63 protein-coding genes, 2 tRNA genes and 1 pseudogene (1 of these 66 running past the window's edge) are annotated in these 52,961 nt (G+C 70.2%); 47 read left to right on the forward strand and 19 right to left on the reverse strand.

What is annotated here, in order from left to right; genetic code table 11:
• Together V6M57_RS16750 and V6M57_RS16755 are read right to left on the reverse strand one after the other, a co-directional pair.
• Positions 1–213, reverse strand: a pseudogene (locus V6M57_RS16750) (hypothetical protein); the annotation flags it as partial.
• Positions 210–986, reverse strand: coding sequence for an IclR family transcriptional regulator (locus V6M57_RS16755; RefSeq protein ID WP_332816147.1), 777 nt, complete (start codon positions 984–986; stop codon positions 210–212). The gene V6M57_RS16755 and the pseudogene V6M57_RS16750, both read right to left, overlap by 4 nt.
• Before the next feature lie 117 nt (positions 987–1,103).
• Between V6M57_RS16755 and V6M57_RS16760 the strand changes: the two genes are divergently transcribed.
• Positions 1,104–2,111, forward strand: a complete 1,008-nt coding sequence (locus tag V6M57_RS16760) for a fumarylacetoacetate hydrolase family protein (RefSeq protein WP_332816148.1) — start codon at positions 1,104–1,106, stop codon at positions 2,109–2,111.
• 148 nt (positions 2,112–2,259) lie between these two features.
• Here the strand turns inward: V6M57_RS16760 and V6M57_RS16765 are convergent, their stop codons facing one another.
• From V6M57_RS16765 to V6M57_RS16780, 4 genes are all read right to left on the reverse strand, one after another.
• The gene (locus V6M57_RS16765) at positions 2,260–3,681 is read right to left on the reverse strand and encodes an alpha,alpha-trehalose-phosphate synthase (UDP-forming) (protein WP_332816149.1); all 1,422 of its coding nucleotides are present in this window, start codon (positions 3,679–3,681) and stop codon (positions 2,260–2,262) included.
• A gap of 13 nt (positions 3,682–3,694) precedes the next feature.
• Positions 3,695–5,491, reverse strand: a complete 1,797-nt coding sequence (locus V6M57_RS16770; protein WP_332816150.1) for a glycoside hydrolase family 15 protein — start codon at positions 5,489–5,491, stop codon at positions 3,695–3,697.
• A gap of 61 nt (positions 5,492–5,552) precedes the next feature.
• Positions 5,553–6,299, reverse strand: a complete 747-nt coding sequence (gene otsB, locus V6M57_RS16775; RefSeq protein WP_332816151.1) for a trehalose-phosphatase — start codon at positions 6,297–6,299, stop codon at positions 5,553–5,555.
• A gap of 103 nt (positions 6,300–6,402) precedes the next feature.
• The gene (locus V6M57_RS16780; RefSeq protein ID WP_332816152.1) at positions 6,403–6,819 is read right to left on the reverse strand and encodes a VOC family protein; all 417 of its coding nucleotides are present in this window, start codon (positions 6,817–6,819) and stop codon (positions 6,403–6,405) included.
• 27 nt (positions 6,820–6,846) lie between these two features.
• Here V6M57_RS16780 and V6M57_RS16785 point away from each other — a divergent pair, with 27 nt between their 5' ends.
• The 6 genes from V6M57_RS16785 (at position 6,847) to V6M57_RS16810 (ending at position 11,952) form a co-directional block, all read left to right on the forward strand.
• Entirely contained in the window at positions 6,847–7,650 is an 804-nt protein-coding gene (locus V6M57_RS16785; protein ID WP_332816153.1) for an enoyl-CoA hydratase/isomerase family protein, read from the forward strand.
• 78 nt (positions 7,651–7,728) lie between these two features.
• Complete coding sequence (locus tag V6M57_RS16790; RefSeq protein WP_332816154.1) at positions 7,729–8,082, forward strand: DUF2946 family protein; 354 nt, start codon at positions 7,729–7,731, stop codon at positions 8,080–8,082.
• 162 nt (positions 8,083–8,244) lie between these two features.
• Positions 8,245–8,745, forward strand: coding sequence for a copper chaperone PCu(A)C (locus tag V6M57_RS16795; protein ID WP_332816155.1), 501 nt, complete (start codon positions 8,245–8,247; stop codon positions 8,743–8,745).
• Positions 8,746–8,821: 76 nt separating this feature from the next.
• A complete protein-coding gene (locus V6M57_RS16800) occupies positions 8,822–9,526 on the forward strand; it encodes a PhaM family polyhydroxyalkanoate granule multifunctional regulatory protein (protein WP_332816156.1) in 705 nt (234 codons plus the stop codon).
• Between the two features lie 13 nt (positions 9,527–9,539).
• On the forward strand, positions 9,540–10,799 hold the full coding sequence (locus V6M57_RS16805; protein ID WP_332816157.1) for an FIST signal transduction protein: 1,260 nt from the start codon (positions 9,540–9,542) through the stop codon (positions 10,797–10,799).
• Positions 10,800–10,881: 82 nt separating this feature from the next.
• On the forward strand, positions 10,882–11,952 hold the full coding sequence (locus V6M57_RS16810; RefSeq protein ID WP_332816158.1) for a serine endopeptidase: 1,071 nt from the start codon (positions 10,882–10,884) through the stop codon (positions 11,950–11,952).
• Between the two features lie 22 nt (positions 11,953–11,974).
• Here the strand turns inward: V6M57_RS16810 and tgt are convergent, their stop codons facing one another.
• Together tgt and queA are read right to left on the reverse strand one after the other, a co-directional pair.
• Positions 11,975–13,135: a tRNA guanosine(34) transglycosylase Tgt gene (gene tgt, locus V6M57_RS16815; protein ID WP_332816159.1), complete on the reverse strand. Its 1,161-nt coding sequence runs from the start codon at positions 13,133–13,135 to the stop codon at positions 11,975–11,977.
• A 150-nt stretch (positions 13,136–13,285) separates the two neighbouring features.
• Entirely contained in the window at positions 13,286–14,311 is a 1,026-nt protein-coding gene (queA, locus tag V6M57_RS16820) for a tRNA preQ1(34) S-adenosylmethionine ribosyltransferase-isomerase QueA (protein ID WP_332816160.1), read from the reverse strand.
• Positions 14,312–14,361: 50 nt separating this feature from the next.
• Between queA and recG the strand changes: the two genes are divergently transcribed.
• The 4 genes from recG to ubiA all read left to right on the forward strand — a co-directional run bounded on the left by recG (position 14,362) and on the right by ubiA (position 18,890).
• Positions 14,362–16,425 carry an ATP-dependent DNA helicase RecG gene (recG, locus tag V6M57_RS16825; RefSeq protein WP_332816161.1) on the forward strand — a complete coding sequence of 688 codons (2,064 nt, stop codon included), beginning with the start codon at positions 14,362–14,364 and terminating at the stop codon, positions 16,423–16,425.
• A gap of 24 nt (positions 16,426–16,449) precedes the next feature.
• Positions 16,450–17,403, forward strand: a complete 954-nt coding sequence (locus V6M57_RS16830; protein ID WP_332816162.1) for a hydrogen peroxide-inducible genes activator — start codon at positions 16,450–16,452, stop codon at positions 17,401–17,403.
• 80 nt (positions 17,404–17,483) lie between these two features.
• Positions 17,484–17,972, forward strand: coding sequence for a Dps family protein (locus V6M57_RS16835; protein WP_332816163.1), 489 nt, complete (start codon positions 17,484–17,486; stop codon positions 17,970–17,972).
• A gap of 42 nt (positions 17,973–18,014) precedes the next feature.
• Positions 18,015–18,890 (forward strand): 4-hydroxybenzoate octaprenyltransferase, encoded by an 876-nt coding sequence (gene ubiA, locus V6M57_RS16840; RefSeq protein ID WP_332816164.1) that lies wholly within the window; start codon positions 18,015–18,017, stop codon positions 18,888–18,890.
• A 7-nt stretch (positions 18,891–18,897) separates the two neighbouring features.
• On the opposite strand, the gene proC is transcribed toward ubiA, so the two are convergent.
• On the reverse strand, positions 18,898–19,722 hold the full coding sequence (proC, locus tag V6M57_RS16845; protein WP_332816165.1) for a pyrroline-5-carboxylate reductase: 825 nt from the start codon (positions 19,720–19,722) through the stop codon (positions 18,898–18,900).
• A gap of 50 nt (positions 19,723–19,772) precedes the next feature.
• Between proC and V6M57_RS16850 the strand changes: the two genes are divergently transcribed.
• The 20 genes from V6M57_RS16850 (at position 19,773) to V6M57_RS16945 (ending at position 30,728) form a co-directional block, all read left to right on the forward strand.
• Positions 19,773–21,347 (forward strand): glycerol-3-phosphate dehydrogenase/oxidase, encoded by a 1,575-nt coding sequence (locus V6M57_RS16850; RefSeq protein ID WP_332816166.1) that lies wholly within the window; start codon positions 19,773–19,775, stop codon positions 21,345–21,347.
• Between the two features lie 213 nt (positions 21,348–21,560).
• Positions 21,561–21,929: a 50S ribosomal protein L14 gene (gene rplN / locus V6M57_RS16855; protein ID WP_271232770.1), complete on the forward strand. Its 369-nt coding sequence runs from the start codon at positions 21,561–21,563 to the stop codon at positions 21,927–21,929.
• Positions 21,930–21,939: 10 nt separating this feature from the next.
• Positions 21,940–22,257, forward strand: coding sequence for a 50S ribosomal protein L24 (gene rplX, locus V6M57_RS16860; RefSeq protein WP_332816167.1), 318 nt, complete (start codon positions 21,940–21,942; stop codon positions 22,255–22,257).
• 2 nt (positions 22,258–22,259) lie between these two features.
• A complete protein-coding gene (rplE, locus tag V6M57_RS16865; RefSeq protein ID WP_332816168.1) occupies positions 22,260–22,799 on the forward strand; it encodes a 50S ribosomal protein L5 in 540 nt (179 codons plus the stop codon).
• A gap of 9 nt (positions 22,800–22,808) precedes the next feature.
• Positions 22,809–23,114 (forward strand): 30S ribosomal protein S14, encoded by a 306-nt coding sequence (rpsN, locus tag V6M57_RS16870; protein ID WP_332816169.1) that lies wholly within the window; start codon positions 22,809–22,811, stop codon positions 23,112–23,114.
• A 20-nt stretch (positions 23,115–23,134) separates the two neighbouring features.
• Positions 23,135–23,530 carry a 30S ribosomal protein S8 gene (gene rpsH, locus V6M57_RS16875; RefSeq protein ID WP_324916791.1) on the forward strand — a complete coding sequence of 132 codons (396 nt, stop codon included), beginning with the start codon at positions 23,135–23,137 and terminating at the stop codon, positions 23,528–23,530.
• Positions 23,531–23,546: 16 nt separating this feature from the next.
• Positions 23,547–24,080: a 50S ribosomal protein L6 gene (gene rplF, locus V6M57_RS16880; protein ID WP_332816170.1), complete on the forward strand. Its 534-nt coding sequence runs from the start codon at positions 23,547–23,549 to the stop codon at positions 24,078–24,080.
• A 10-nt stretch (positions 24,081–24,090) separates the two neighbouring features.
• A complete protein-coding gene (gene rplR / locus V6M57_RS16885; protein ID WP_332816171.1) occupies positions 24,091–24,456 on the forward strand; it encodes a 50S ribosomal protein L18 in 366 nt (121 codons plus the stop codon).
• A gap of 19 nt (positions 24,457–24,475) precedes the next feature.
• Positions 24,476–24,997, forward strand: coding sequence for a 30S ribosomal protein S5 (gene rpsE, locus V6M57_RS16890; RefSeq protein WP_332816172.1), 522 nt, complete (start codon positions 24,476–24,478; stop codon positions 24,995–24,997).
• 14 nt (positions 24,998–25,011) lie between these two features.
• Positions 25,012–25,197: a 50S ribosomal protein L30 gene (gene rpmD / locus V6M57_RS16895; protein WP_332816173.1), complete on the forward strand. Its 186-nt coding sequence runs from the start codon at positions 25,012–25,014 to the stop codon at positions 25,195–25,197.
• Position 25,198: 1 nt separating this feature from the next.
• On the forward strand, positions 25,199–25,639 hold the full coding sequence (gene rplO / locus V6M57_RS16900; protein WP_332816174.1) for a 50S ribosomal protein L15: 441 nt from the start codon (positions 25,199–25,201) through the stop codon (positions 25,637–25,639).
• Positions 25,640–25,657: 18 nt separating this feature from the next.
• Complete coding sequence (gene secY, locus V6M57_RS16905) at positions 25,658–26,977, forward strand: preprotein translocase subunit SecY (protein ID WP_332750220.1); 1,320 nt, start codon at positions 25,658–25,660, stop codon at positions 26,975–26,977.
• 4 nt (positions 26,978–26,981) lie between these two features.
• A complete protein-coding gene (gene infA / locus V6M57_RS16910) occupies positions 26,982–27,200 on the forward strand; it encodes a translation initiation factor IF-1 (protein ID WP_007869286.1) in 219 nt (72 codons plus the stop codon).
• A 28-nt stretch (positions 27,201–27,228) separates the two neighbouring features.
• Positions 27,229–27,342, forward strand: a complete 114-nt coding sequence (rpmJ, locus tag V6M57_RS16915; RefSeq protein WP_271232782.1) for a 50S ribosomal protein L36 — start codon at positions 27,229–27,231, stop codon at positions 27,340–27,342.
• Between the two features lie 22 nt (positions 27,343–27,364).
• Positions 27,365–27,730: a 30S ribosomal protein S13 gene (gene rpsM / locus V6M57_RS16920; protein WP_332816175.1), complete on the forward strand. Its 366-nt coding sequence runs from the start codon at positions 27,365–27,367 to the stop codon at positions 27,728–27,730.
• A 70-nt stretch (positions 27,731–27,800) separates the two neighbouring features.
• Positions 27,801–28,205, forward strand: coding sequence for a 30S ribosomal protein S11 (gene rpsK / locus V6M57_RS16925; RefSeq protein WP_332816176.1), 405 nt, complete (start codon positions 27,801–27,803; stop codon positions 28,203–28,205).
• Positions 28,206–28,330: 125 nt separating this feature from the next.
• On the forward strand, positions 28,331–28,954 hold the full coding sequence (gene rpsD, locus V6M57_RS16930) for a 30S ribosomal protein S4 (protein ID WP_332816177.1): 624 nt from the start codon (positions 28,331–28,333) through the stop codon (positions 28,952–28,954).
• Between the two features lie 140 nt (positions 28,955–29,094).
• Positions 29,095–30,084, forward strand: coding sequence for a DNA-directed RNA polymerase subunit alpha (locus V6M57_RS16935; protein WP_271232786.1), 990 nt, complete (start codon positions 29,095–29,097; stop codon positions 30,082–30,084).
• 129 nt (positions 30,085–30,213) lie between these two features.
• On the forward strand, positions 30,214–30,606 hold the full coding sequence (gene rplQ / locus V6M57_RS16940; RefSeq protein ID WP_332816178.1) for a 50S ribosomal protein L17: 393 nt from the start codon (positions 30,214–30,216) through the stop codon (positions 30,604–30,606).
• 45 nt (positions 30,607–30,651) lie between these two features.
• A tRNA-Met gene (locus V6M57_RS16945) sits at positions 30,652–30,728 on the forward strand.
• 78 nt (positions 30,729–30,806) lie between these two features.
• Here V6M57_RS16945 and V6M57_RS16950 read toward each other — a convergent pair.
• Positions 30,807–31,217 (reverse strand): hypothetical protein, encoded by a 411-nt coding sequence (locus V6M57_RS16950; protein ID WP_332816179.1) that lies wholly within the window; start codon positions 31,215–31,217, stop codon positions 30,807–30,809.
• A 344-nt stretch (positions 31,218–31,561) separates the two neighbouring features.
• Here V6M57_RS16950 and V6M57_RS16955 point away from each other — a divergent pair, with 344 nt between their 5' ends.
• The 6 genes from V6M57_RS16955 to V6M57_RS16980 are packed head-to-tail and all read left to right on the forward strand — an operon-like array spanning position 31,562 to position 37,131.
• Positions 31,562–32,917, forward strand: coding sequence for a c-type cytochrome (locus V6M57_RS16955; RefSeq protein ID WP_332816180.1), 1,356 nt, complete (start codon positions 31,562–31,564; stop codon positions 32,915–32,917).
• 17 nt (positions 32,918–32,934) lie between these two features.
• Positions 32,935–34,734, forward strand: coding sequence for a cytochrome c oxidase subunit I (locus V6M57_RS16960; protein ID WP_332816181.1), 1,800 nt, complete (start codon positions 32,935–32,937; stop codon positions 34,732–34,734).
• Positions 34,735–34,738: 4 nt separating this feature from the next.
• Entirely contained in the window at positions 34,739–35,428 is a 690-nt protein-coding gene (locus V6M57_RS16965; RefSeq protein WP_332816182.1) for a cytochrome c oxidase subunit 3, read from the forward strand.
• A 37-nt stretch (positions 35,429–35,465) separates the two neighbouring features.
• Positions 35,466–36,185 (forward strand): heme-copper oxidase subunit III family protein, encoded by a 720-nt coding sequence (locus V6M57_RS16970; RefSeq protein ID WP_332816183.1) that lies wholly within the window; start codon positions 35,466–35,468, stop codon positions 36,183–36,185.
• Between the two features lie 13 nt (positions 36,186–36,198).
• On the forward strand, positions 36,199–36,609 hold the full coding sequence (locus V6M57_RS16975; RefSeq protein WP_332816184.1) for a cytochrome C oxidase subunit IV family protein: 411 nt from the start codon (positions 36,199–36,201) through the stop codon (positions 36,607–36,609).
• 9 nt (positions 36,610–36,618) lie between these two features.
• A complete protein-coding gene (locus tag V6M57_RS16980) occupies positions 36,619–37,131 on the forward strand; it encodes a DUF1269 domain-containing protein (protein WP_332816185.1) in 513 nt (170 codons plus the stop codon).
• Between the two features lie 63 nt (positions 37,132–37,194).
• Here V6M57_RS16980 and V6M57_RS16985 read toward each other — a convergent pair.
• A tRNA-Arg gene (locus V6M57_RS16985) sits at positions 37,195–37,270 on the reverse strand.
• A gap of 150 nt (positions 37,271–37,420) precedes the next feature.
• Between V6M57_RS16985 and V6M57_RS16990 the strand changes: the two genes are divergently transcribed.
• Together V6M57_RS16990 and V6M57_RS16995 are read left to right on the forward strand one after the other, a co-directional pair.
• A complete protein-coding gene (locus tag V6M57_RS16990; protein WP_332816186.1) occupies positions 37,421–38,338 on the forward strand; it encodes a c-type cytochrome in 918 nt (305 codons plus the stop codon).
• Between the two features lie 122 nt (positions 38,339–38,460).
• A complete protein-coding gene (locus V6M57_RS16995; RefSeq protein ID WP_332816211.1) occupies positions 38,461–38,790 on the forward strand; it encodes a hypothetical protein in 330 nt (109 codons plus the stop codon).
• 25 nt (positions 38,791–38,815) lie between these two features.
• Here the strand turns inward: V6M57_RS16995 and V6M57_RS17000 are convergent, their stop codons facing one another.
• Both V6M57_RS17000 and V6M57_RS17005 read right to left on the reverse strand, forming a co-directional pair.
• Positions 38,816–39,349, reverse strand: a complete 534-nt coding sequence (locus V6M57_RS17000) for a DUF2946 family protein (protein ID WP_332816187.1) — start codon at positions 39,347–39,349, stop codon at positions 38,816–38,818.
• Positions 39,350–39,374: 25 nt separating this feature from the next.
• Entirely contained in the window at positions 39,375–40,133 is a 759-nt protein-coding gene (locus V6M57_RS17005) for a sulfite exporter TauE/SafE family protein (RefSeq protein ID WP_332816188.1), read from the reverse strand.
• 555 nt (positions 40,134–40,688) lie between these two features.
• On the opposite strand from V6M57_RS17005, the gene V6M57_RS17010 reads away from it, so the two are divergent.
• Positions 40,689–41,390 (forward strand): hypothetical protein, encoded by a 702-nt coding sequence (locus V6M57_RS17010; protein ID WP_332816189.1) that lies wholly within the window; start codon positions 40,689–40,691, stop codon positions 41,388–41,390.
• A gap of 52 nt (positions 41,391–41,442) precedes the next feature.
• Here the strand turns inward: V6M57_RS17010 and V6M57_RS17015 are convergent, their stop codons facing one another.
• Together V6M57_RS17015 and V6M57_RS17020 are read right to left on the reverse strand one after the other, a co-directional pair.
• Positions 41,443–43,068 (reverse strand): GMC family oxidoreductase, encoded by a 1,626-nt coding sequence (locus tag V6M57_RS17015; RefSeq protein WP_332816190.1) that lies wholly within the window; start codon positions 43,066–43,068, stop codon positions 41,443–41,445.
• A gap of 128 nt (positions 43,069–43,196) precedes the next feature.
• The gene (locus V6M57_RS17020) at positions 43,197–44,738 is read right to left on the reverse strand and encodes a CoA-acylating methylmalonate-semialdehyde dehydrogenase (RefSeq protein WP_332816191.1); all 1,542 of its coding nucleotides are present in this window, start codon (positions 44,736–44,738) and stop codon (positions 43,197–43,199) included.
• Between the two features lie 109 nt (positions 44,739–44,847).
• Between V6M57_RS17020 and V6M57_RS17025 the strand changes: the two genes are divergently transcribed.
• From V6M57_RS17025 to V6M57_RS17045, 5 genes are read left to right on the forward strand one after another with little or no spacing between them, the layout of a single operon-like run.
• A complete protein-coding gene (locus V6M57_RS17025) occupies positions 44,848–45,777 on the forward strand; it encodes a LysR family transcriptional regulator (RefSeq protein ID WP_332816192.1) in 930 nt (309 codons plus the stop codon).
• A gap of 36 nt (positions 45,778–45,813) precedes the next feature.
• Positions 45,814–46,935: an MlaE family ABC transporter permease gene (locus V6M57_RS17030; protein WP_332816193.1), complete on the forward strand. Its 1,122-nt coding sequence runs from the start codon at positions 45,814–45,816 to the stop codon at positions 46,933–46,935.
• On the forward strand, positions 46,935–47,759 hold the full coding sequence (locus V6M57_RS17035; protein WP_332816194.1) for an ABC transporter ATP-binding protein: 825 nt from the start codon (positions 46,935–46,937) through the stop codon (positions 47,757–47,759). The genes V6M57_RS17030 and V6M57_RS17035 overlap by 1 nt, the downstream gene beginning before the upstream one ends.
• A gap of 11 nt (positions 47,760–47,770) precedes the next feature.
• Positions 47,771–48,748 (forward strand): MlaD family protein, encoded by a 978-nt coding sequence (locus V6M57_RS17040; protein WP_332816195.1) that lies wholly within the window; start codon positions 47,771–47,773, stop codon positions 48,746–48,748.
• A complete protein-coding gene (locus V6M57_RS17045) occupies positions 48,745–49,398 on the forward strand; it encodes an ABC-type transport auxiliary lipoprotein family protein (protein ID WP_332816196.1) in 654 nt (217 codons plus the stop codon). The genes V6M57_RS17040 and V6M57_RS17045 overlap by 4 nt, the downstream gene beginning before the upstream one ends.
• Positions 49,399–49,497: 99 nt before the next feature.
• Here V6M57_RS17045 and V6M57_RS17050 read toward each other — a convergent pair whose 3' ends face one another.
• From V6M57_RS17050 to V6M57_RS17060, 3 genes are read right to left on the reverse strand one after another with little or no spacing between them, the layout of a single operon-like run.
• Positions 49,498–50,133 (reverse strand): MarC family protein, encoded by a 636-nt coding sequence (locus V6M57_RS17050; RefSeq protein WP_332816197.1) that lies wholly within the window; start codon positions 50,131–50,133, stop codon positions 49,498–49,500.
• Complete coding sequence (locus tag V6M57_RS17055; RefSeq protein WP_332816198.1) at positions 50,133–50,606, reverse strand: MaoC family dehydratase; 474 nt, start codon at positions 50,604–50,606, stop codon at positions 50,133–50,135. The genes V6M57_RS17050 and V6M57_RS17055 overlap by 1 nt, the downstream gene beginning before the upstream one ends.
• The gene (locus tag V6M57_RS17060) at positions 50,606–51,352 is read right to left on the reverse strand and encodes an SDR family oxidoreductase (protein WP_332816199.1); all 747 of its coding nucleotides are present in this window, start codon (positions 51,350–51,352) and stop codon (positions 50,606–50,608) included. Before V6M57_RS17060 ends, V6M57_RS17055 begins: the two co-directional genes overlap by 1 nt.
• A gap of 106 nt (positions 51,353–51,458) precedes the next feature.
• Here V6M57_RS17060 and V6M57_RS17065 point away from each other — a divergent pair, with 106 nt between their 5' ends.
• A complete protein-coding gene (locus tag V6M57_RS17065; protein WP_332816200.1) occupies positions 51,459–52,145 on the forward strand; it encodes a dienelactone hydrolase family protein in 687 nt (228 codons plus the stop codon).
• A gap of 13 nt (positions 52,146–52,158) precedes the next feature.
• Entirely contained in the window at positions 52,159–52,809 is a 651-nt protein-coding gene (locus V6M57_RS17070) for a glutathione S-transferase family protein (RefSeq protein WP_332816201.1), read from the forward strand.
• A gap of 16 nt (positions 52,810–52,825) precedes the next feature.
• Here V6M57_RS17070 and V6M57_RS17075 read toward each other — a convergent pair whose 3' ends face one another.
• A protein-coding gene (locus V6M57_RS17075; RefSeq protein WP_332816202.1) for a magnesium transporter CorA family protein crosses the window boundary here: on the reverse strand, positions 52,826–52,961 show its 3' end. It continues 974 nt past the right edge of the window; the window shows 136 of its 1,110 coding nt (coding positions 975–1,110); its start codon lies beyond the right edge, outside the window; its stop codon occupies positions 52,826–52,828.

Here is a 52,961-nt window from a genome sequence, read left to right on the forward strand (position 1 = left end):
CGCTGCGACGGCCGGGGCGACGGCGCCGGGCCCGGCCGGCGCGGGGGGCCGGTCCGGAGCCGGGGGCTCGATGGCGCGAACGGCCAGCGGCGCCGGACGCAGGGCCGGCTGCAGGCGGCCCGGCGCCAGCCACAAGGCGAACACGTGCAGCGTGGACACGGCCAGCGCCAGCACCCCGAGCGGCCGCAACGGCACGCCCGGGGCCGCGTTCATCCGCGCCAGCCCAGGTCGCTGGACAGTTGCGCCGCGGCCTGCCGCAAGGGGCCATGCACGGCGCCGTTCCAGGCGGGGTCGAAGGTGCCGGTGGGGCCGAGCGCGACCAGGCCCAGCGCCATGTGGCCGTCGGCGTCGAACACCGGCAGGCAGAACCCGATGATGCCGGGCAGCACCACGTCGACCACCCGGGCGGCGCCGCGCTGGCGCACTTCCTCGAGCAGCGTGCGCACCTGCGCCATGGACGCCGGCAGGTCGCTGCGGCCCTGCTTCTGGGCGCGCGCCAGTTCCTCGCGCAGCAGCGGGGTGATCGCTTCCTTGGGCGCCCAGGCCGCGAAGCAGCGGCCGGTGGCCGAGGTCAGCAGCGGCATCACGTCGCCCAGGCGCAGGTTCACGGTGACCGCCGAGGGCGACTCTTCCCAGTGCACGATGGTCGGCCCGTGGTTGCCCCAGACGGCCAGCGCCAGCGTGTGGCCGATGCGCTCCATCAGGCCGGCGATGCGCTCGCGCGCCAGCTTGACCGCGTCCAGCCGCGACAGCGCGGCGAGCCCCAGTTTGAGCGCCGCAGGTCCCAGGTCATAGCGGGTGGTCGCGGCGTCCTGCACCACCAGCTGCAAGCGCTGGAAGCTCACCAGGTAGCGGTGCGCCTTGGCGGCGCTCATGCCGGCAGCGGCGGCGAGGTCGCGCAGCATCAGCGGCCCGCGCGCCTGGCCCAGCGCATCGAGCAGCGCGAAGCCCACCTCCACCGACTGGATCCCGGCGCGTTCCTTCATGCCTTCACGCGCGGGGGCTTCTTGTAGAATTTCGATTAGGTAAATTCATTTCACCATGCGTAACGCGACGGTCGGCGCCGACTCTAGCGCAACACGCGAAACGAAGGCAATTCCCGGATGAAGCTTGCGACCTACAAGGACGGTTCGCGCGACGGCCAGCTGGTGGTGGTCTCGCGCGACCTGGCGACGGCCCATTATGCGACCGGCATTGCCGCGCGCCTGCAGCAGGCGCTGGACGACTGGGGCTTCATCGCCCCGCAACTGCAGGACCTGTACGAGGCCCTGAACCAGGGCAAGGCGCGCCACGCCTTCCCGTTCGAGCCGCAGCGCTGCATGGCGCCGCTGCCGCGCGCCTACCAGTGGGCCGACGGCTCGGCCTACATCAACCACGTGGAACTGGTGCGCGCCGCGCGCAAGGCGGAAGTGCCGGCTACCTTCTACACCGACCCGCTGATGTACCAGGGCGGCAGCGACGACTTCATCGGCCCCTGCGACGACGTGGTGGTCCCCAGCGAGGACTACGGCATCGACTTCGAGGCCGAGGTGGCGGTGATCACCGGCGACGTGCCCATGCAGGCCACGCCCGAGCAGGCGCTGGACGGCATCCGCCTGCTGATGCTGGCCAACGACGTCAGCCTGCGCAACCTGATCCCGGCCGAACTGGCCAAGGGTTTCGGCTTCTTCCAGAGCAAGCCGGCCACCGCCTTCAGCCCGGTGGCGGTCACGCCCGACGAACTGGGCGACGCCTGGCAGGGCGGGCGCGTGCACCTGACGCTGCAGGCCACCTGGAACGGCCGCAAGGTCGGGATGTGCGAGGCCGGCCCGGAGATGACCTTCCACTTCGGCCAGCTGATCGCCCACATCTGCAAGACCCGCAACGTGCGCGCCGGCAGCATCGTCGGCTCCGGCACCGTCAGCAACAAGGGCGTCGAGCAGGGCGGCCGGATGGAGTGGCCCAAGGGGTACAGCTGCATCGCCGAGAAGCGCGCCATCGAGACCATCCAGGACGGCCGGCCGGGCACCGACTTCATGAAGTTCGGCGACACCATCCGCATCGAGATGAAGGGCCGCGACGGCCAGAGCCTCTTCGGGGCGATCGACCAGAAGATCGCGGCGCCGGCGTAAGGCACCACCCTTGTCATTGCGGCCTTGCGCCGCAATCCATCCCCGGTGCCGGAACGCGCACGCGCGGCGGGCAGAACCCGGGAGATGGATCCTGGCTTTCGCCAGGATGACAGCGGGAGGGGAGGACCCGGCTGACCCGGCCTGTCCCCTACAACCGCAGCCAGGGCGTCCCCGACTCCTGCGCCTCGGCCTGCCCCAGGGCCTCCAGGAAGGTGTCGCACCACCAGTGCACGTCCTGCCGGCGCAGCGTCGCCAGCAGCGCGCCATGCCGCTCGCGCCGTTCCTCCAGCCCCATCTGCAGCGCCAGGTGGATGGTCGCCGCCGTGCCTTCGATGTCGTAGGGATTGACCATCAACGCTTCCTTGAGCTGCTCGGCGGCGCCGGCGAAGCGCGACAGCACCAGCACGCCGGGGTCCTCCGGGTCCTGCGCCGCGATGAACTCCTTGGCCACCAGGTTCATGCCGTCACGCAGCGGCGTCACCAGCGCCACTCGGCTGGCCCGGTACAGCCCCGGCAGGCGGGCCCGCGCGACCGTGCGGTGCATGTAGCGCACCGGCATCCAGTCCAGCTCGCCGTAGTTGCCGTTGATCGCCCCGCACAGGCTCTCCAGCTCGTGCAGGATGTCGGTGTAGGCGCTGACGTCCTCGCGGCTGGGCGAGGCGATCTGGATCAGCGTGGCGCTCTGGCGCGTCTCCGGATAGCGCGCCAGCAGCTCGCCGAAGGCGCGGATGCGCTGCGGCAGCCCCTTGGAGTAGTCCAGCCGGTCCACCCCCACCAGCACCTTGCGGCGCGAGTACTCGCGCCGCATGCGCTCGTACATCTCGCGCGCCTCGGGTGCTTCGGCCAGCGCCTGGAACTCGTCGACGTCCAGGCCGATCGGCAGCGCCAGCGGGTGGATGGTGCGGTTGAATACGCGCCAGCGCCCGCCGCCGGCCTCCTGGGCATGGGCCTCGTCCTGGATGTAGCGGCAGAAGTGGTCGTGGTCGGCGTGGCTCTGGAAGCCCAGGGCGTCGTACGAGCACAGGCCCTTCATCAGCCAGTCGTGGCCCGGGATCGCCGCCAGGATCAGCGGCGGCGGCAGCGGGATGTGCAGGAAAAAGCCGATCGGCTGGGTGCAGCCCAGCGCCCGCAGCTCCGCCGCCAGCGGGATCAGGTGGTAGTCGTGCACCCAGATCACGTCGTCCGGGCGCAGCAGGGGCAGCAGGGCGCGGGCGAACAGCTGGTTCACGCGCCGGTAGCCTTCGATGTAGCCGGCGTCGAAGTCGGCCAGGTCGAGGCGGTAGTGGAACACCGGCCACAGCACGCCGTTGGAGTAGCCGACGTAGTAGGACTCGTAGTCGGCCGGGCTGAGATCGACGGTGGCGAGCTTGACCGGCCCGGCCTGCTGCTGGTGCACGCGCGGTTCGCCCCCGCCGGACGGCGAGCCGCCGTCGTCGGACAGCTTGCCGCTCCAGCCGAACCACAGCCCGCCGCTGCGCTTGAGCACCTCGCCCAGGGCCACGGCCAGTCCGCCCGCCGCCGTCCTGCGCGGGTCGGCCACGCGGTTGGAAACGGCGACGATCCGGCCCATGGGTAGGCGCCGCTCAGATCACCGTGTCCCACGGCGCCGACAGGCGCACCGCGGCGTTGATCAGGCCGACCATGGAGTAGGTCTGCGGGAAGTTGCCCCACATCTCGCCGGTCTGCGCATGGGTGTCTTCGGACAGCAGCCCGAGCGGGTTGCGGCTGCCCAGCATCAGCTCGAAGATCTCGCGCGCCTCGCGCTTGCGGCCGATGCGCGCCAGCGCGTCGATGCGCCAGAAGGTGCAGATGTTGAAGGCGGTCTCGGGCTTGCCGAAGTCGTCGGCGGCCTCGTAGCGGCGCATGTAGGGCCCGTCGCACAGGCACGCCCCCAGCGCGTCGACGGTGGCGACGAAGCGCGGGTCCTTCGGATCGATGAAGCCGACCTCGGCCATCAGCAGCGCGCTGGCGTCCAGGTCGCGTCCGCCGAAGCTCTCGGCGAAGGCCTGCCGCTCCTCGCTCCAGGCCTCGCGCAGGATGCGCTCGCGGATGGTGTCGGCGCGCCCGCGCCAGTAGTCGGCCCGGTCGCCCAGCGCCAGCGTGACCGCCACCTTCGCCAGCCGGTCGCACGCCGCCCAGCCCATCAGCGCCGAGGACGTGTGGATGCGCGCGCGGGTGCGCAACTCCCACATGCCGGCGTCGGGCGTGTCGTAGATGCGGAAGGCCTGCTCGCCGACGGCTTCCAGCGAGGCGAATTCGGCGCGGCCGGAACGGCGCAGCAGCCGGTGGTCGTGGAAGGCCTGGGCCGCGCCCAGCACGATGTTGCCGTACACGTCGTGCTGGAAGTGTTCGGCGGCCTGGTTGCCCACCCGCACCGGCCCCATGCCGCGATAGCCCCCCAGGTGCCCGAGGATGGACTCGGGCAGCTGTTCCTCCTGGCCGACCCCGTACAGGGGCTGGATGTGGCCGCCGCGCGAGCGCACGATGACGTTGTTGAGCCAGCGCAGGTACTCCTCCATGGTCGCCACTTCGGAGATGCTGTTGAGCGCGCGCACGACGAAGAAGGCGTCGCGCAGCCAGCAGTAGCGGTAGTCCCAGTTGCGCCCGCTGTCCGGCGCCTCGGGGATGCTGGTGGTCATGGCCGCGACGATCGCGCCGGTGTCCTCGAACAGCGACAGCTTGAGCGTGATGGCGGCGCGGATCACCGCATCCTGCCACTCGAGCGGCAGCGTCAGCGACCGGGTCCAGTGGCGCCAGTAGGTGGCGGTGTCCTGCTCGAACGAGCGCGCGGTGTCCTCGATGCCCCCGGTCAGCGTCTCGTCCGGCCCCAGGATGAAGTTCAGCGGCCGGTCGACCACGAAGAAGGTCTCGGACAGGATGTATTCGATCGGCGCGTCGGTGTTCACGCGCAGCGTCTGCTGCGGCCCGACGAAGCGGATGTGGGTGCTGCCGCGGGTGACCTGGGGCTGGTGCCGGCCCCAGTCGAAGCGCGGTCGCAGCACCACGCGCATGCGCGGCGTGCCACCCAGCACGCGCACGCGGCGGATCAGCGTCAGCGGCCGGAAGGTGCGGTTGCGGCTCCAGAAGCGCGGCGCGAAATCGGAGATCTCGATGCCCTGGCCCTGGCGGTCGTACAGCCGGGTGCGCAGGATCGCGGTGTTGGGCTCGTAGTGGTGCTCGCTGCGCGCGAAGTCCTCCAGCTCGAAGGCCCACAGGGCCGCGTTCTCGCTCGGGTCCAGCAGCGCGTTGAAGACCGGATCGCCGTCGAAGCGCGGCAGGCAGCACCAGACGACGCTGCCCCGCTCGTCGACCAGCGCGCTGTACGCGCAATTGCCGACCACGCCGAGGTTCAGGTTGGGGATCGAGGTGTTGGCTCGCATCGCGGAAGGCCTTTCGCCGCGGCGGGAGCGCGTTGCGCGGCAGCGAATGCGGCCGGGCGGCTCATGCCGTGTCCTTGCGGGTGACCTTCATGGCCACCGCGTTCTCGAATTCCAGGCGCAGCGCGCCCGGGTGCGACAGGCGCTGCCAGGCCACGGTCGGGCCCTCGCCCACCTTGACGCCCAGCCCGCCCAGCCGCTGCACCGCGGCAAAGCCCGCTTCGTCGGTGACGTCGTCGCCGACGAACACCGGCGTGCGGCCGGCAAACGGCGGCTCGCGCAGGAAGGCTTCGATGGCGCTGCCCTTGCTGGCACCACCCGGCTTGGCCTCCACCACCATCTTGCCGCGCAGCAGCGCCAACCCGGGCGACTGGTCCACCGCCTGCTCCATCGCCTCGATGCACAGGGCCTCGAGCTGCGGCGCCTGCCGGTAGTGCAGGGCGAGCGAACGGTCCTTGTGTTCCAGCAGCAGCTCGGGATGGCGCGCCACCAGCGCCCGCGCCGCCTGCTCCACCGTCTCGAGCGGATGCGCCGGCAGCCGCGCGATCGCGCCGTCGGCGGCGCGGCGCTCGGCCCCGTGCACCCCCGCCACCGGCAGTCGCAAGGGGTCGAGGAAACGATCGATCTCGCGGATCGGCCGGCCGCTGACCACCGCCATGGCCCCCCCGAGGTATTGCTGCAGGGCATCCAGCAGGGGCACCAGGCCGGAGGGGACGACGACGGCGCCGGGCTCCGGCGCGATGTCCACCAGCGTGCCGTCGAAGTCCAGGAACAGCGCACAGGCCGGACACAGGATGTCGACGAAATTCATGGACCCTGACCGTAACACGGGGGTGGCGCGGACCGCCCGCCGCAGCCACCGTGGCCCTGCGTAGGACGCGGCTTACAGGCGGAGCGGGCCGCGCGGCCCCGCATCACTGCGGCGCGTACAGGCCCTGCAGCGAACGGAAACCCTTGACCTCGATCGGGTTGCCGCAGGGGTCGCTGAAGAACATGGTCCATTGCTCGCCCGGCTGGCCGGGGTAGCGCAGGTGCGGCTCGATGATGAAGGCGGTGCCGGCCGCGCGCAGCCGTTCGGCCATCGCCTGCCATTGCGGCAACTCCAGCACGAGGCCGAAGTGCGGCATCGGCACCAGCTGGTCGCCCACGCGGCCGGTGCGGCTGGTGGCGAACGGCGTGCCCAGGTGCAGCGACAGCTGGTGGCCGAAGAAATCGAAGTCGACCCAGGTGTCGGTGCTGCGGCCCTCCGTGCAGCCCAGGACGCCGCCGTAGAAACGGCGCGCCGCGTCGAGGTCGGTCACGTGGAAGGCGAGGTGGAATAAGCTTGCCATCCCGCAAGACTACTGCACCGAGCTGCCATGGACTACTCGCGCTACCGCACCCTTGCCATCAGCCGCCGCGGCCCGGGCGACTCGGTGCTCGACATCGTCATGCGCGCCCCCAACGGCAAGCTGCCCACCGCCGGCCACGACGGCCACCGCGAACTGGCCGAGGTCTGGCGCGACGTGTCGGCCGACGACGGCGTGCGCTGCGCCGTGCTGCGCGGGGAGGGCCAGGGCTTCTCCGGCGGCGGCGACCTGTCGCTGGTGCAGGACATGAGCACCGACTTCGAGGTGCGCAGCCGCGTCTGGAAGGAGGCGCGCGACCTGGTCTACAACGTGATCAACTGCGACAAGCCGATCGTCAGCGCCATGCACGGGCCGGCCGTGGGCGCCGGGCTGGTGGCGGGACTGCTGGCCGACATCCCGATCGCGGCCCGGAACGCGAAGATCGTCGACGGCCACACCCGGCTGGGCGTGGCGGCCGGCGACCACGCCGCCATCGTCTGGCCGCTGCTGTGCGGCATGGCCAAGGCCAAGTACTACCTGATGCTGTGCGAGCCGGTCAGCGGCGAGGAAGCCGAGCGCATCGGCCTGGTGGCGCTGGCGGTGGACGATGCGCAGCTGGTGCCCAAGGCCTACGAGCTGGCGGACCGGCTGGCGCAGGGCAGCCAGAGCGCGATCCGCTGGACCAAGTACTCGCTCAACAACTGGCTGCGCCAGGCGGGGCCGGCCTTCGACACCTCGCTGGCGCTGGAATTCATGGGGTTCGGCGGGCCCGACGTGCGCGAGGGCGTGGCGTCCCTGCGCGAGCGCCGGGCGCCGAAGTTCCCGGGCGCCTGAGTCCCCGGACCGTTGCGCCAGGTCAAGCGCGGCCGGGTACGGCGCGCGGCCCTGGACGACCGGCCGATAATCACGGGCATGCAGCGCCTGCGCCAAGCCCGCGTCCTCGCCCGCCTCGTGCTGGCCTGGTTCGCGCTGTCGATCGGTGTCGCGGTCGCCTCGCCGATCGTCCAGCCCAAGGCGCTGGACCTGGTCTGCAGCGGCGGCGCGATGAAGCTGCTGGTCAAGGCCGACGACGGCGGTGCCCCGACCGCCACCCACACCTTCGACTGCCCGCTGTGCGCCAGTGTCGTGCCGCCGCCGCCCGCCGTGCTGGCCGCGACGGCGTTGCTGCCGCTGGGCGAGGTGCTGCGGCCGATCCCGGCCCGCTCTCCCGCCGCGCGTTCCGCGGCGCCGCTGCCGGCCCGCGGGCCACCCGTCCTCCTGGCCTGAACCGATCCCGGCCGCGGTGCGCCCGCGTGCCGGTCCTGGACTGCTCGCCCCGCGCGTTGCGGTCCGGCCGGAGACGGCCGAGCAGGAGGTGTCGGCCTCTGCCCTCCAGGCGCGCCGGGCCACCTGGCCGCAGCCACCCCCATTGAAACAAGGAATTCAACCATGAACACGATCTCCAAGACCTTGCTGGGCGCCGTGCTGGCGCTCGCTTCCATCGCCGGTGCCTGGGCGCAGGCGGCCGCCCCTGTCACGGTGCTTGCTCCCTGGGCGCGCGCCAGCGTGCAGGGCCAGCGCGCCTCGGGCGCCTTCATGACGCTGGTGGCGCAGGAGCCGCTGACCCTGGTGGGTGCGGCCAGCCCGGTGGCCGGCCTTGCCGAGGTGCACGAGATGAAGATGGAAGGCGACGTGATGCGCATGCGTCCGGTCGCCGAGCTGAAGCTCGAGCCCAACCGGCCGGTCCAGCTCAAGCCGGGCGGCCACCACCTGATGCTGCAGGAGCTCAAGGCGCCCCTGGCGGCCAACACCCGCATCCCGCTCACCCTGAGCTTCAAGACGTCGTCCGGCGAGCTGCGCGAACTGGCGCTGCAGGTGCCGGTGTCCGCCGTGCCGCCGCGCGAGGCGGGGGCCGCCGATGCGCACGGGCACGGACACGGGAAGCACTGATCCGCCAGCCGCAGGCGCGGCTTTTCCGGCCGCAATGCTCTAAGCTGGCGCCATTCGTCCGATGAAAGGCGCGGCCATGAGCGAGCAAGATCCCCTGGGCTTCGGCAAGTTCGTGCCCGGGTTCGACTTCCTGCAGAACCTGGCCAAGGGCGCCGGCCAGGCCATCCCGCAGATGCCCAACCTGGCCAACTGGGTCGCGCCCACGCTCAATGTCGAGGAGCTGGAAAAGCGCGTCGAAGAACTCAAGGCCGTGCACTTCTGGCTGGACCAGAACTCCCGGGCGCTGGCCGCCACCATCCAGGCGCTGGAGGTGCAGAAGATGACGTTGGCCACGCTCCAGGGCATGAACTTCAACATGGCCGACGTGGCCAATGCGTTCAAGCTCAAGGCCGCCGACACCGTGCTCGGCGGGGTGCAGAAGGCCACCGAGACGGCCGCCGGCGCCGCCGGCACCGTCTCGGGCGTCGCGCGGCCCGCGCGCGGGCGCAAGTCCGCCAGCCCGGCGGCGGGCAAGGGCGGCAATGGCGTGGTCGACCCGATGCAGTGGTGGGGCGCGCTGACGCAGCAATTCCAGCAGATCGCGGCCGACGCGTTCCAGGATGCGGCGCGCAACACTGCCGTCGATACGGCGCGCCACATGGCCCGCGACGCGGTCCGGTCGGCCGGCGACGTGATGCGCGCCGCCGCCCCGGGCGCGGGTGCGAAAGCCGCCCGCAAGTCTTCGGGTGGCACCGCCAAGGCGCGCAAGGGCGCGTCCCGCAAGCGTTCCCCCAGCCGCTGACGGTCTCGGCACGATGAAGCTGTTCCCGTTCGCGCATGCCACCCATCCGCATTGGCCGATGGCGGCCGGGCTGGTGCTGGCGCAGTTGCGCGCCCAGATGGCGCTGCCCGACTACGCCGCGGCGCCGACGCTGGGGCTGCTGTACATCACCGACCACTACGCGGCGCAGGCGCAGGACATCCTGGACCAGCTCTCGGCCGGGCTGCCGGAAGTCACCGACTGGGCCGGCACGGTCGGCGTGGGCATCGCGTCCAGCAACGTCGAGTACTTCGACGAGCCGGCGCTGGCCGTCATGCTGTGCGCCGTGCCGCCGCACCAGTACCGGGTGTTCTCCGGCGTGGCGCCGCTGGGCGGCGGCGAGGGCATGGGTTTCGAGCCGTACACCGCGCTGGTGCACGCCGATGCGTCCACGCCCGAACTCGGCGAGCTGGTGGCCGAGATGGCCGATCGCACCGCCACCGGCTACCTGTTCGGCGGGCTGGCGGCCAGCCGCAGCGACACCGTGCAGTTCGCGGTCGGCGGCAACGGCAACATCCGGGGCCAGGGCAAGGCCGGCGGCGTGTTCCGCGGCGGCCTGTCGGGGGTGGCGTTCGGCGAGGGCGTGCGACTGGTTTCGCGCGTGACCCAGGGTTGCCAGCCGCTCGGCCGCGAGCGCGTGGTCACCGCCGCCGAGGGCAACGTGCTGCTGGCGCTGGACGGCGAGCCGGCGCTCGACCTGCTGCTGGACGAAGCGCAGATCTCGCTGGACCGGCCCGAGGCGGCCATCGCCCGGCTGCGCGCCACCCTGGTCGGCCTGACCGCGCCGGGCGAGGACCTGATGGCGCGCGGCGGCACCTTCGGCGCCGACGTCGAAGTGCGGCACATCATCGGGCTGGACCCGGGCCGGCGCGGCGTCGCGGTGGCCAGCCGGGTCGAGCCCGGCATGCGCATGGCCTTCTGCAGCCGCAACGCGCAGGCGGCGCGCGCGGACCTGGTGCGCATCTGCTCCGAGATCCGCGAGGAGCTGGAGCCCGAGGAAATGCCGCGGCCGGTCGCCGCTGCCCTGGCGGCGCCGGAGGCGCAGGCCGCGCCCAGCCCCGAGCGGCGCATCGCCGGCGCCGTCTACGTCAGCTGCGCCGGCCGCGGCGGCCCGCACTTCGGCGGCCCCAGCGCGGAACTGCAGATCGTGCGGCGCGCACTGGGCGACGTGCCGCTGGTGGGCTTCTTCGCCGGCGGCGAGATCGCGCGCCACCACCTGTACGGCTACACGGGCGTGCTGACCGTGTTCCGCTGAGCGGCCTTTCTCCTTCGTGCGCCCGCCCGTGCAGAATGCGGCGCAGCTGCCGCCAATGGCAGCCTGACGAGGGGAGGAGACCATGGGAAAGGCGCTGCGCCTGTCGGAGAAGTGGTTCCGCCGCGGCCTGTGGCTGGTGGCGTTCGTGTTCGCGGGTTTCCTGATCGGACTGGGCGGCACCCTGGTGGGCGACCTGCCCAAGGTGGAGCAGCGGCTCACGCTGGACGACTTCCTGGACCGCGCCACCGCCGAGCGGCTGCGCGCCGACATCAAGGCCGGCGAGCGGGCCCAGCGCGACGCGCAGTCGGCGCTGGAGCAGGTCCGGCTCAAGCTGCAGGTGGCGCGCGCCGACTCGAACAGCGCGCGCGAGACCTTCAACAACTGGCTGGCGACGCGGCGCGCCACCCAGCTGGCGGAGCAGGACACCGAGCTGCTGGCGCGCACCCGCCAGCTCGATGCGCTCAAGCAGGCCGAGCGCAGCGCGCAGGCCGCCGTCGAGCAGCAGGAGCAGGCGGCGCTGGACGCGCGCCAGCGGCAGGAACGCTCGCGACGGAGCCTGACGGACATGCAGCAGGAGGCCGGCAAGCGCCTCTCCGCCGAGCAGCGCAAGGTGGAACTGCGCGTGTTCCTGTACCGGCTGGCGCTCACCCTGCCGCTGCTGGCGGTGGCCGGCTGGCTGTTCCGCCACAAGCGCAGGAGCACCTACTGGCCCTTCGTCTGGGGCTTCATCCTGTTCGCGCTGTTCACCTTCTTCGTCGAACTGGTGCCTTACCTGCCCAGCTACGGCGGCTACGTGCGCTACGCGGTGGGCATCCTCATCACGGTGCTGGCCGGCCGCCAGGCCATCCTGGCGCTGGAGCGCTACCTGCAGCGGCAGAAGGCGGCCGAGCAGAAGCCGGACGCCGAGCGGCGCGAGGAACTGCCCTACGACACCGCCCTGGCGCGACTGGCCAAGGGCGTGTGCCCGGGCTGCGAGCGGCCGGTGGACCTGAAGAACGAGAAGATCGACTTCTGCCCGCACTGCGGCATCGGCCTGTTCGACCGCTGCGGCCACTGCGCCACGCGCAAGAACGCGTTCGCCCGCTTCTGCCACGCCTGCGGCACCGGCGCGGCGGCGCCCGGCTCCGCGCAGCCGGCGGCCGCAGGCGCCTGAGCGCCACGGTCGCCCGCGCGCATCACACGCCTCGCGCCCGGTCTTCGCGGAACTGCCGCGCGAACGCCGCGAAGCGCTGCTCGTCCAGCGCCTGCCGGATCTCGCGCATCAAATTCAGGTAGTAGTGCAGGTTGTGGATGCTGGCCAGCATCGGCGCCAGCATCTCGCCGCAGCGCTCCAGGTGGTGCAGGTAGGCGCGCGAGAAGCCGCCGCTCACGCTGCCATCGGCGCGCACGTGGCCGCGGCAGGTGTAGCAGCCGCAGGTCTCGTCCAGCGGGCGCTCGTCGCTGCGATGCCGGGCATTGCGGATCTTCAGGTCGCCGAAGCGGGTGAACAGGTGGCCGTTGCGGGCATTGCGGGTGGGCATCACGCAGTCGAACAGGTCCACGCCGTTGGCCACGCCGTCCACCAGGTCCTGCGGCGTGCCCACGCCCATCAGGTAGCGCGGCTTGTGCGCCGGCAGGCGGTGCGGCGTGTGGGCGACGATGCGCTGCATGTCCTCCTTGGGTTCGCCGACGCTGACGCCGCCGATGGCGTAGCCGGGGAAGTCCATCTCGACCAGCGCGGCCAGCGATTCCTCGCGCAGGCGCTCGAACATGCCGCCCTGCACGATGCCGAACAGCGCGTTCGGGTTTTCCAGCCGCGCGAACTCGGCCCGGCAGCGCAGCGCCCAGCGGCGCGACAGCTCCATCGAGAAGCGCGCTTCGGCCTCGGTGGTGACATGGCCCTTGGTCTCGTAGGGCGTGCACTCGTCGAACTGCATCACGATGTCGCTGTTCAGCGCGGTCTGCACCTGCATCGAGACCTCGGGCGTGAGGAACAGCCGGTCGCCGTGGACCGGCGAGGCGAACTTCACGCCCTCCTCGCTGATCTTGCGCATCTCGCCCAGGCTCCAGACCTGGAAGCCGCCGGAGTCGGTCAGGATCGGCCGCTGCCAGCCTTCGAAGCGGTGCAGCCCGCCGAACTGCGCCAGCACGTCCAGCCCGGGACGCATCCACAGGTGGAAGGTGTTGCCCAGGATGATCTGGGCGCCCATCTCCTCCAGCGAGCGCGGTGTCACGCCCTTGACCGTGCCGTAGGTGCCCACCGGCATGAAGACCGGCGTCTGCACGACGCCGTGGTTGAGGGTCAGCCGGGCGCGGCGCGCGCGGCCCTCGGTGGCGAGGATCTCGAATTGCAGCATTTCAGGTCAGGAGTGCTGTTCAGGGCGTTGCGCCCGCCGATCAGCAGTGGCCATTTCGCAGGGTCGCGTGGCCGCCGCGGAACCGGCTTTGCCGGGCCGCAGGTGGCGCCCCTTGAGGGGAGGCGGCCGCAGGCCGCTTCGGGGTGGTCGTCATTTTCGCTCGAGGAGCATGGCGTCGCCGTAGCTGAAGAACCGGTAGCGCTGTTCGACGGCATGCCGGTACAGCCCCATCACGTGCTCGTGGCCGGCGAAGGCCGACACCAGCATCATCAGCGTGGACCGGGGCAGGTGGAAGTTGGTGACCATCAAGTCCACCAGCCGGAAGCGGAAGCCCGGCGTGATGAAGATGTCGGTGTCGCCCTCGGTCTGGCCGGTCAGCGCCCAGCTCTCCAGCGTGCGCACGGTGGTGGTGCCGACGGCGACGATGCGGCCGCCGTGCAGGCGGGTATGCGCGATCGCCTCCTGTGTTGCCGCCGGGATCTCGTACCACTCGCTGTGCATGCGGTGCTGCGCAATATCGTCGGTGCGCACCGGCTGGAAGGTGCCGGCGCCCACGTGCAGGGTGAGGCTGGCGCGGCGCACGCCGCAGGCCTCCAGGCTGGCGAGCACGGCGTCGTCGAAGTGCAGGGCCGCGGTGGGCGCGGCGATGGCGCCGGGCGAGCGGGCGAACACCGTCTGGTAGCGCTCGGCATCCTGCGCCGTGTCGGCGTGCTCGATGTAGGGCGGCAGCGGCACGTGGCCGTGGCGCTCCATCAGCGCGAACGGTTCGTCGCTGAAACCGAAGCGGAACAGCGGGCCGTCCGCGTCGGGCCAGCGTCCGAGCAGGGTGGCGGTGAAGCCGCCTTCCATCGCCAGCGTGGTGCCCACGGGCGGCTTCTTGCTCGCGCGCAGGTGGACCACGGCCTCGCAGCCGCGCAGCACGCGCTCGACCAGCATTTCGACGCGCCCGCCGGTGGGCTTCTCGCCGAACAGGCGGGCCTTGATCACCTGGGTGTCGTTGAACACCAGCAGGTCGCCGGGGGTGAGCAGGGCCGGCAATTCGCGGAACACGCGGTCGGCCGGCGCCGCGTGGCGGCCATCGAGCAGGCGCGAGGCGCTGCGCTCGGCGGCCGGCTGCTGGGCGATCAGTTCGGGGGGCAGGGCGAAGTCGAAGTCGCCCAGGGTGAATGCGCGCATGCTTGAGGGCTGGACGGAGCCCGTTCCAAGTCGGAAGGCAGAATTGTCCCATGCCCGCTGCCCAGGCCCTGTCCGCGCCGCAGAAAGCCCTGCTCAAGCTGGGATTGGCGCGCGACATCGACCTCGCCCTGCACCTGCCTTACCGCTACGAGGACGAGACGCGCATCGTGAAGCTGCGCGATGCGCGCGACGGCGACACGGTGCAGGTCGAGGGCACGGTCACCGACAGCCACATCGCCTACAAGCCGCGCCGGCAGCTGGTGGCGACCCTCGACGACGGCACCGGCACCTGCGTGCTGCGCTTCTTTTCCTTCTACCCCTCGCAGCAGAAGGCGCTGGCGGCGGGCAACCGGATCCTCGCCCGCGGCGAACTCAAGGCCAGCCTGTACGGCCGCCAGATGGTGCACCCGGTGTGCAAGCCCGCCGGCGGCACGCTGCCGCAGGCGCTCACGCCGGTCTATCCGTCGGTCGCGGCGCTGCCGCAGGCCTACCTGCGCAAGGCGGTGCTGGCGGGGCTGGCGCGCGCCGACCTTTGCGAGACGATCCCGGCGGAGCTGGCATCGCAACTCGGGCTGGCGCCCGCGTGGACGCTGCGCGAGGCGCTGGAATTCCTGCACCATCCGGGGCCGGATACCGCCCTCGCCACGCTGGAGGACCACAGCCATCCGGCCTGGCAGCGCCTGAAGGCGGAGGAGCTGCTGGCCCAGCAGTTGTCGCAGCTGGAAAGCAAGCGCGAACGCGGCCGGTTGCGCGCGCCGGTGCTTCGCACCGGCAGGAACGGGCTGCACGAGCAGCTGCTGGCGGCGCTGCCGTTCGCGTTGACGACGGCGCAGCGCCGGGTCGGCGAGGAGATTGCGAGCGACATCGGGCGGCCGGTGCCCATGCACCGCCTGCTGCAGGGCGACGTGGGCTCGGGCAAGACGGTGGTGGCGGCACTGGCGGCGGCGATTGCCATCGACGCGGGCTGGCAGTGCGCGCTGATGGCGCCCACCGAGATCCTGGCGGAGCAGCACTTCCGCAAGCTGGTCGGCTGGCTGGAGCCGCTGCTCGCGCCGCTGGGGCGCAGCGTGGCCTGGCTGACCGGCGGGCAACGCAGGAAGGAGCGTGGCGCGATGCTGGAGGCGTTGGCGAGCGGCGATGCGGCGCTGGTCGTCGGCACGCACGCGGTGATCCAGGAGCAGGTGCAGTTCCGCCGCCTGGGACTGGCGATCATCGACGAGCAGCACCGGTTCGGCGTGGAGCAGCGGCTGGCGCTGCGGGGGAAAGTGTCCGGCGCCCTCGAACCCCACCTGCTGATGATGTCCGCCACGCCCATCCCGCGCACGCTGGCGATGAGCTACTACGCGGACCTGGACGTCTCCACCATCGACGAGCTGCCGCCGGGGCGCACGCCGGTCGTCACCAAGGTGGTGGCCGACAGCCGGCGCGACGAGGTCATCGAGCGCATCCGCGCGCAGCTCGCGCAGGGCCGGCAGGCCTACTGGGTCTGCCCGCTGATCGAGGAGAGCGAGGCGCTCGACCTGCGCAACGCCACCGAGACCCACCAGGAACTGGCCGCCGCGCTGCCCGGCGTGCAGGTCGGCCTGCTGCATTCGCGCATGCCGGCCGGCGAGAAGAAGGCGGTGATGGCGCTGTTCGCCGGCGGGCAGATGGGCGTGCTGGTGTCCACCACGGTGATCGAGGTCGGGGTCGACGTGCCCAATGCCTCCCTGATGGTGATCGAGCATGCCGAGCGCTTCGGGCTGTCGCAGTTGCACCAGTTGCGCGGGCGGGTCGGCCGCGGCGCGGCGGCGTCGGCCTGCGTGCTGCTGTATGCCCCCGGCGAGAACGGTCGGCTGGGCGAGACCGCGCGGGACCGGCTCAAGGCCATGGCGGAAACCGGCGACGGCTTCGAGATCGCGCGGCGCGACCTGGAGATCCGCGGCCCGGGCGAGTTCCTGGGTGCGCGCCAGTCCGGCGCGCCGCTGCTGCGGTTCGCCGATCTCGCCACCGACACCGGCTTGCTGCAGGCGGCGCGCCGGCTGGCGCCGCAGATGCTGGATCGCTTTCCCGAGCACGCGCAGCGGCACGCCGAGCGCTGGTTGGGGGGAAAATCCGAGTACCTCAAGGCCTGACCCCGGCACCCCAAGACCGACCGAATGACCCTCACCGAGCTCAAGTACATTGTCGCCGTGGCCCGGGAGAAGCACTTCGGCAAGGCCGCCGAAGCCTGCTTCGTCTCGCAGCCGACCCTGTCGGTGGCCGTGAAGAAGCTGGAGGACGAACTGGAGGTCAAGATCTTCGAGCGCAGCGCCAACGAGGTCAGCGTCACCCCGCTGGGCGAGGACATCGTGCGCCAGGCGCAGAGCGTGCTGGAGCAGGCCGCCGCGATCAAGGAGATCGCCAAGCGCGGCAAGGATCCGCTGGCGGGCCCGCTCAAGCTGGGTGTGATCTACACCATCGCGCCCTACCTGCTGCCCTCGCTGGTGCGCCAGGCCATCGACCGCACGCCGCAGATGCCGCTGATGCTGCAGGAGAACTTCACGGTCAAGCTGCTGGAGATGCTGCGCACCGGCGAGATCGACTGCGCCATCATGGCCGAGCCCTTCCCGGACACCGGGCTGGCGCTGGCGCCCCTGTACGACGAGCCGTTCCTGGCCGCCGTGCCGGCCAGCCACCCGCTGGTGCAGCGCAAGGCGGTCAATGCCCAGGAGCTCAAGAGCGAGACCATGCTGCTGCTGGGCACCGGCCACTGCTTCCGCGACCACGTGCTGGAGGTCTGCCCGGAGTTCGCGCGCTTTTCCAGCGACGCCGAAGGCATCCGCAAGAGCTTCGAGGGCTCCTCGCTGGAGACCATCAAGCACATGGTGGCGGCCGGCATGGGCGTGACGCTGGTGCCGCGCCTGTCGGTGCCGGCCGAGGCGCTGGACCCCAGGCCGCGGCGGCGCAAGGACGACCAGGCCTTCGTGCGCTACATCCCGTTCGAGGGCGAGCCGCCCAGCCGGCGCGTGGTGCTGGCCTGGCGGCGCAGCTTCACCCGCTACGAGGCGATCGCCGCGCTGCGCAACGCGATCTACGCCTGCGAACTGCCGGGCGTCAAACGCCTGTCGTGAGCTGCGCAGTGGGCGCCCGCGGCGTCCACGGGACGCCGCGATCCCGTAAAGTGGGATCACCACACGCAAGGAGTCAACGGATGAGCAGTCCTGCACCCATCAACATCGGGATCAACGAAGCCGACCGCGCCTCGATCGCCGATGGACTGAGCCGCCTGCTGGCCGACAGCTACACGCTGTACCTCACCACGCACAACTTCCACTGGAACGTGACCGGCCCGATGTTCAACACGCTGCACGACATGTTCATGCAGCAGTACACCGACCTGTGGGGTGCACTCGACATCGTCGCCGAGCGCATCCGTGCCCTGGGGCATTTCGCGCCGGGTTCCTATGCCGCGTTCGGCAAGCTGGCATCGGTGCCCGACGCCCCAGCCGAGCCGCCCAAGGCCCTGGAGATGGTGCGCATCCTCGTGAAGGGCCACGAGGCGGTGGCGCGCACCGCCCGCGGGCTGGTGCCCACGGCCGACAAGGCGGGCGACGAACCGACGCTGGACCTGCTGACCCAGCGGCTGGACTTCCACGAGAAGACCGCCTGGATGCTGCGCAGCCTGCTCGAGGGCGAATAGCCCGCCGGCGGGGGCGCGGGCGGCACGCCGTAACATCGCGCGGTGAGCCTGCCTGTCCAGCCACCGCGCAAGCTGCGCCTCTACCTCGACCTGATCCGCTGGGACCGGCCGGCCGGCTGGCTGCTGCTGCTGTGGCCCACGCTGAGCGCGCTGTGGGTGGCGGCGCACGGCTTCCCCGGCTGGCACCTGCTGGCGGTGTTCACGCTCGGCACCGTCCTGATGCGCAGCGCCGGCTGCTGCGTCAACGACGTGGCCGACCGCGAGTTCGACCGCCACGTCAAGCGCACCGCGCAGCGGCCGGTCACGGCCGGGCGCATCGGCGTGAAGGAGGCGCTGGCGCTGGGCGCCGCACTGGCGCTGGCGGCGTTCGCGCTGGTGCTGACCACCAATGCCGCCGCCATCGCGTGGTCGTTCGCGGCGCTGGCGATCGCGCTGCTCTACCCCTACGCCAAGCGGCTCGTGTCGATGCCGCAGGCGGTGCTGGGGGTGGCCTTCAGCTTCGGCATCCCGATGGCGTTCGCGGCGGTGCAGTCGCGCGTGCCGCTGCTGGCCTGGGTGCTGCTGCTGGGCAACCTGTTCTGGGTGCTGGCCTACGACACCGAGTACGCCATGGTGGACCGCGACGACGACCTGCGCATCGGCATCAAGACGTCGGCCATCACGCTCGGCCGCGCCGACGTGGCGGTGGTGATGGCCTGCTATGGCGCCTTCCTGGCGATCTGGCTGCTGGCGCTGGCCCCGCGCGCGCTCGGCTGGCCGTTCCTGCTGGGGATTGCCGCCGCGGCGGCGCAGGCCCTCTGGCACTGGCGACTGATCCGGGAGCGCACGCGCGAGGGCTGCTTCAAGGCCTTCCGCCTGAACCACTGGGTGGGCTTCGCGGTGTTTGCCGGCATTGCCGCCGGCTACGCGCTGAAGTAGCGCGGCTTCAGTCGCGGCCGAATTCGTCGCCGAGCTCGGCGGCGCGCCGGCAGGCCGCGTGCATCGCTGCGACGAAGTGCCGGGCGACCCCCGCCTGCTCCATGGACGTGAGCGCCGCGTAGGTGGTGCCGCCCTTGGACGTGACCCGCTCGCGCAGCACCTGCGGCGGGTCGCCGGCCGTGCGCGCCAGCTCCGCCGCACCGGTGAAGGTGCCGATCGCCAGCTGCAGCGCCTTGGCCGGCGGCAGCCCCATCTCTTCCCCGGCCTTCGCCATCGCTTCGATGAAATAGAAGACGTAGGCGGGCCCGGAGCCGGAGAGCGCCGTGACGGCATCCAGCTGCGCCTCCTGGTCGACCCACAGCGTGGCGCCGGTGGGCGCCAGCACCTGCTCGGCCAGCGCGCGGTCGGGGTCGGCGACGCCCGGGCGCGCGAACAGGGCCGTCATGCCGCGGCCGACCAGCGCCGGCGTGTTGGGCATGCAGCGCACCACACGCTCGCTGGCCAGCCAGCGGGCGATGCTGTCGGAGCGGATGCCGGCGGCCACGCTCAGGTGCAAGGCCGCGGCAGCGTGCGCGGCCACCGGCTGCGCGGCCTCCCGGAAGGCCTGCGGCTTGACGGCCCAGACCACCAGTTGGGCGCGGCCCAGGGCAGGGCCGGCGGCCGCGTCGGACTTCACCCCCAGGTCGCGCGCCAGCCGCGCGCGCGCTTCGCTCCAGGGCTCGACGACCTGCACGTGGGCTGCGGGCAGCCCCTGCCGGAGCAGGCCGCCGATGATGGCGGTGGCCATGTTGCCGCCCCCGATGAAGGCGATGCGGGTGTCCTGGAGTGCCATGCCGGCAAGTCTAAGCGGGGCATGGCCGCGCTGCGAGACAATCGCGCCCGATGGATCGAGAGCAACTGCTGGCCCGCCTGGCCAGTCCGACGACCTGGGACCTGGCCGTCGTCGGAGGAGGAGCCACCGGGCTGGGGGTCGCGCTGGATGCGGCGGCGCGCGGCTTCTCGGTGGTGCTGCTGGAGTCGCACGACTTCGGCGGCGGCACCTCCTCGCGGGCCACCAAGCTGGTGCACGGCGGCGTGCGCTACCTGGCCCAGGGCAATGTGCCGCTGGTTCGCGAGGCGCTGCACGAGCGCAGCGTGCTGCTGCGCAACGCGCCGCACCTGGCCCAGCCGCTGCCCTTCGTCATGCCGTCGTACCGGTTGTGGGAGACGCCCTTCTATGGCGCCGGCCTCAAGCTGTACGACGCCCTGGCCGGCAAGGCCGGCCTGGCGCCGACCCGCTTGCTCAGCCGCGCCGGCACGCTGCAGGCGCTGCCCAACGCCCGTGCCTGGGGGCTCAAGGGCGGGGTCGAATACTGGGACGGCCAGTTCGACGATGCGCGGCTGGCGCTGGCGCTGGCGCGCACGGCGGCCGCGCGCGGCGCGCTGCTGGTGAACTACTGCGCGGCCACGCAGGTCCGGCACGAGGGCGGGCGCGCCAGCGGCCTGCACGCCCAGGACCGCGAAAGCGGCCGCAGTTTCGAGGTGCACGCCCGCTGCGTGATCAACGCCACCGGCGTCTGGGTGGACCGCCTGCGCGAGCAGGAGGGCCAGGCGCTGGGGCGGCCGGTGCGGCCCATCGTGGCGCCCAGCCAGGGCGTGCACGTGGTGGTGGACCGCTCCTTCCTGCCCGGCACCCACGCGCTGATGGTGCCCAAGACGGCCGACGGCCGGGTGCTGTTCGGCGTGCCCTGGCTGGGCAAGGTGATCCTGGGCACCACCGATACCCCGCGCAACGACCTGGCGCGCGAGCCGCGGCCGTTCCCGCAGGAGCTGGAGTTCATCCTGGGCGAGGCGGGCCGCTACCTGGCCCGGGCGCCCCGGCTGGGCGACGTGCGCAGCATCTGGGTCGGCCTGCGCCCGCTGGTCAAGCCGCAGGAGGGCGACGGCGGCCCGACCAAGGCCTTGAGCCGGGAGCACACCGTGCTGGTCGGCGCCTCCGGGCTGGTCAGCGTCACCGGCGGCAAGTGGACGACCTACCGCGCCATGGCTGAAGACGTGCTCGAGCGCTGCTTCAAGGCGAACCTGCTGTCGCGGCGTCCGGGCGGAGTGACCACCAACTTGATCTTGATCGGGGGTGAGCTGGGCGGGCGCGCGCCGGTGGCCCTGTGCGAGCCGCCGGGGCTGCACCTGTATGGATCCGAGGCCGCCGCGGTGCAGGCGCTGCCGGGCGCCGCCACCGAGCTGGGCGGCGGCCTGACCGAGGCCATGGTGCGCTTTGCCGCCCGCCACGAGTACGCCCGGACCGTGGAAGACGTGCTGGCGCGCCGCTCGCGCCTGCTGTTCCTGGACGCGGCGCTGGCCGCCCGGCTGGCGCCGGCGGTGGCCCGGCTGCTGCGCGAGGAGACCGGCATCGACCCGCAGCAGGCCGCCTTCGATGGCCTGGCGGCCAGCTACCTGCCCGAGCGCCAACCGGCCTGAGGGTGGCCGGCGGGTAGGCATTTGACAGCGCCAGCGGATAAGGCATAATCGCGGGCTCGCCTATTTTTGGGCGAGCTTTCAGCCTACAGCGGATCCGGGCGGCGCAAGCCGCCTCGGGGACGACAGGCCCAAGACTGACCTGATCGCGGCGGCAGCGCACGCAGGGACCACCGGTTCCGTCGCCGCATCGGGGACAAGTTGGGAAACATACAAATGATCCAGACTGAATCCCGGCTCGAAGTCGCCGACAACACGGGCGCGAAGTCCGTCCTGTGCATCAAGGTGCTCGGTGGCTCCAAGCGTCGCTACGCCAGCGTGGGCGACATCATCAAAGTCAGCGTCAAGGAAGCTGCGCCGCGCGGCCGCGTCAAGAAGGGCGAGGTCTACAGCGCCGTCGTGGTGCGCACGGCCAAGGGCATCCGCCGCGGCGACGGCTCGCTGATCAAGTTCGACGGCAACGCCGCCGTGCTGCTCAACAACAAGCTGGAGCCGATCGGCACCCGCATCTTCGGCCCGGTGACGCGCGAGCTGCGCACCGAGAAGTTCATGAAGATCGTGTCGCTGGCCCCCGAGGTCCTGTAAGGGGAACGCAATGAACAAGATCCGCAAAGGCGACGAGGTCATCGTCCTGGCCGGACGCGACAAGGGCAAGCGCGGCAAGGTCGTCCTGCGCAAGGACGACGAGCGCGTGGTGGTCGAGGGCATCAACCTGGTGAAGAAGCACACCAAGCCCAACCCGATGGCCGGCACCACCGGCGGCATCGTCGAGAAGGCCATGCCGATCCACCAGTCCAACGTGGCGATCTGGAACCCCGCCACCGGCAAGGCCGACCGGGTCGGCATCAAGGTCGAGGGCGACAGGCGCGTGCGCGTGTTCAAGTCCAGCGGCGAAGAAATCAAGGTGGCATGACCATGGCACGACTGCAACAGCATTACCGCGAGAAGGTGGTCCCCGAGCTGACCGAGAAGTTCGGCTACAAGTCGCCGATGGAGGTGCCGCGCCTGACCAAGATCACGCTGAACATGGGCGTGAGCGAGGCGGTGGCCGACAAGAAGGTGATGGACAACGCCGTCGGCGACCTGACCAAGATCGCCGGCCAGAAGCCGGTCGTGACCAAGGCCAAGAAGGCCATCGCCGGCTTCAAGATCCGCGAGGGCCAGGCCATCGGCTGCATGGTGACCCTGCGCGGCGTGAAGATGTACGAGTTCCTGGACCGCTTCGTCACCGTGGCGCTGCCGCGCGTGCGCGACTTCCGCGGCATCTCCGGCCGCGCCTTCGACGGCCGCGGCAACTACAACATCGGGGTCAAGGAACAGATCATCTTCCCCGAGATCGAGTACGACAAGGTCGATGCCCTGCGCGGCCTGAACATCAGCATCACGACCACGGCCAAGACCGACGACGAGTGCAAGGCGCTGCTCGCGGGCTTCCGTTTCCCGTTCAAGAACTGAAGGCGCAGCATGGCCAAGACAGCATTGATCCAACGCGAACTCAAGCGCGACAAGATGGTCGCCCAGTACGCCAAGAAGCATGCCGAACTGAAGGCGATCGCCGGCGACGCCAAGCGCAGCGACGAGGAGCGCGCCGCCGCCCGGCTGGCGCTGCAGAAGCTGCCGCGCAACGCGAACCCCACGCGCCAGCGCAACCGCTGCGAGATCACCGGCCGCCCGCGCGGCACCTTCCGCCAGTTCGGCCTGGCCCGCAACAAGATCCGCGAGATGGCCTTCACCGGCGACATCCCGGGCGTGATCAAGGCCAGCTGGTAAGCGGCGAGGAGTGACAAGACATGAGCATGAGTGATCCCATCGCCGACCTGCTGACCCGCATCCGCAATGCGCAGATGGTGGCCAAGCCGTCGGTGAGCGTGCCTGCCTCCAACCTCAAGGTCGCGATCGCCCAGGTCCTCAAGGACGAGGGCTACATCGACGGCTTCGAGGTGACCAAGGACGGCAACAAGAGCCAGCTCGAGATCGCGCTGAAGTACTACGCCGGCCGTCCGGTGATCGAGCGCATCGAGCGCGTCAGCCGCCCCGGCCTGCGCGTCTACAAGGGCCGCGACGCCATCCCGCAGGTCATGAACGGCCTGGGCGTGGCGATCGTCACCACGCCCAAGGGCGTGATGACCGACCGCAAGGCGCGCGCCACCGGCGTCGGTGGCGAAGTGCTGTGCTACGTGGCGTAACGGGAGGGAAAGACAGATGTCCCGAGTAGGCAAGATGCCGGTCGCCGTCCCGCAGGGCGTGGACGTGCAGATCAAGGAAGACCAGATCAGCGTCAAGGGCGCCGGCGGCCAGCTGTCGCTCGCCACCAACGCGCTGGTCAAGGTGAGCAACGAAGGCGGCAAGCTGACCTTCGTCCCGGTCGACGAGACGCGCGAGGCCAACGCCATGAGCGGCACCATGCGCCAGCTGGTCAACAACATGGTGGTGGGCGTGACCAAGGGCTTCGAGAAGAAGCTGTCGCTGGTCGGCGTGGGCTTCAAGGCCACCGCCCAGGGCCCCCGCCTGAACCTGTCGGTGGGCTTCTCGCACGCCGTCAACAAGGACATGCCGGCGGGCATCACGGTGCAGACGCCCGGCCCGACCGAGATCGTGGTCAAGGGCGCCGACCGCCAGCGTGTCGGCCAGGTGGCCGCCGAGATCCGTGCCATCCGTCCGCCCGAGCCCTACAAGGGCAAGGGCATCCGCTACGCGGACGAGAAGGTCGTGATCAAGGAAACCAAGAAGAAGTAAGGAGCGGATGATGTTGACCAAGAAAGAACAGCGTCTTCGCCGGGCCCGCCAGACCCGCATCCGCATCGCCACCCAGGGCGTTGCGCGGCTGACGGTGAACCGCACCAACCTGCACATCTACGCCGCCGTGATCTCCGGCGACGGCAGCAAGGTGCTGGCGTCCGCCTCCACCGCCCAGGCCGACCTGCGCAAGGAGCTGGGGGCTGCCGGCAAGGGCGGCAACACCGCCGCCGCCGAGCGCGTCGGCAAGCTGATCGCCGAGCGGGCCAAGGCCGCCGGGGTGGAGCAGGTGGCGTTCGATCGCGCGGGCTTCGCCTACCACGGCCGGGTCAAGGCGCTGGCCGATGCCGCCCGCGAAGCGGGCCTGCAGTTCTAACGGACACGGATCACAGAACATGGCAAGAATTCAAGCGAAGACGCAAGGTGACGGTCCGGAAGACGGCCTGCGCGAGAAGATGATCGCGGTCAACCGCGTCACCAAGGTGGTCAAGGGCGGCCGGATCCTGGGTTTCGCCGCGCTCACCGTGGTGGGCGACGGCGACGGCCGCGTCGGCATGGGCAAGGGCAAGTCCAAGGAAGTGCCCGCGGCCGTGCAGAAGGCGATGGAAGAGGCCCGCCGCAACATGACCAAGGTGTCGCTCAAGAGCGGCACGCTGCACCACAACGTGGTCGGCCACCATGGCGCGGCGCACGTGATGATGGCGCCGGCCCCCAAGGGTACCGGCATCATCGCCGGCGGCCCGATGCGCGCCGTGTTCGAGGTGATGGGCATCACCGACATCGTGGCCAAGAGCCACGGTTCGACCAACCCCTACAACATGGTCCGTGCCACGCTCGACGCGCTGAAGAACTCCACCACGCCTTCGGAAGTGGCGGCCAAGCGCGGCAAGTCGGTCGAGGACCTGTTCGCCGCCTGAGCGAGGTAAACGAGATGGCCACCCAACAAAACACGATCAAGGTGCAGCTGGTGCGCAGCCCCATCGGCACCAAGGAATCGCACCGCGCCACGGTGCGCGGGCTGGGCCTGCGCAAGCTCAACTCGGTTTCCGAGCTGCAGGACACGCCCGCCGTGCGCGGCATGATCGACAAGATCAGCTACCTGGTAAAGGTGATCTGACATGGAACTGAACAGTCTCAAGTCGGCCCCGGGCGCGCGCAAGCCGCGCCGCCGCGTCGGCCGTGGCATCGGCTCCGGCCTGGGCAAGACCGCGGGCCGCGGCCACAAGGGACAGAAGTCCCGCGCCGGCGGCTACCACAAGGTCGGCTTCGAGGGCGGCCAGATGCCGCTGCAGCGCCGCCTGCCCAAGCGCGGCTTCCGGTCGCAGACCGGCAAGTTCAACGCCGAGGTGTCGCTGGCGGCGCTGGAGCGCCTGGGCGCGGCCGAGGTCGACCTGCTGGCACTCAAGCAGGCCGGCCTGGTCGGCGAGCTGATCAGGAACGTCAAGGTCATCAAGTCCGGCGAGATCAAGCGCGCGGTCAAGCTGACCGGGGTCGCCGCCACCGCGGGCGCCAAGGCTGCCATCGAGGCGGCCGGCGGCAGCGTGGCCGCGGCCGAATGACGACGAAGGAATCGGTGCGTGGCCACTAACGCAGCCCAACTGGCGAAGACCGGCAAGTTCGGCGACCTGCGTCGCCGGCTGGTCTTCCTGCTGCTCGCGCTGGTGGTCTACCGGGTGGGGTCGTACATCCCCGTGCCCGGCATCGACCCCGGCCAGCTGCAGGCCCTGTTCAAGGGCCAGCAGGGCGGCATCCTGAGCCTGTTCAACATGTTCTCGGGCGGCGCGCTGTCCCGGTTCACGGTGTTCGCGCTGGGCATCATGCCGTACATCTCGGCCTCGATCATCATGCAGCTGTTCACCTACGTGATGCCGCAGTTCGAGCAGCTGAAGAAGGAAGGCGAAGCGGGCCGCCGCAAGATCACGCAATACACGCGCTACGGCACCCTGGGCCTGTGCCTGTTCCAGTCGCTGGGCATCGCCGTCGCGCTGGAGGGCTCCCCGGGCCTGGTGATCGATCCGGGCTTCGGCTTCCGCATGACCGCGGTGGTCAGCCTGACGGCCGGCTCGATGTTCCTGATGTGGCTGGGCGAGCAGATCACCGAGCGCGGGCTGGGCAACGGCATCTCGATCCTGATCTTCGCCAGCATCGCGGCCGGCCTGCCCAGCGCCATCGGTGGCCTGCTCGAACTGGTGCGCACCGGCGCCATGAGCATCCTGATCGCGATCCTGATCGTCGCGCTGGTGGTGGTGGTCACCTACATCGTGGTGTTCATCGAGCGCGGGCAGCGCAAGATCCTGGTGAACTACGCGCGCCGGCAGGTGGGCAACAAGGTCTACGGCGGCCAGTCGTCGCACCTGCCGCTGAAGCTGAACATGTCGGGCGTGATCCCGCCGATCTTCGCCTCCTCGATCATCCTGCTGCCGGCCACGGTGGTGGGCTGGTTCTCCACCGGCGACTCGATGCGCTGGCTGAGGGACGTGGCCGCGACCCTGTCGCCCGGCCAGCCGATCTACGTGATGCTGTATGCCGGCGCGATCATCTTCTTCTGCTTCTTCTACACGGCCCTGGTGTTCAACAGCCGCGAGACCGCCGACAACCTGAAGAAGAGCGGAGCCTTCGTCCCGGGCATCCGGCCGGGCGACCAGACCGCCCGCTACATCGACAAGATCCTGCTGCGGCTGACGCTGGCCGGCGCGGTGTACATCACCATCGTCTGCCTGCTGCCCGAGTTCCTGATCCTGAAATACAACGTGCCGTTCTATTTCGGCGGGACCTCGCTGCTGATCATCGTGGTCGTCACCATGGACTTCATGGCCCAGGTGCAGAACTACCTGATGAGCCAGCAGTACGAGTCGCTGTTGAAGAAGGCCAACTTCAAGACATCACTCGGCGGCTGAAAGGATGTCCAAGGACGATGTGATCCAGATGCAGGGGGAGGTGGTGGAAAACCTCCCGAATGCCACCTTCCGGGTGAAGCTGGAAAACGGGCACGTGGTGCTCGGTCACATCTCGGGAAAGATGAGGATGCACTACATCCGCATCCTGCCGGGTGACAAGGTCACCGTTGAATTGACGCCCTACGACTTGTCGCGGGCCAGGATTGTTTTTCGCGCCAAGTAGGGCGGACCGAGAGATTTAGGAGAGAGCAATGAGAGTTTCGGCTTCCATCAAGAAGATCTGCCGCAACTGCAAGATCATCCGCCGCAAGGGCGTGGTCCGCGTGATCTGCACCGATCCGCGCCACAAGCAGCGCCAGGGCTAACCAGGCATCCAGAGGACAGAACATGGCACGTATCGCCGGCATCAACATCCCGCCGCACCAGCACGCCGAGATCGGGCTGACGGCCATCTACGGCATCGGCCGCACGCGCGCCCGCCAGATCTGCGAGGCCTGCGGCATCGCCTACTCGAAGAAGGTCAAGGACCTGTCCGACGCCGAGCTCGAGAAGGTCCGCGAGGCCATCGGCCAGTTCACGATCGAGGGCGACCTGCGCCGCGAGACCACGATGAACATCAAGCGCCTGATGGACATCGGCTGCTACCGGGGCTTCCGCCACCGCCGCGGTCTGCCGTTGCGCGGCCAGCGCACCCGCACCAACGCGCGCACCCGCAAGGGCCCGCGCAAGGCCGCCCAGGCCCTGAAGAAATAAGTGCCAGGGGTCTGACCCAAGCGCGTAGCGCGTTGCCCGGACCCCTCACATCAAGGAAGAGAGTTAAGACATGGCCAAGGCTCCCGCCAGCAACGCCGCACAGCGCGTGCGCAAGAAGGTCCGCAAGAACGTGTCGGACGGCATCGCGCACGTGCACGCGTCCTTCAACAACACGATCATCACGATCACCGACCGCCAGGGCAACGCACTCTCCTGGGCCTCCTCCGGCGGCCAGGGATTCAAGGGTTCGCGCAAGTCCACGCCGTTCGCCGCCCAGGTCGCCTCCGAGGTGGCCGGCCGCGCCGCGATCGAACAGGGCATCAAGAACCTGGAAGTCGAGATCAAGGGCCCTGGCCCGGGCCGCGAGTCGTCCGTGCGCGCGCTGGGCGCATTGGGCATCCGCATCACGTCCATCTCCGATGTGACGCCGGTGCCGCACAACGGCTGCCGGCCGCAAAAGCGCCGCAGGATTTGATCAACTGGAGACATGGCGTGCCGAAGCACGCCGTGTCCTTCTGATTATTTGAAGCCCACCGCCGTCGGTTCCCTCTGACGGCTCCCGCGGCAGATGGCCGCGGCAGATGAACCAAGGAAAGACAAGTGGCACGTTACCTCGGCCCCAAGGCCAAACTCTCCCGCCGCGAAGGCACCGACCTGTTCCTCAAGAGCGCCCGCCGCTCGATCAGCGACAAGGCCAAGTTCGATTCCAAGCCCGGCCAGCACGGCCGCACCTCGGGCCAGCGCACCTCCGACTTCGGCCTGCAGCTGCGCGAGAAGCAGAAGGTCAAGCGCATGTACGGCGTGCTGGAAAAGCAGTTCCGCCGCTACTTCGAGGAGGCTGCCCGCCGCAAGGGCAACTCCGGCGCCAACCTGCTGTCGCTGCTGGAGTCGCGCCTGGACAACGTGGTGTACCGCATGGGCTTCGGCTCGACCCGGGCCGAGGCCCGCCAGCTGGTGAGCCACAAGGCCATCACCGTCAACGGCCAGCCGGTCAACATCCCGTCGTACATGGTCAAGACCGGCGACGTGGTCGCCGTGCGCGAGAAGTCGAAGAAGCAGAACCGGGTGGTCGAGGCCCTGCAGCTGGCCCAGCAGGTCGGCATCCCGGCCTGGCTGGAAGTGAACGCCGACAAGGCCGAGGGCACGTTCAAGAAGGTGCCCGACCGCGACGAGTTCGGCGCCGACATCAACGAATCGCTGATCGTCGAGCTGTACTCGCGTTGACGCGGGTACACACGACAGAAAACGGGGCTGCCGCGCAGCCTCGTACTTGAAGTTTCCGTACCCGTACCGAGGCATCGCGTATGGGCACTTCGTCAGCCTTACCGGTGTAACGAGCCGGGGGTATTGAGAGGAAGTCCTGCATGCAAACCAACCTGCTGAAACCCAAAGCCATCAACGTGGAACAGCTTGGCACCAACCGGGCCAAGGTGACGCTGGAGCCGTTCGAGCGCGGCTACGGCCACACGCTGGGCAACGCCCTGCGCCGCGTGCTGCTCTCCTCGATGGTCGGGTATGCGGCAACCGAAGTCACCATCGCCGGCGTGCTTCACGAGTACTCGTCGATCGACGGCGTCCAGGAAGACGTGGTCAGCATCCTGCTGAACCTCAAGGGCGTGGTGTTCAAGCTGCACAACCGCGACGAGGTCACCCTGTCGCTGCGCAAGGACGGCGAAGGCGTCGTCACCGCGGCCGACATCCAGACCCCGCACGACGTCGAGATCATCAATCCCGAGCACGTGATCGCGCACCTGTCGCAGGGCGGCAAGATCGACATGCAGATCAAGGTCGAGAAGGGCCGCGGCTACGTGCCGGGCACCATGCGCCGCTATGCCGACGAGCCGACCAAGTCGATCGGCCGCATCGTGCTGGACGCCTCCTTCTCGCCGGTCAAGCGCGTCAGCTACACGGTCGAGAGCGCTCGCGTCGAGCAGCGCACCGACCTGGACAAGCTGGTGGTGGAGATCGAGACCAACGGCGCCATCACGGCGGAAGACGCGGTGCGCGCCTCGGCCAAGATCCTGGTCGAGCAGCTGGCGGTGTTCGCCCAGCTGGAAGGCAGCGAGCTGGCCGCCTTCGACCAGCCGGTCCAGCGCAGCAGCCAGCAGTTCGACCCGATCCTGCTGCGCCCCGTCGACGAACTGGAGCTCACCGTGCGCTCGGCCAACTGCCTCAAGGCCGAGAACATCTACTACATCGGCGACCTGATCCAGCGCACCGAGAACGAGCTGCTCAAGACCCCCAACCTGGGCCGCAAGTCGCTCAACGAAATCAAGGAAGTTCTGGCCTCGCGCGGCCTCACGCTCGGCATGAAGCTCGAGTCCTGGCCGCCTGCCGGACTGGACAAGCGGTAACGCTCCGTCGAACGCTTCGCGAACGCTTCGCAAACAGGAAAAAAGGCTGCTGCGCAGCCTTGTCCTTCGGAAGGTGAAACCCTGGGTACCTGATCCGGCCCAGGCTGTTGATAAGGAAAGGAAATCACCATGCGCCACGGCCACGGCCTTCGCAAACTCAACCGCACCAGCGAGCACCGCCTCGCGATGCTGCGCAACATGATGAATTCGCTGATCGAGCACGAGGTGATCAAGACCACGCTGCCCAAGGCGAAGGAACTGCGCCGCGTCGTCGAGCCGATGATCACGCTGGGCAAGCAGGACTCGCTTGCCAACAAGCGACTGGCCTTCGACCGCCTGCGCGACCGCGAAAGCGTCGCCAAGCTGTTCGGCGAACTGGGCCCGCGCTACCAGGCGCGCCCGGGCGGCTACACGCGCATCCTGAAGATGGGCTTCCGCGTCGGCGACAACGCGCCCATGGCGCTGGTCGAGCTGGTCGACCGGCCCGAGCCGGCCGAGGGCAGCGAGCCCGCCGAAGGCTGATCACTGCGGCAAGCAGGCCGCAATCGCATATAATTCATGATTCGACGCGCGGTGGAGCAGCCTGGTAGCTCGTTGGGCTCATAACCCAAAGGTCGCAAGTTCAAATCTTGCCCGCGCAACCAATCCCGCAGACCCGCCGGTCGCGTCGCCAGACGCCCGGCGGGTTTCGCTTTTCCGGGGCCGGCCCCTGGCCTGTCGCATCAGCAGACCAGGTCTTCGATGACGAGGAAGCGGTACCGCTGCCCGTAGGAGCAGTGCGTGTCCTTCAGCAACTCCACCACGTGGTCCGACGTGAGCTTGGCACTGGCATGCACGATCAGCGCGTAGTGGCCGGCGTGGGCGAGATCGCGGAAGTGAATCGCCGTATCCGATTCGGTTCCCACCGAGGGCAGCAGCAGGTCGTGGTTCGCCAGGCACAGGCCCTCGATCTGGTGTTCGAATTCCTCGGGTGACGCCAGCGACAGGTCGTCCTCCGACACCCCGTCCTCGCGCAGCAGTTTCGCCGCAAGCAGCGCGTCTTTCTCGGTGGGAAACATCATCACCATGTGGCCCTTGGGATAGAAGATGCCGCGCATGGTGGTCATGCCCGAAGAGAGGCTGAAGTGTTTCACCTGACACTCCTTCGACAGAAGCAACCTAAGTATTAAAGACAAAGGCTGCTGGAGCGGCGGCAGAAAAATGAAACCCATTGTTTGCCGCGCCGCGCAGGGAAGCTGCCTCGTCATTGGGCCGACTGCCTCGTCATTGCCGGCGCCACGGATCGGTTGGACCGGCCTGGCTTCACCGAGGGACGCAGCCGGCGCCCGGTGCGCTCCGGTTGGCTTGCATGGCTGCGCCGCCGGAGGTACAACTTTCGTGGTGCGCCATCGCGTGCGAGGGAGGCTTCCGTGCACAGGCCCCTGCATTTGCGTCTTGCGGATTCGCGTACGGCACGACGGCCGCTGCCGGGCTAGCCATGGCCATCGCAATCGCACTGGTCGTGCTGGCACTGGGCTCGGTGCTCTTCCATTTCCTGAGTCCCTGGTACTTCACGCCGATCGCGTCGAACTGGGGCGCCATCGACACCACGATCGGCATCACCTTCTGGGTGACCGGCATCGTCTTCGTCGCGGTCAACGTGTTCATGGCCTTGGCGGTGGTCCGGTACCGGCATCGCCAGGCCAGCCGCGCCGACTACCAGCCTGAAAACAAGAAGCTCGAGTGGTGGCTGCTGGTCATCACCGCCGGCGGCGTGGCCGCCATGCTGGCGCCCGGCCTGCTGGTCTGGGCCGAGGTGATCGACGTGCCCCGGGAGGCACGGATCGTGGAGGTCATGGCCCAGCAATGGAACTGGAGCTACCGGCTTCCCGGCAAGGACGGCAAGCTCGGCACCGTCCATGCGCGCCTGGTGACGGAGGCCAACCCGTTCGGCCTCAACCCGGCCGATCCCAACGGCCGCGACGACGTCCTGGCGGCCAGTCCGGACCTGCACGTGCCGCTCGGGCAGCCCGTCAAGCTGGTGCTCCGATCCAAGGACGTGCTGCACAACTTCGGCGTGGCCGAGCTGCGCATCAAGATGGACATGGTCCCCGGGCAGGTCACGTACGCCTGGTTCACGCCCACGCGCACCGGCTCGTTCGACCTGCTGTGCGAGGAGCTCTGCGGCATCGGGCACTTCGCCATGCGCGGCCGCGTCGTGGTGGACGAGCCCGCCGCCTACGACGCCTGGCTGAACCGGCAACCCACGTTCGCGCAGGCGGCGGAGCGGGCACCCGGCGATGCGGCGGCCGGCAAGGCCCTCTACGCGACTTGCGCGGCCTGCCACGGGGCCGGGGCCGAAGGCAACATGGCCCTGAACGCGCCGCGGCTGGGAGGCCAGCCCGCGTGGTACCTGGAGCGGCAGTTGCATCTGTTCCGGGCCGGCGCCCGCGGCGCGCACGAAAAGGACACCTTCGGCAAGATGATGGCGCCGATGGCCGCCACGCTGCCGGACGAGAAGGCACTGGCGGATGTCGCCGCCTACATCGCTTCGCTGCCCGACACGCCGGCGGCCCCCACGATGAAGGGCGACGTGGAGAAGGGCCGCCGCTACTACGCCACCTGCGCGGCCTGCCACGGCGCCGATGGCCGAGGGATCGCGGCCACCCACGCGCCCCGGCTGCAGGGCATGAGCGACTGGTACCTGGCCCGGCAGCTGCAGCACTTCAGGGATGGCGTGCGCGGCGGCCATCCGCAGGACATCCACGGAGCCCAGATGGGGCTGGTCGCCGGGATGCTGGGCGATGACGCCGCGATCGGCGACACGCTGGCCTACATCAACTCGCGCCGCTGACGTCCGGAGGGTTGCGCATGAGCTCCCACGTTGCCCACGACGAGACCGCCTTCGCGCCGCCGGCGGAGACCGGCGAGGTCGAGCTGTACCACCCGAAGACCTTCATCGGCCGCTACATCTGGAGCCAGGATGCGAAGGTGATCGCCATCCAGTACGCGATCACCGCGATCGGCATCGGGCTGGTGGCGCTGGTGTTCTCCTGGCTGATGCGGCTGCAGCTCGGCTTCCCGGGCCGGTTCGCCTTCATCGACCCGGCGCTCTACCTGCAGCTCGTGAGCATGCACGGGATGATCATGGTGATCTACCTGCTGACGGCGCTGTTCCTTGGCGGCTTCGGCAACTACCTGATCCCGCTGATGGTCGGGGCACGCGACATGGTGTTCCCCTACGCCAACATGCTCAGCTACTGGTTCTACCTGCTGGCCGTGGTCCTGCTGGTCGTCAGCATGTTCGTGCCCGGCGGACCGACCGGGGCCGGCTGGACGCTGTATCCGCCGCAGGCGATCCTGGACGGCACGCCGGGGTCGCAGGGCGGCATCATCCTCATGCTGGTCTCGCTGATGGTGTTCGTCATCGGCTTCACCATGGGTGGGCTGAACTACGTGGTGACCGTGCTGCAGGCCCGCACGCGCGGCATGACGCTGATGCGCATGCCGCTGACCGTGTGGGGCATCTTCATGGCCACCATCCTGGCGCTGCTGGCCTTCCCCGCGCTGTTCGTCAGCACCATCATGATGCTGCTGGACCAGACCCTGGGCACCAGCTTCTTCATGCCGGCCATGGTGGCCAAGGGGCAGCAGCTGGCCTACTCGGGCGGCAACCCGCTGCTGTTCCAGCACCTGTTCTGGTTCTTCGGCCACCCGGAGGTCTACATCGTGGCGCTGCCCGCGTTCGGCATCGTCTCGGACCTGATCAGCACGCACGCGCGCAAGAACATCTTCGGCTACCGGATGATGGTCTGGGCCATCCTGGTCATCGGCGGCCTGAGCTTCGTCGTGTGGGCGCACCACATGTACGTGAGCGGCATGAATCCGTACTTCGGCTTCTTCTTCGCCACCACCACCCTGGTGATCGCGGTGCCCACGGCGATCAAGGTCTACAACTGGGTGCTGACCCTGTGGCGCGGCAACATCCGGCTGACGGTGCCGATGCTGTTCGCCATCGCGTTCATCTTCACCTTCGTCAATGGCGGGCTGACCGGCCTGTTCCTGGGCAACGTGGTGGTCGACATGCCGCTGTCCGACACCATGTTCGTGGTCGCGCACTTCCACATGGTGATGGGCATCGCCCCGGTGCTGGTGGTGTTCGGGGCCATCTACCACTGGTACCCCAAGGTCACCGGGCGGATGCTGGACGACACGCTCGGCAAGCTGCACTTCTGGGTCACCTTCGTGGGCACCTACGCGATCTTCTATCCCATGCACTACCTGGGCTTCATGGGCGTGCCCCGCCGCTACTACGCGATCGGCGGCACGAGCTTCATCCCCGACTCGGCGCACCTGCTCAACGCCTGGATCTCGATCGCGGCCTTCGTGGTGGGCGCCGTGCAGATCGTGTTCCTCTACAACCTGGCGGCCAGCTACTTCCGCGGCAAGCCCTCCGGCGGCAATCCCTGGGGCGCCACCACGCTGGAGTGGCAGACGCCGCAGACGCCGCCGCGGCACGGCAATTTCGGCAAGGAACTGCCGGTCGTGTATCGCTGGGCCTACGACTACAGCGTCCCCGGGGTCGGGGCCGACTACATCCCGCAGAACGTGCCCCCGGCGGAGGTGCCGGCCGAAGCCTGGGCCCGGGCCGAGCGGCCCGCAGGAGCGTAGCGCCATGACCATCGGACTGGTCTTCCTCACGCTGCTGATGGCCCTGGTCGTGGGCTGGCTGTTCCGGCAGACGATCCACGTGCAGCCCTGGCAGGCGCAAGTCGCGGTGCCGGCGCCGGCACCGGCCCGGCCCGCGACCAGGACCGGCCTGTGGGTCTTCCTCGGCGTCGCGAGCTCGTTGTTCGTCCTGTTCATCAGCGCCTACGCCATGCGCCTGGGCTTCGCCGACTGGAGTCCGATCCCGCGGCCCAGGCTGCTCGTGCTCAACACCGCGATGCTGGTCGGCGCCAGCCTGGCGATGCAGGGGTCGGTGCGCGCCGCGCGCCGCGGCGATGGCGATGCGCTGCGCCAGGGCCTGGTGGCCGGCGGCGTGCTGACGGCCGGCTTCCTGGCCGGACAACTGGTGGTCTGGAAGCAGCTCAACGGCGCCGACTACTTCATTGCCAGCAGCGCCGCCGCCGCCTTCTTCTACCTGTTCACCGCGGTACACGGCCTGCATGTGCTGGGCGGGCTGGTGGCCTGGTGGCGCGCGGTGTCGCGGGCCTGGCGCGCGCCGGAGCCGGCCGCGGCCCGCCTGGGCGTGGAGCTGTGCGCCACCTACTGGCATTACCTGCTCGCCGTCTGGCTGGTGCTCTATGCGCTGATCGTGTCCGAGGACCTCGGCCTCGCGATCTGTTCGGCCAGCCCGCTGTGACCGGCGGCCGCAGGACAGCTTTCGGGAGTGCAAGACCATGAGCTCGATTCCAGCAGGGTCGGCGGCCAGCCCGCCGGGGAGCAGCCACTGGCGCAGCGTCGTCGCGGACGTGTCCTCGGACCAGCGCGCCTTCAAGGGCGTGCCCTGGGGCAAGCCGATGATGTGGATCTTCCTGCTCAGCGACACCTTCATCTTCGGCAGCTTCCTGATCTCGTACATGACGGTGCGCATGTCGACCACCGTTGCGTGGCCCAGTCCCAGCGAAGTCTTTGCGCTGACGATATTCGGCCGCAGCGTCCCGCTGCTGCTGATCGCGATCATGACCTTCGTCCTGATCAGCAGCAGTGGCACGATGGCGCTGGCGGTGAACTACGGCTACCGGCGTGACCGCCGGCGGACCTTCATGCTGCTGCTGGCCACCGCGGCCCTCGGTGCAACCTTCGTGGGCATGCAGGCCTTCGAGTGGTCCAAGCTGATCGCAGAGGGCGTGCGTCCCTGGGCCAACCCCTGGGGCGCGGCGCAGTTCGGATCGGCGTTCTTCATGATCACCGGCTTCCACGGCACGCACGTGACCATCGGGGTGATCTTCCTGCTGGTCGTCGCCCTCAAGGTGCGGCGCGGCGACCTCGATGCGCAGCGCCCGGGCTTCCTGACCGGGCGCCGCGGGAACTACGAGATCGTGGAGATCATGGGCCTGTACTGGCACTTCGTGGACCTGGTGTGGGTCTTCATCTTCGCGTTCTTCTATCTCTGGTAGCGGGAGCACAGCCATGGACCACGCAGACCATCCGGCACCCGGCACCGGCGGGGGCCGCCCCGTCCCGCACGCCGAGGGGCAGCAGCATCCGCTGGGCATCTACCTGAAGATCTGGGGCCTGCTGTTCGTGCTCAGCGCGGCGTCCTACATGGTCGACTATTTCGAAGTGCAGGGGCTGCTGCGCTGGACCCTGATCGTGCTGTTCATGCTGTTGAAAGCCGGGCTGATCGTGGCCGTCTTCATGCACATGCTGTGGGAGCGGCTCGCGCTGGTCTACGCGATCCTGGTGCCGCCCCTGCTGCTCATCACGCTGCTGGGCATCGGGGCGCTGGAGGCCGACTACACCTTCCTCTCGCGCGGCACCTTCTTCGCGCCGGCGAGCGAGCAGCCGGCATCGACTTCGCTGCCATCGCCGCACCAGTAGGAGGCGGCCATGCGCAGGCGCGCCTACTGGCTGCTGCCCGACCTGCCGAGCGCCAGGGCCGCCATGCAAGACCTCCTGGAGGCCGGGGTCGAATTGCGGCGGATGCATTTCGTGGCGCGCGAGGACATCGACCTGTCCGGGCTGCATGCGGCCAGCGTGTTGCAGACGTCCGACCTCGTCGGCTCGGCCGAGGCTGGCCTGGTCATCGGCGCCGCGCTCGGCGGCACGGTGGGTGCGTTCGCGGCGATGAGTTTTCCGGATGCCGGCGAGCCGCAATGGGGCCTGATCCCCGCCCTGGTGCTGGCCGGCGCACTCTTCGATGCCTGGACCTCGAGCATGATCGGCATCTCCGCCCCCAATCGGCGCCTGAAGCGCTTCGCCGCGGCCCTCGCGCGGGGCCGGATCCTGTTGGTGCTCGACCTGCCGGCCGGGCGTGCCCGGGAGATCGAAGCGCGTCTGCGGACGCTTCATCCGGAGGCCCGGCTGGAGGGCGGCGAGCCGGACCTGCCCTCCTTCTCCTGAGCGTGGGGGCTTGCGCGGCGCCCCGCGAGTCGATCACGGGGGGTGGAAAGCGCTAGGCTGGGATGGCGCGGCTGGCGGGGATCGAACCCACGACCCTCGGCTTCGGAGGCCGATACTCTATCCACTGAGCTACAGCCGCATCAGGGCAGGACGCGCATTATCGCCGATCGCGCGGCAGCCCCTGCGCGCGCGGCGCGCGCATGCCGCGCACCACCGGAGCGCAACAGTGCCACAGCTATAATCAAGAGTTGGTTTGTCACGCGCAGTGCGCATAGATTCCGAGGACGCCATGAGCGACAGCATGCACGAAGAAGCCCATACAGGCCCGATCAAGACGCCCAAGCAGCTGCTGGTCGCCGCCATCCTGGCTTTCGTCGTGCCGGTGGCCGTCATCATGGGTTTCGTTGCCTATGTCACCTCCGACGACAAGCCGTCCGGCAGCACCCAGGCCGAGTCGTACGCGCTGGGGGGCCTGACGGAGCAGGATCTCGAGCGCGGCGTCGCCGAGCGCCTGCGCAAGGTCGGCACCGTGGAGATCCGCGACGCCAACCGCCCGCTCAAGTCGGGCGAGGAGATCTACAAGGCGCAGTGCGCGGCCTGTCATGCGCAGGGGGTCGCGGGCGCGCCCAAGTTTGCCGATGCCGCCGGCTGGACCGCGCGCATCAAGACCGGCTTCGATGCCCTGGTCCAGTCCGCCCTGAAGGGCAAGGGCGCCATGCCGCCGCAGGGCGGTGGCGACGCCAGCGACACGGAGATCGCGCGCGCGGTGGTCTACATGGCCAACGCCGCCGGCGCCAAGTTTGCCGAACCGCAGGCGCCGCAAGCGCAGGCGCAGTCGGGCGACGCCGGCGCACCGGCGGCTCCCGCGGCGGCCAGCACCGCAGCGGCTCCGGCTGCGGCTCCCACCACCCAGACGGCGGCCGCGCCCGCGGCCGCGGCTCCTGCTGCCGCTGCACCCGCGGCCGCGGCCGGCAACGGCGAAGCCGTCTACAAGCAGGCCTGCGTGGTCTGCCACGCGGCCGGCGTGGCCGGCGCCCCCAAGCTGGGCGACAAAGCGGCCTGGGCCCCGCGCCTGGCGCAGGGCATGGACACGCTGATGCAGTCCGCGATCAAGGGCAAGGGCGCCATGCCGCCGCGCGGCGGCAGCAGCGCTTCGGACGCCGATCTCCGGGCCGCCGTCGAATACATGGTGAGCTCGGTCAAGTAGGCGCCAAGGCGCTGCGAAGGGAGCCGGCCGCGGGCCGGCTCTTTTCATTGGTGCGCACGGCAGGGATCGAGCAACTGAACCCGCTGCTGCGCGGCTGGACGAGCTACTTCCGGTGCGCCGAGGTGAAGGATGTGTGGCAGGAATTGGACGGGTGGATCAGACGCAAGCTGCGCGGACGCATCTGGCGCCAGTGCAAGCGCCCGTATACCCGAGCCAAGCTGCTGATGAAGAGGGGATTGACCAGAGAGCGTGCGTGGCGCTCGGCAACCAAACGGGCGCGGCGCCGGGTGGAACGCCGGGGCCAGCCACATGAATGCGGCGCTCCCCAAGTCCTACTTCGACCACATGGGGCTGGTGTCGCTGGTGGATACCCACCGGCGCTTCCAGAGTCAGTCATGAACCGCCGTATGCGGAACCGCACGTACGGTGGTGTGGGAGGACGGCGAGGGTAACTTCGCCTCCTACCCGATCGGCCGCTCAGCGGCCTTCGTGCGGTCCCTGCACGGGGCTGAGGACGAAACCGAAACGGCCGGCCAGGCCGGCTGCCTGCACCGGCTCGGGCGTCCACTGCCCCTCGTCGACGCGGTCGGCGGCGGCGTGCATGTCCGCCGTGTGCACCAGTCCCAGCCCGGCATCCGTGTCCAGGAACAGCCGCCCGCCCTCGTCCACGTGGCTGCTGCGCGGCTGCACCGTGCGGCCGGTGTGGGTGCGCACCTGGCCGTCCGGGGCCAGCCGCAGGATCCAGGGGGCGGCTTCCAGTTCCACGTACACGCGTTGCGGGCCGTTCTGGAAGAACCAGCGCCCGCTGCCGTCGGCTTCGTAGTTGCGGTGGATGAACTCGATCAGCCTGGCATGGCGCAGCACGACGCCCTTGGCGGCCGGGAACGGCCCCTGTGCCTGCACCCGGTCGTCGCGCATGTACCAGTCGCCGCGGGCGTCCAGCCCCAGCCAGCCGTAGCAGTGCGGCACGTTGGGCCACTTGGCGATCGCCTGGCGGACGATGTCATCCATCGGGCCATTATCGGCCGCGGCCGCCTCAGCGCACGAAGGCGTCGTAGCCGGTCTTCAGGATGAGCGCGCCGACCACCGCGATGAACATGCCGCGCACGAAGCCGGCGCCATGCCGCAGGGCCAGCCGCGTGCCCAGCAGGCTGCCGGCGACGTTGGCCAGCGCCAGCACCAGCGCGTAGTTCCACCACACGTGGCCCTTCCAGGCGAACAGCGACAGCGCGGCCAGGTTGGTGGACGTGTTGACCAGCTTGGCCGACGCCGAGGCATGCAGGAAGTCGTAGCCCAGCCAGCGCACGAACAGGAACACCAGGAAGCTGCCGGTGCCGGGCCCGAAGAAGCCGTCGTAGAAGCCCAGCACCAGGCCGATCGTGGCGGCGGCCCAGGTTTCGGCGCGCCGCGTCAGCGTGGGCGCGTGGTGGTGTCCCAACTGCTTGCGCGCGATCGTGTAGGCCAGCACGGCCACCAGCACGAAGGGCAGCAGCTTGCGCAGGAATTCCGGGGAGACCACCGTCACGGCCCACGCGCCCGCAAACGCGCCGGCCAGCCCGCACAAGGCGGCGGGCGCCAGCGAGTGCCAGTGCAGCTGCACGCGCCGGCTGTACTGCACGGTGGCGATCGCCGTGCCCCAGATCGACGCGCTCTTGTTGATGCCGAACAGCGTGGCGGGGTGGGTGTTGGGAAGGACCGCGAACAGCGCCGGGACCAGGATCAGCCCCCCGCCCCCGACGATGGCGTCCACGAATCCGGCCATCAGCGAGGCCAGCGCCATCCAGATCAGGTCCATCGGGCGCGATTCTCGCATTGCAGGGGAGAGCTCCCGCGGCGGTGATGCAAAACAAAGGGCGCCGGGGTGAGCCGGCGCCCTGAACGCATCTTCTTGATTGCTGCAGCGATCGTTGTCGAGTTCTGCTTGTCTTGTCTCCTCGGACCCCCGCCTTTGCACGGACGACCGTCCGCTCGCGAGTGCTGGCCACTCTACTGGCGCTGCCCGGGACCGGGCATCGGGACTTTCCCGGTTCGGCCGGCCGCCCATGGGCAGGCTGGCCGGCGCGCTCTCACGCGCGCGACCGGGGACCCTGCGTGCCCCCGGACCCGCCCGCACGGGACCGGGTGCTATAGTCCCGCGCGGCCTCCGGGGCCGACCCATCCTGCGAGAGGCACCCATGAAGGAACGCGACATCGGCAGCCACCAGGGACTTGTCGAGGGCATGGTCCCGGCCCTGAGGGCGCGCCCCTGACCGCGCCGATCCGTTCCGCCGCGCTCCTTGCCCTCGTTCTGGCAGCGCAGCTTGCGCAGGCCGATGCGCCTGCGCTGGAGGTCACCGGCTCGGCCGGGCTGATGCACCGCCGGCTGGCCGAGCGCAGCGCACTGGGCGGCACCCTGCTGACCGAGACCGGGCCGATGGCGCAGGTGCACCTGGAAGCGACCCGCCCGCTGGAAGGCGGCGGCGCCCTGGCCGCACGGGTCCACCTGGCCGGCGGCGACCTCGAGTACGACGGCCGCACGCAGGCCGGCGCGCCGCTGGCGACCACCACCCGGCAGTACGAAGGCGGCGCGGACTTCCTCTGGCGGCCACACGCGCCGGCAGCCTGGGGCGAAGGCTGGCTCTCCGCCGGCTGGCTGGCCAACCGGCGCCTGATTCGCGGCACGCCGGTCGCCGGCGGCCTGGACGAACTCTCCTCCGCGATGCTGGCCGGCGTGCGCTGGCGCAGCCCGGCCTTCGCACCGGCGGCCGGCTGGACCGGCCGCGTGGAGGCGGAGGCGCGCACCAGCGTGTCGCACCGGCTGCACGTGGACTACTACGGACTGCTCGATCGATCGAAGTTCGAGGGCGCGCGCAAGCGCTTGTGGACGCTGCGGCTGCTGGCCTCGGCGGACGGCTCCGCCTGGCAGTGGGGGCTGGAGTGGTCGCGGCTGCAGCAGCCCGCCAGCAAGGCGGTGCCGGTGTCGCGCGGCGGCAGGCGGCTGCCGGGCACCACCGTGCGCCAGCCGGAACTGTCCACCAGCGACGTGGTCCTGCGCGTCAGCCGGCGCTTCTAGCTGCATCGGGACGGAGCCGGCGCGAAGCGCGCACCGCTCTGTCCCCGACCGATCAGGCTGCCTCGGCCAGCACCCATGCAGCGGCCTTCTCGGCCATCATCAGCGTGGGCGCGTTGGTGTTGCCGCTGGTGATGGTGGGCATCGCGCCCGCATCGACCACGCGCAGGCCGTCCACGCCGCGCAGGCGGAAGCGCGGATCCAGCACCGCCATCGGGTCGCCGTCGCGGCCCATGCGGGTGGTGCCCACCGGGTGGAAGATGGTGGTGGCGATGTCGCCGGCCAGCCGCGCCAGTTCCTCGTCGGTCTGGTACTGCAGCCCGGGCTTCCATTCCTCGGCGCCGTACTTCGCCAGCGCCGGCTGGGCGCAGATGCGCCGCGTCAGCCGCAGCGAATCGGCCGCGACCTGCCGGTCTTCGGGCGTGCTCAGGTAGTTGGGTGCGATGGCGGGCGCGTCTTCCGGGCGCGGGCTGCGGATGCGCACCGAGCCGCGGCTGGTCGGGTTGAGGTTGCAGACGCTGGCCGTGAACGCCGGGAAGCGGTGCAGCGGTTCGCCGAACGCATCCAGGCTGAGCGGCTGCACGTGGTACTCGACGTTCGGCCAGCGCTGGTCGGGCGTGCTGCGGGTGAACGCACCCAGCTGCGAAGGTGCCATGCTCATGGGGCCGCTGCGCATCAGCAGGTACTCCAGCCCGATGCGGGCCTTGCCGTGCCAGCTGTTGGCGAGCGTGTTGAGCGTCCGCACGCCGCGCACCTTGAACACCGCGCGGATCTGCAGGTGGTCCTGCAGGTTCTCGCCGACGCCGGGCAGTTCGTGCACGACGGGGATGCCGTGCTGCTGCAGCAGGCCGGCCGGCCCGACCCCGGACAGCTGCAGCAGTTGCGGCGAGCCGATGCTGCCGGCGGACAGCAGCACCTGGCTGCGCGCACGGGCGCTGACCTTCTGGCCGTCCTTCAGGACCTCGGCGCCGGTGCAGCGCAAACGGCCGTCAGGCTGCCGCTCGATGTGCAGGCGCTGCACGCGGGCGTCGGTCCACAGCGTGAAGTTGGGCCGGCCCTGGCAGGTCGGTCGCAGGAAGGCCTTGGCCGTGTTCCAGCGCCAGCCGTTCTTCTGGTTGACCTGGAAGTAGCCCACGCCCTCGTTGCTGCCGCGGTTGAAATCCTCGGTGTGCGGGATGCCGGCCTGCTGCGCCGCCTGTGCGAACGCATCGAGGATGTCCCAGCGCAGGCGCTGGCGCTCCACCCGCCACTCGCCGCCGGCCCCGTGGACTTCGTCGCCGCCCTTGTAGAAGTCCTCGTGCCGCTTGAAGAAGGGCAGGCAGTGCTCCCAGCGCCACTCGGGATGCCCGGTCAGCTCGGCCCACTGGTCGTAGTCGCGCGACTGGCCGCGCATGTAGATCATGCCGTTGATGCTGGAGCAGCCGCCCAGCGCCTTGCCGCGCGGGTACTTCAGCTGGCGCCCGTTCAGGCCCGCGTCGGGCTCGGTCCGGTACATCCAGTCGGTGCGGGGGTTGCCGATGCAGTAGAGATAGCCGACCGGGATGTGGATCCAGTGGTAGTCGTCCTTGCGGCCGGCTTCGATCAGCAGCACGGTCTTCGAAGGATCCGCGGACAGCCGGTTGGCCAGCAGGCAGCCGGCCGTACCGGCGCCGATGATGATGTAGTCGTAGGTGGGGTTCACCTTGTCGTCTCCTCCTCCGCGCACTTGTGGACACGGTTGCACTTTCAAGTGCCACCGCGGATCCGGCTTCACCGGTCCGCTGGTGGCGCCCCCCGGGGGGAGGCGGCCGCAGGCCGCTTCGTGGGGACCTATTTAGCCGTGGGCATCACGAACTCGGCCCCCTTGCCGATGCTCTCCGGCCAGCGCTGCATGATCGACTTCTGCTTGGTGTAGAAGCGCACGCCCTCTTCCCCGTAGGCGTGCATGTCGCCGAACAGGCTCTTCTTCCAGCCGCCGAAGCCGTGCCAGGCCATGGGCACGGGGATCGGCACGTTGATGCCGACCATGCCCACCTGCACCCGGCGCGAGAACTCGCGCGCCACGTGGCCGTCGCGGGTGAAGCAGCACACGCCGTTGCCGTACTCGTGCGAGTTGATCAGGTCCACGGCCGCGGCCAGGTCCTTGACGCGCACGCAGCCGAGCACCGGGCCGAAGATCTCCTCCTTGTAGATCTTCATGTCCGGCGTGACGCCGTCGAACAGCGAGCCGCCGAGCCAGAAGCCGCCGTCGCAGCCGGCGCCGGCCCTGGCGCCCTGGAAGGTGCGGCCGTCCACCAGCAGCTTGGCGCCCTCCTGGACGCCCTGGCCGATGTAGCCGGCGATGCGCTGCTGCGCCGCGCTGCTGACGATCGGGCCCATCTCCGCGTCCAGCTCGGCGCCGTTCTTGATCTTGAGCTGGCGGGTGCGCTCGGCCAGCATGGGCAGGATCTTGTCGGCCGCCTCGCCCACCAGCACGCCCAGCGAGATCGCCATGCAGCGCTCGCCGGCCGAGCCGAAGGCCGCGCCGATCAGTGCGTCGACCGCCTGGTCGAGGTCGGCGTCGGGCATCACCACCATGTGGTTCTTGGCGCCGCCCAGCGCCTGCACCCGCTTGCCGTGGCGCGCGCCGGTCTCGTAGATCTTCTGCGCGATGGCGGTGGAGCCGACGAAGGAGATCGCCTGGACTTCGGGGTGCTCCAGCAGCGCATCGACCGCTTCCTTGTCGCCCTGCACCACGTTGAACACGCCGTCGGGCAGGCCGGCCTCCTTCAGCAGGCGGGCCATCAGGACGGAGGCGCTGGGATCCAGCGGGCTGGGCTTGAGGATGAAGCAGTTGCCGGCGGCGATCGCCACCGGGTACATCCACATCGGTACCATCGCCGGGAAGTTGAAGGGCGTGATGCCGGCCACCACGCCCAGCGGCTGGCGCATCGTCCAGTTGTCCAGTCCGGTGGAGACCTGCTCGGTGTACTGACCCTTGAGCAGTTGCGGGATGCCGCAGGCGAACTCGACGATGTCGATGCCGCGGGTGACCTCGCCCTGGGCATCGGTGAACACCTTGCCGTGCTCGGCCGTGATGGCACGGGCCAGTTCGTCGCGGTGCCGGTTCAGCAGCTCCAGGAACTTGAACATGATCCGGGCACGGCGGATCGGCGGGGTGTCGGCCCAGGCCGGGAAGGCGGCGCGCGCGCTGGTCACCGCGCGGTCGACTTCCGCGGCGCTGGCCATGGCGACCTTGCCGGTGACGGCGCCGGTGGCGGGGTTGAAGACGTCGGCGCTGCGGCCGCTGCGCCCGGGCACGATGGCGCCATCGATCCAGTGATCGATGGAGGCGAGGGCGCCGGCGGCGCGGCTGGAATCGGGTGCGTTCATGGTGTGCTGGCTGGCTGGCTGGGGGAAAGCGTCAGTCTATGCCGCGCGCCGTCGCTTCGCCAACACGAATTTCGTGATTACATTGTTTGTCCGATTGAACAATGACGCCATGAGTCCACCGCCCGTATCGGCCTTTGCCGACCTGTACCTGCTCACCGTGCTGGCGCAGACGCGCAGCTACACCCAGGCGGCGCGGCGGCTCGGCATCTCCAAGGCCTCGGTCAGCATGCGCATTGCGGAGCTCGAACGCAGCGCCGGCGTGCCGCTGGTGCGGCGGACCACGCGTTCCGTCGGGCTGACCGAGGCCGGCCAGCAGCTGGTCGAGCAGACCCGCTGCGAATTCGAGCGCATCGAACAGAGCTTTGCCGGCATCCAGGACCTGGCCGGCCATCCGCGCGGACTGGTGCGGCTGACCGCGCCGGTGGCGCTCGGGCGCCAGCACGTGGTGCCGGCGCTGGCACCCTTCCTGCACGAATACCCGGAGATCCGCATCGAGCTGGACCTCACCGACCGGCTCGTCAACCTGGCGCAGGAAGGCTTCGACCTGGCGGTGCGGCACAGCCAGCAGCCGCCGGAGACGCACGTGGCCTGGACCTTGTGCGAGACGCGCTCGCTGCTGGTGGCCAGCCCGGACTACCTGCGCCGCCACGGCACGCCGGCGCACCCGGCCGACCTGGCGCGCCACCGGTGCCTGTCGTACCTGCGCAGCGGGTCGGGGCAGAGCTGGTCGTTCGAGCGCATCGGCCGCAAGGCCGCCGCCGACCCGGTCGTGGTGTCCGTCCAGGGGCCGCTGCGGGCCAACAACAGCGAAGCCCTGCGGGAGGCCGTGCTGGGCGGACTCGGCATCGCCCTGCTGCCGGATTTCAGCGCGGCCGCCCATCTCGGCCCCGGCCAGCTGGTGCCCTTGCTGCCGCAGTGGCGGCCGGGCGGCTTCTTCGGCGATCGCATCTACGCGATCCGGCCCTGGTCGCCCCAGGTCCCCCGTGCGGTGCAATGCCTGGTCGAGCACCTGCGCAGCGCCTCCAAGGGTGGCTTCTGATGCCTTTGCGGGATGAGCCTGTCAAACTCCGCGCCGATGCAGGAACCCTCGACGCCCCGCCTCGACCCCTCGCCGGCCGCAGGCGGTTCGCCGGTCAGGGTGCTGGGCCAATGGACGGCCGCCCGCTTCGCGCAGCCGGGCGTGCTCGATGCGTTGACGGCCGCCTTGCGCGGCGCAGCCGGCCGCCAGGGCTGGGACCTGCTGGAGGTCGAGCAGCTCGACCACGTCGGGGCCCAGCTGCTGTGGGACCACTGGGGCCGGCGCCGGCCGGCGCAGCTGCAGCTGCGGCCGGCGCAGCAGGCGGTGCTCGAGCGGGTCGAGCAGTTCACCACCGGCGCGCCGCCGCGGCGGCGCCCCAGCCTGGGCGAGCGCTACCTGGCCGCCGGCGCAGCCGTGCTGGACCGCGCGTTGCGCGTGCGCGAGTTCGTGCGCCTGGCGGGCCAGCTCGCCATCGACGGCCTGCGCCTGCTGCGCAGCCCGCGGGAGGGGCCGTGGCGCGATTTCTCCGGCCACCTGTACCACATCGGCGCCACCGCGCTGCCGATCACGGCGCTGGTCGGCTTCCTGATCGGCGTCGTGCTGGCCTATCTCACCGCCAAGCAGCTGCGCCAGTTCGGCGCCGACGCCTTCATCGTCAACATCCTGGGGCTGGCGCTGATCCGCGAGCTCGGCCCCATGCTGGCCGCCATCCTGGTGGCCGGGCGCTCGGGCTCCTCCATCACGGCGCAGATCGGCGTCATGCGGGTCACCGACGAACTCGACGCCATGAGCGTGATGGGCATCTCGCACTCCTACCGGCTGGTGCTGCCGCGTGCGCTCGCGCTGGCCATCGCGATGCCGCTGGTCAGCCTCTGGACCACCTTGTGCGCCCTGGTGGGCGGCATCCTGGCGGCCGACGTGTCGCTGGGCATCACCCCGACCTTCTTCCTGCGCGCGCTGCCCGAAGCCGTGCAGGTCGGCAACCTGCTGCTGGCCACGTCCAAGTCGGTGGTGTTCGGCCTGCTGATCGCGCTGATCGGCTGCCACTACGGGCTGGCCGTGGAGCCCAATACCCAGAGCCTGGGCGAAGGGACGACCGCCTCGGTGGTGACCTCGATCACGGCGGTGATCCTGGTGGACGCGCTGTTCGCCATCGCCTTCCAGGAGGTGGGGTTCTGATGTCGGGCGCGCCGGCCGCCCCGACGCTGCCGGCGCCCGGCAAGCCGATGGTGGACATCCGCGGCCTGGGCACGGTGTTCGAGCTGCCCGGCCGGCGCTTCACCGTGCACGAGAACCTCGACCTGACCGTCCATCGCGGCGAAGTGCAGTCGCTGGTGGGGGGCTCGGGCACCGGCAAGACCGTGCTGCTGCGGCAGATCCTGGGCCTGGAACATCCGTCGGCCGGCGAGATCCGCGTCCTCGACCGGCCGGTGGCGGAGCTCGGCCGGCGCGGCGCCGCCAGCCGCGTCGGCATGCTGTTCCAGCACGGCGCGCTGTTCTCCGCCTTCACCGTGCTGGAGAACATCGCCTTTCCGCTCAGCGAGCTGCGCACGCTGCCGCGCGAGCTGGTGCGCGAGGCGGCGCTGGTCAAGCTGCAGATGGTCGGCCTCAAGCCCGAGGACGGCGCCAAGATGCCGGCCGACCTGTCCGGCGGCATGATCAAGCGCGTCGCGCTGGCGCGGGCGCTGATCATGGATCCGCCCCTGCTGCTGCTGGACGAACCCACCGCCGGGCTGGACCCGGACAGCTCCGACGCCTTCGTCAGCCTGCTGCGGGCGCTGCACCGCGATCTCGCGCTGACGGTGATCATGGTCACCCACGACCTCGACACGCTGTTCGAACTGTCCACGCGCATCGCCGTGCTGGCCGACCGGCGGGTGATCGTCAATGGCCCGCCCCGGCAGGTGATCGCCTTCCAGCACCCCTTTGTGCATGATTTCTTCCTCGGCCCGCGCGGCCAGCGGGCGATGGAGCTGCTGCGCGAGCACCCCTTGGCCGTCTAGGAGACCGACCGATGCAGAACAAAGCCCACGCCCTGGCCGCCGGCCTCTTCGTGCTGGCGCTGACCGGCCTGCTGCTGCTGCTGGGCGCCTGGCTCACGCGCGACAGCGGCAGCCGCCACGTCTACGAGATCTCCACCCGCGACGCCGTCACCGGCCTGCAGGAGCAGGCGCCGGTGCGCCTGCGCGGGGTGGACGTCGGCAAGGTCAGCGACATTGCGTTCGACCCCGACGCGCAGGGCAACGTGCTGGTGCGCATGGACATCGACGAGGGCACGCCCATCACGCGCGAGACCTTCGCCACGCTGTCCTTCCAGGGCGTGACCGGGCTGGCCTTCGTGCAGCTCGACGACGCCGGCCAGCCAGCCCCGCTGCTGCCGCCGGACGACGAGACGCCGCCCCGCATCCCGCTCAAGCCGGGCCTGCTGTCCAAGCTGGCCTCGCGCGGCGAGGTCATCCTGGAGCAGGTCGAGCAGGCCAGCGCACGCGTCAACCAGCTGCTGTCCGAGCCGAACCAGAAGCGCCTCACCTCCGCCTTCGACCAGGTGGCCGAGGCCGCCGCCAGCATCACGGTCCTGAGCCGCAACCTGGACGCCACGATCACCGCGCAGTTCGGACCGCAGCGGGTCGACATCCCGTCGCTGGTGCGGCGCACCGACCAGGCGCTGGCCTCGCTGCAGGAAACGTCCGAGACCACCCGCGCCAGCATCGCCGAGATCGGCCAGACGGCACGCCGGCTGAACGCGCCCGACGGCCCGATGGACCGGCTGGCGGCCGGCACCGCGTCGCTGGCGCACGCCGCCGACGCCTTCAATTCCGCCACCCTGCCGCGCATCAACCGGGTGACCGACGACACCTCGCGCGCGGTGCGCCAGCTCAGCCGCACCGTCATCGGCATCAACGACAACCCGCAAGCGCTGATCTTCGGCACCGGCCGCATCGAGCCCGGGCCCGGCGAGGAAGGCTTCACGCCCCCGGGAGCGCCGCAATGACGACCCGCGCGCTCGCGCGCGCCAGCGCGGCCCTGGCCCTGCTGCTGCTGGCCGCGTGCGCCGGCATCGTCGACAAGCCGGTTCGCCCGACCCTGTTCGACATGGGCCCGCTGCCGCCGATCACGGCGCCGATCGAGCGCGCCGGGCCGCGCTTCGCGCTGGTGGTGCCGGAGATCGATGCGGCCGGCGCGCTGGAAGGCACGGCCATCCTGTACCGCCTCGGCTACTCGGACGACCACCAGCTGCGCGCCTACGCGCAGTCGCGCTGGAGCGCGCCGCCGCCGCAACTGGTGCGCCAGCGCCTGCGCCAGCAGCTCGGGCGCGAACGGCCGGTGCTGAACCTGGACGAGGGCGCCTCGCTGGCGCGCCAGGCGGCGCAGCCGCTGTACCTGCTGCGCATGGAGCTGGAGGAGTTCGTCCATGTGTTCGACGCGCCGGACCGCAGCCGCGGCACGATCCGCCTGCGCGCCACGCTGTTCGTCGGCAGCGCGGCCGGCGAAAAGCTGGTCGGCCAGCGCAGCATCGCGGTGCAGGGCGTCGCGCCCACCCCGGACGCATCGGGTGGCGTGCGCGCCCTGACGGAAGCCACCGACGCGGCCGCGGCGGACATCAGCCAGTGGCTGCTGCAGGTGGCGCGCGCACAGCCATGAGCGCGGCCCCGGGCGCCTGCACAACGCCGGCAACCCGCTGCTGCGGCTGCAACAGCGCGGCGGGGGCGGGCGCGCCGGTGCAGGTGGCGGCTCCTGCGGCTACCGCGCCCCCAGCGCCGGAAACAGCTTGACCAGCCCGACGGCCATCACTTCGACCGCCAGGGCGGCGAGGATCAGCCCCATCAGCCGGGTCATCACGCTGATGCCGGTCTTGCCCAGCACCCGCGCGATCGGCTCGGCCAGCGCAAAGCACAGCGCGGTGGCCAGGCCGATCACCACGCCGTAGCCCACCAGCGCGGTCATCTGCCAGAAGGTCCTGGCCCGCTCGGCATAGATCACCACCGTGGAGATGGTGGCCGGGCCGGTCAGCAGCGGGATGGTCAGGGGCACGACCGCGATGCTGGCACCCCGGGCCGCCTTCTCCGCCCCCTGCTCCAGGTCCTGCGCCGCCGGCTTGGCTTCCGCCGGCTGCGCGTTCAGCATGTTCAGGGCGCTGACCAGCAGCAGCATGCCGCCGCCCACCTGGAAGCTGGCCAGCGAGATGTTGAAGAACTCCAGCACCTGCAGGCCGAGCAGCGCGCTGATGGCGATCACCAGGAACGCCGTCGTCGCCGCCGTCACCACCGTGTCGCGCCGCTGCTGCGGGCTGAAGCCGTCGGTGTAGTGGATGAAGAAGGGCACGATGGCCAGCGGGTTCACCAGCGCCAGCAGCGTGATCAGCGGCTTGAAGTCCATCAGCCGGCCGCAGCGGGGGCGGCGGGCGTGCGGCGGCGGAACATGCCGTAGCCCTCCATGTGCAGCACCTGCTCGCCGCGCTGGTTGAACATCTCCCAGACCGAGCGCACCAGCCCGAGGTCGGGCCGGCTGTTCATCGGCCGCGACTCCAGCACCCGGTGCTTGAGCGCCAGCGTGTCGCCGGGGTACACCGGCTTGAGCCACTTGAGGCTCTCCAGCCCCGGCGATCCCATGCTGCTGGACTCGCGCAGGAAGTTGTCGACCGTCAGGCGCATCGCCATCGCGCAGGTGTGCCAGCCGCTCGCGCACAGGGCGCCGAACACCGACTGCCGGCCGGCTTCTTCGTCCAGGTGGAAGGGCTGCGGGTCGAACTGTGCGGCGAAGTGCTTGATCTGCTCCGCCGTCGGGGTGACGGTGCCCAGTTCCAGCACGCGGCCCGGCTGCAGGTCTTCCCAGTAGTAGCGGATCGCCATCAACGCCCTCCGGATACGTCCAGCAGGCTCATGGTGGTGTAGCTGGCCTCGGGGGAGAGCAGCCACACGATGGCCTGCGCCACTTCCTCCGCGCTGCCGCCGCGCTGCATCGGCACCTCGTGGGCCAGCCGTTGCACGCGATCGGGGATGCCACCGGAAGCGTGGATGTCGGTGTCGATCAGGCCCGGCCGGACTGCGTTGACGCGGATGCCCTCGGCCGCCACTTCCTTGGCCAGGCCCACGGTGAACACGTCGATCGCGCCCTTGGCCGCGGCGTAGTCGACGTACTGGCCGGGCGAGCCCAGCCTCGACGCCGCGCTCGAGACATTGACGATGGCCCCGCCGAAGCCGCCGTGCCGCGTGCTCATCCGCCGCACGGCTTCGCGCGCGCACAGGAACGAGCCGATCACGTTGATGCCGAAGATGCGCTGCAGGCGCTCGCCGCTCATCTGCTCGACGCGCTCGCTCACGTCCACCACGCCGGCGTTGTTGACCAGGTCGGTGACGCGGCCAAGGCGCTCGTCGATCTCCCCGAACATGCGCAGCACCTGCTGCTCGTCGGACACATCGGCCTGCACGGCCATGGCCCGGCGGCCCGCTGCCTCGACGGCGCGCACGACCTGCTGCGCGGCGTCGGCATTGGCCGCGTAGTTGACCGCCACCGACCACCCGCGCGCCGCCGCCAGCCTGGCCGTCGCGGCGCCTATGCCCCGGCTGCCGCCGGTGACCAGCACGACTCGCTCCAATTCCCGCCTCCTGCGCCCGCGGCGCGACTACGATACAACCCGATTAGAACAAAGGGCGGGCTGCTCGGCCCGCCGGCCTCCCAACCCAACCGACAAGGAGACGAACATGGGCAGCTTCGTGGACCTGCAGGCCGCCGACGGCTTCGGCTTCCCCGCCTACGTGGCGCAGCCGGCCGGCCGCCCCGGGGGCGCCGTGGTGGTGCTGCAGGAGATCTTCGGCGTCAACCCGCACATCCGCTCGGTGGCCGACGGCTACGCGGCCGAGGGCTGGCTGGCGGTGGCGCCGGCCACCTTCCACCGCGTCAAGCCGGGCGTGGAACTGGGCTATTCGCAGGACGACATGGCGGCCGGCTCCGCGCTGAAGGCGGCGGCGGAGGCGCTGCCCGCGCCTGGCGTGCTGCAGGACATCCAGGCGGCGATCCGCCACGCGGCGCAGGCGGGCAAGGTCGGCATCGTGGGCTACTGCTGGGGCGGGCTGCTGTCCTGGCGCTCGGCCTGCCTGCTGGAGGGGCTGTCGGCCGCGGTGACCTACTACGGAGGCGGCATGACGACGCCGGATGAATCCGCGCGCCAGCCGAAGGTACCGGTGCTGGCGCACTTCGGCGACCAGGACCACTGGATCCCGCTGCCCGGGGTGGAGGCCTTCCGCAAGGCGCACCCGGACGTCGAGGTGCATGTGTACGCCGCCAATCACGGCTTCAACTGCGACCAGCGCGGCTCCTGGAACGAGCCGGCCGCGAAGCTGGCGCGCGAGCGTTCGCTGGCCTTCTTCCGCAAGCACCTGGCGGCCTGAGGCCGTACGCCGCATGATCCAGCTGCACCACTATCCCAGCTCCGCGGCCATGGTGCCGCACATCCTGCTGGAGGAGATCGGCGCGCCCTACGAGCGGGTGCACGTGGACCGCGCCGCCAACGCGCACAAGGCGCCGGACTACCTGCGGCTCAACCCCAACGGGCTGATCCCGGTGCTGGTCGACGGCGACCTGGTGCTGTACGAGACGGCGGCCATCGCGCTGCACCTGTGCGACACGCACCCGGCCGCGCAGCTCGTGCCCGCGCTGGGGACGCCGCAGCGCGCCCACTTCTACAAGTGGCTCATGTGGCTGACCAACACGCTGCAGGCCACGCTGATCGTCTACTTCTATCCCCATCGCTGGATGGACGAGGGCAACGAGGCCGGCGCAGCGGAGCTCAAGCGGCATGCGCAGCAGCGGATCGTCGGCCTGATCGAGCAGCTGGATGCGGAGCTGGCGCGCACCGGCGGCCCCTGGTTCATGGGCGATCGCTACAGCGCGCTGGACGCCTACGTGTTCACGTTGTGCCGGTGGACCCGCCATTTCAGCGAAGGCCGCGCCCGCGAGCGGCCGCACCTGGGACCTTACCTGCAACGCATGCTGGAGCGGCCCGCGGTGCAGCGCGTGATCGCCAACGAAGGCTTGCAGCCGCCGCTGGTCTGACCACCGCAGCGCGCGGTCAGCGCGCGCTGCGCTCCAGGTAGCGCTTGCGCCAGAACACCAGTCCCAGCGCCAGCGCCACGAACGCCATCGCGCCCACCGCGGCCCAGAACCCGATCGGGTCGGCCAGCAGCGGCATGCTCGCGAAGTTCATG

Origin of the sequence: Ramlibacter sp. (genome assembly GCF_036676645.1) — a bacterium.
GTDB lineage: Bacteria > Pseudomonadota > Gammaproteobacteria > Burkholderiales > Burkholderiaceae_C > Ramlibacter.

Bases quoted from the DNA above. Each gene is read 5' to 3' on its own strand.
- rpsM (WP_332816175.1), top strand. From the start codon at position 27,365: ATGGCACGTATCGCCGGCATCAACATCCCGCCGCACCAGCACGCCGAG.
- V6M57_RS16760 (WP_332816148.1), top strand. From the start codon at position 1,104: ATGAAGCTTGCGACCTACAAGGACGGTTCGCGCGACGGCCAGCTGGTG.
- V6M57_RS16755 (WP_332816147.1), bottom strand. From the start codon at position 986: ATGAAGGAACGCGCCGGGATCCAGTCGGTGGAGGTGGGCTTCGCGCTG.
- V6M57_RS16780 (WP_332816152.1), bottom strand. From the start codon at position 6,819: ATGGCAAGCTTATTCCACCTCGCCTTCCACGTGACCGACCTCGACGCG.
- V6M57_RS17020 (WP_332816191.1), bottom strand. From the start codon at position 44,738: ATGAACGCACCCGATTCCAGCCGCGCCGCCGGCGCCCTCGCCTCCATC.
- proC (WP_332816165.1), bottom strand. From the start codon at position 19,722: ATGGCACTCCAGGACACCCGCATCGCCTTCATCGGGGGCGGCAACATG.
- rplE (WP_332816168.1), top strand. From the start codon at position 22,260: ATGGCACGACTGCAACAGCATTACCGCGAGAAGGTGGTCCCCGAGCTG.
- rplF (WP_332816170.1), top strand. From the start codon at position 23,547: ATGTCCCGAGTAGGCAAGATGCCGGTCGCCGTCCCGCAGGGCGTGGAC.
- V6M57_RS17035 (WP_332816194.1), top strand. From the start codon at position 46,935: ATGTCGGGCGCGCCGGCCGCCCCGACGCTGCCGGCGCCCGGCAAGCCG.
- V6M57_RS17050 (WP_332816197.1), bottom strand. From the start codon at position 50,133: ATGGACTTCAAGCCGCTGATCACGCTGCTGGCGCTGGTGAACCCGCTG.
- V6M57_RS16830 (WP_332816162.1), top strand. From the start codon at position 16,450: ATGACCCTCACCGAGCTCAAGTACATTGTCGCCGTGGCCCGGGAGAAG.
- rpsE (WP_332816172.1), top strand. From the start codon at position 24,476: ATGGCAAGAATTCAAGCGAAGACGCAAGGTGACGGTCCGGAAGACGGC.
- V6M57_RS17005 (WP_332816188.1), bottom strand. From the start codon at position 40,133: ATGGACCTGATCTGGATGGCGCTGGCCTCGCTGATGGCCGGATTCGTG.
- V6M57_RS16795 (WP_332816155.1), top strand. From the start codon at position 8,245: ATGAACACGATCTCCAAGACCTTGCTGGGCGCCGTGCTGGCGCTCGCT.
- rplQ (WP_332816178.1), top strand. From the start codon at position 30,214: ATGCGCCACGGCCACGGCCTTCGCAAACTCAACCGCACCAGCGAGCAC.
- V6M57_RS16800 (WP_332816156.1), top strand. From the start codon at position 8,822: ATGAGCGAGCAAGATCCCCTGGGCTTCGGCAAGTTCGTGCCCGGGTTC.
- V6M57_RS16850 (WP_332816166.1), top strand. From the start codon at position 19,773: ATGGATCGAGAGCAACTGCTGGCCCGCCTGGCCAGTCCGACGACCTGG.
- rpmD (WP_332816173.1), top strand. From the start codon at position 25,012: ATGGCCACCCAACAAAACACGATCAAGGTGCAGCTGGTGCGCAGCCCC.
- V6M57_RS16955 (WP_332816180.1), top strand. From the start codon at position 31,562: ATGGCCATCGCAATCGCACTGGTCGTGCTGGCACTGGGCTCGGTGCTC.
- V6M57_RS16990 (WP_332816186.1), top strand. From the start codon at position 37,421: ATGAGCGACAGCATGCACGAAGAAGCCCATACAGGCCCGATCAAGACG.
- V6M57_RS16935 (WP_271232786.1), top strand. From the start codon at position 29,095: ATGCAAACCAACCTGCTGAAACCCAAAGCCATCAACGTGGAACAGCTT.
- V6M57_RS16965 (WP_332816182.1), top strand. From the start codon at position 34,739: ATGACCATCGGACTGGTCTTCCTCACGCTGCTGATGGCCCTGGTCGTG.
- rpsH (WP_324916791.1), top strand. From the start codon at position 23,135: ATGAGCATGAGTGATCCCATCGCCGACCTGCTGACCCGCATCCGCAAT.
- V6M57_RS17000 (WP_332816187.1), bottom strand. From the start codon at position 39,349: ATGGATGACATCGTCCGCCAGGCGATCGCCAAGTGGCCCAACGTGCCG.
- tgt (WP_332816159.1), bottom strand. From the start codon at position 13,135: ATGCTGCAATTCGAGATCCTCGCCACCGAGGGCCGCGCGCGCCGCGCC.
- V6M57_RS16765 (WP_332816149.1), bottom strand. From the start codon at position 3,681: ATGGGCCGGATCGTCGCCGTTTCCAACCGCGTGGCCGACCCGCGCAGG.
- V6M57_RS16975 (WP_332816184.1), top strand. From the start codon at position 36,199: ATGGACCACGCAGACCATCCGGCACCCGGCACCGGCGGGGGCCGCCCC.
- V6M57_RS16805 (WP_332816157.1), top strand. From the start codon at position 9,540: ATGAAGCTGTTCCCGTTCGCGCATGCCACCCATCCGCATTGGCCGATG.
- V6M57_RS17065 (WP_332816200.1), top strand. From the start codon at position 51,459: ATGGGCAGCTTCGTGGACCTGCAGGCCGCCGACGGCTTCGGCTTCCCC.
- V6M57_RS17025 (WP_332816192.1), top strand. From the start codon at position 44,848: ATGAGTCCACCGCCCGTATCGGCCTTTGCCGACCTGTACCTGCTCACC.
- V6M57_RS16970 (WP_332816183.1), top strand. From the start codon at position 35,466: ATGAGCTCGATTCCAGCAGGGTCGGCGGCCAGCCCGCCGGGGAGCAGC.
- V6M57_RS16980 (WP_332816185.1), top strand. From the start codon at position 36,619: ATGCGCAGGCGCGCCTACTGGCTGCTGCCCGACCTGCCGAGCGCCAGG.
- rplR (WP_332816171.1), top strand. From the start codon at position 24,091: ATGTTGACCAAGAAAGAACAGCGTCTTCGCCGGGCCCGCCAGACCCGC.
- rpsN (WP_332816169.1), top strand. From the start codon at position 22,809: ATGGCCAAGACAGCATTGATCCAACGCGAACTCAAGCGCGACAAGATG.
- V6M57_RS16790 (WP_332816154.1), top strand. From the start codon at position 7,729: ATGCAGCGCCTGCGCCAAGCCCGCGTCCTCGCCCGCCTCGTGCTGGCC.
- rplO (WP_332816174.1), top strand. From the start codon at position 25,199: ATGGAACTGAACAGTCTCAAGTCGGCCCCGGGCGCGCGCAAGCCGCGC.
- queA (WP_332816160.1), bottom strand. From the start codon at position 14,311: ATGCGCGCATTCACCCTGGGCGACTTCGACTTCGCCCTGCCCCCCGAA.
- V6M57_RS16785 (WP_332816153.1), top strand. From the start codon at position 6,847: ATGGACTACTCGCGCTACCGCACCCTTGCCATCAGCCGCCGCGGCCCG.
- rplX (WP_332816167.1), top strand. From the start codon at position 21,940: ATGAACAAGATCCGCAAAGGCGACGAGGTCATCGTCCTGGCCGGACGC.
- V6M57_RS17055 (WP_332816198.1), bottom strand. From the start codon at position 50,606: ATGGCGATCCGCTACTACTGGGAAGACCTGCAGCCGGGCCGCGTGCTG.
- rplN (WP_271232770.1), top strand. From the start codon at position 21,561: ATGATCCAGACTGAATCCCGGCTCGAAGTCGCCGACAACACGGGCGCG.
- V6M57_RS16835 (WP_332816163.1), top strand. From the start codon at position 17,484: ATGAGCAGTCCTGCACCCATCAACATCGGGATCAACGAAGCCGACCGC.
- infA (WP_007869286.1), top strand. From the start codon at position 26,982: ATGTCCAAGGACGATGTGATCCAGATGCAGGGGGAGGTGGTGGAAAAC.
- V6M57_RS16770 (WP_332816150.1), bottom strand. From the start codon at position 5,491: ATGCGAGCCAACACCTCGATCCCCAACCTGAACCTCGGCGTGGTCGGC.
- otsB (WP_332816151.1), bottom strand. From the start codon at position 6,299: ATGAATTTCGTCGACATCCTGTGTCCGGCCTGTGCGCTGTTCCTGGAC.
- V6M57_RS17070 (WP_332816201.1), top strand. From the start codon at position 52,159: ATGATCCAGCTGCACCACTATCCCAGCTCCGCGGCCATGGTGCCGCAC.
- V6M57_RS17010 (WP_332816189.1), top strand. From the start codon at position 40,689: ATGCACCGCCGGCTGGCCGAGCGCAGCGCACTGGGCGGCACCCTGCTG.
- rpsK (WP_332816176.1), top strand. From the start codon at position 27,801: ATGGCCAAGGCTCCCGCCAGCAACGCCGCACAGCGCGTGCGCAAGAAG.
- V6M57_RS17030 (WP_332816193.1), top strand. From the start codon at position 45,814: ATGCAGGAACCCTCGACGCCCCGCCTCGACCCCTCGCCGGCCGCAGGC.
- rpmJ (WP_271232782.1), top strand. From the start codon at position 27,229: ATGAGAGTTTCGGCTTCCATCAAGAAGATCTGCCGCAACTGCAAGATC.
- V6M57_RS17040 (WP_332816195.1), top strand. From the start codon at position 47,771: ATGCAGAACAAAGCCCACGCCCTGGCCGCCGGCCTCTTCGTGCTGGCG.
- V6M57_RS17045 (WP_332816196.1), top strand. From the start codon at position 48,745: ATGACGACCCGCGCGCTCGCGCGCGCCAGCGCGGCCCTGGCCCTGCTG.
- recG (WP_332816161.1), top strand. From the start codon at position 14,362: ATGCCCGCTGCCCAGGCCCTGTCCGCGCCGCAGAAAGCCCTGCTCAAG.
- V6M57_RS16810 (WP_332816158.1), top strand. From the start codon at position 10,882: ATGGGAAAGGCGCTGCGCCTGTCGGAGAAGTGGTTCCGCCGCGGCCTG.
- V6M57_RS16960 (WP_332816181.1), top strand. From the start codon at position 32,935: ATGAGCTCCCACGTTGCCCACGACGAGACCGCCTTCGCGCCGCCGGCG.